The organism is Flavobacterium sp. UBA7682 (assembly GCF_002482945.1).
GTDB lineage: Bacteria > Bacteroidota > Bacteroidia > Flavobacteriales > Flavobacteriaceae > Flavobacterium.
The window spans coordinates 1-57,671 of the sequence record NZ_DLGY01000051.1; the positions used below are offsets into that span (position 1 = coordinate 1).

A 57,671-nucleotide genomic window follows, 5' to 3' on the forward strand; every position below is an offset into this window, starting at 1 on the left:
TCTTCTTATTATATCGCCTCTCTTGCGGTTAGCGGGTGCAAAAGTAAGTAACTTTTTTATTCTGGCAAGCTTTTTTGAAAATATTTTTAAATTAATTTTCTCCCAACTTGTTACTCCAGCTTTTCAATGAACTCCCTCTCTTGCGGGGTGCAAATATAAAAACTATTTTTCTCCCAATCCAAATAAAAACAACCCTTTTTTGAACTTTTTTTTAACCGTCTGATAACATGAATTTTACAAATGCAGTTCGCCAATAGTTTTATAAATCCCTGACAAACGAAACCAAAAGCCACCCCTTTAGCCCCGATTGAAACGGCGCCGTGCAGAGTGAAAAGCGGGAATTGCCATAACCAACAAAGACCAAACCTTTCGCTACTAATAAATCTTTCCTACTATTATACTATATATATTGTATGTGTTTTGTTAATCTCCTATATTTGCAGTCCATAAAATTTTAGGAATGATAAAGATTACACTACCTGACGGTTCGGTTAAGGAGTTTGAGAAAAATTCAACTCCAATGGATGTTGCAAGAAGCATCAGTGAAGGATTAGCACGAAATGTGATTTCGGCTGCTTTTAATGGTACAACCATTGAAACAGAAACAACATTAACGACCGACGGTTCTCTTATATTATATACATGGAATGACGCAGCTGGTAAAAAAGCTTTTTGGCATTCGACTTCGCACGTGATGGCGCAAGTATTGGAAGAAAAATTTCCGGGCATCAAATTAACCCTTGGGCCTGCGATTGACAATGGGTTTTATTACGACGTAGATTTTGGCGATAAAAAAATCACTGATGCTGACTTCAAGTCCATTGAAGACCGTGTATTGGAAATCTCAAGAGAGAAACACGAATTTAAAATGCGTTCGGTTTCTAAAGCAGAAGCTTTGGAAGTCTATAAAAATAACGAGTACAAAACTGAATTGATTTCGAATTTAGAAGACGGAACGATTACATTTTGTGATCATGCCAACTTCTTTGATTTGTGTCGCGGTGGTCATATTCCAAATACCGGAATTATCAAGGCGATGAAAATCATGAGCGTTGCCGGTGCTTACTGGCGCGGTGATGAAAAGAACAAGCAGTTGACTCGTGTTTACGGAATTTCGTTCCCTAAACAAAAAGACTTGACGGATTACTTAGAATTACTGGAAGAAGCGAAACGTCGTGATCATAGAAAACTAGGGAAAGAATTAGAATTGTTTGCTTTCTCTCAAAAAGTAGGTCAAGGTTTGCCATTGTGGTTGCCAAAAGGCGCTGCTTTAAGAGACAGACTAGAACAATTTTTGAAAAAAGCACAGAAAAAAGCAGGTTACGAACAAGTAGTAACGCCACATATCGGGCAAAAAGAATTGTATGTCACTTCGGGTCACTATGCCAAATACGGCGCCGATAGCTTTCAACCGATTCACACACCGGCTGAAGGCGAAGAGTTTTTACTAAAACCAATGAACTGCCCTCATCACTGTGAGATTTACAACAACAAACCTTGGTCGTACAAAGATTTACCGAAGCGTTATGCCGAATTCGGAACGGTTTACCGTTATGAGCAAAGTGGTGAATTACATGGTTTGACTCGTGTTCGTGGCTTTACTCAGGATGATGCGCATATTTTCTGTACACCGGATCAATTAGATAGAGAATTTAAAAATGTAATCGACCTTGTATTATATGTATTTGGTTCGTTAGGATTTGAAAACTTTACGGCTCAGGTTTCGTTAAGAGACAAAGAAAACAGAAATAAATATATCGGAAGTGATGAAAACTGGGAAAAAGCGGAACAAGCCATCATCAATGCAGCCAGCGACAAAGGTCTGAATTATGTAATTGAATATGGCGAAGCGGCTTTCTATGGCCCGAAATTGGATTTCATGGTCAAAGATGCTTTGGGCAGACAATGGCAATTGGGAACGATTCAAGTAGATTACAATTTACCGGAGCGTTTTGAATTGACTTATAAAGGTGCGGATGACAAATTACACCGTCCGGTGATGATTCACCGAGCGCCATTTGGTTCTATGGAACGCTTTATCGCTATTTTACTGGAACATACGGCTGGAAATTTCCCACTTTGGCTAATGCCGGAGCAGGCTATTATCTTGTCTTTGAGTGAGAAATATGAAAATTATGCGAAAAAAGTTTTAGAATTGCTAGAAAATCACGAAATTCGCGCCCTAATTGACAACCGCAACGAGACGATTGGAAAGAAAATCCGAGAGGCAGAAGTTCAAAAAATGCCGTTTATGCTGATTGTTGGTGAGGAAGAAGAAAAAAACGGTACGATTTCTGTACGTCGTCACGGACAAGAAGGAAAAGGGAATATCACGGTTACAATTGACGAATTTGCGAGAATTGTAAACGAAGAAATTGCCAAAACATTAAAAACATTTGAAGTTTAATTTAAATAAGTAAGCCATAGCAATTAGAAACAACAGAGGTTACCAACCTCGAGTAGAAAAAACAGCAGCCCACAGAATTAACAATTTAATCCGTGGTGTAGCAGAAGTTCGTTTAGTAGGAGAAAATATAGAACCGGGAGTGTTTAAGTTTTCCGATGCAATGCGTCTCGCAGAAGAGCAAGAAGTAGATTTGGTTGAAATTTCGCCAAATGCGGATCCGCCTGTATGTAAGTTAATGGATTATGGAAAATTCATTTATCAACAAAAGAAGCGTGATAAAGAATTAAAAGCAAAATCAACGCAAATCACCGTTAAAGAGATTCGTTTCGGACCTCAAACTGATGAGCATGATTATGAATTTAAAAGAAAAAATGCAGAAAAGTTCCTAAAAGAAGGCTCAAAATTAAAAGCTTTTGTGTTCTTCAAAGGACGTTCGATCATTTATAAAGAACAAGGTCAAATCCTATTGTTGCGTTTAGCACAAGATTTGGAAGAATACGGAAAAGTAGAAGCAATGCCTGTATTAGAAGGAAAGAGAATGATTATGTTCATTGCTCCGAAGAAAAAAGGAAAGTAAGTAAGTTAAATTAAATAAACTAGGAAAAGATGCCTAAAATGAAAACAAAATCCAGTGCTAAGAAGCGATTCAAAGTAACTGGCTCTGGAAAAATCAAGAGAAAACACGCTTTTAAAAGTCACATCCTGACTAAAAAATCTAAAAAGCGTAAATTGGCTTTAACTCACTCTGCGTTGGTTCACAAAACAGATGAGAAAAGTATCAAACAACAATTAAGAATTATCTAAATAAGGGATAAGTGAAAAGTAAAGAGGGATAAGTTTTAAAACTTTTGCCTTATGCCTTTTCCCTTTAAACTTTTTAAATTCTTTAGGTTAAAAAATTATTTAAAATAACCTTGGAGTATGGCTTTAAAGTTCCCTTGATTCAATTCGGGACGCCTGCTACAAAAAAACAGAAAAATTATGCCAAGATCAGTAAATTCAGTTGCTAAAAGAGCAAGAAGAAAAAAGATAATGAAGCAAGCCAAAGGTTTCTTTGGTCGTCGTAAAAACGTTTGGACAGTTGCTAAAAACGCAGTAGAAAAAGCCATGTGCTATGCTTACCGTGATAGAAAGCAAAACAAAAGGAACTTCCGTTCACTATGGATCACGCGTATCAACGCCGGTGCTAGATTGGAAGGAATGAGTTACTCACAATTCATGGGATTGGTTAAGAAAAACGGTATCGAATTGAACCGTAAAGTATTGGCTGATTTAGCAATGAATCACCCGGAAGCTTTTAAAGCTGTTGTGAAAAAAGTAAAATAAACGTTTGTACAAACTCAATTTAACTTACTTACATAGAAAAATCCCAATCGAAAGGTTGGGATTTTTTTTATAACTATTTTTATTACATTTGGAGTCTAACCTTTTAACCATAATTCCTAAATATGAAAACAAAATCTTTTTTTAAGCCTTTATTATTACTCTTTGTTTGCGTTAACTTACTGAGTAGTTGTTCTAGTGATAGTAGCTCTTCCGGTGGCGATGTTACACAACTATTTGATAAATGGTGGTACGATACTAATGATTTCACTGCTGATGTGTATTTTAATAGTAACGGAACCTATCAACAATATCTAAATTTTGCAGGCGCCGGATTTTCAAATACAGGAACATGGACTTGGGAAAACGAAAGTCAAAAAATAATGAAAGTTTCATATGAAACCGGACCAAACGCAGTAACTGAAGTCTTGTTCAAATTCTCAAACATACAAGAAAATAGTTTTACAGTAAAACAATCCGTTGATGACGGAGCCACATACAGTCAACCTGTCAACTATTCTGATACAGACGAATAACATTTATCCCAATCGAAAGGTTGGGATTTTTTATTATTTCACATATATTTGACAAAAAAAAGCCATGAAAACAAAATCGTTAATCAAAACATTGTTCTTACTACTTACTGTCACTTTGGGCAGTAGTTGTTCCAAAGAGAACAGCACTGCTGACGGAGATGTCAGCTTATTGTACAACAGATGGTGGTACGAAAGTAATAATACAAATCCGGCTCCAGATTTGTTTTTTAATTCCACAGGCGCCTACCAACAACACCAAGTGATTTCAGGTGTTAGCGTTTTTTATAACGGTACTTGGACCTGGGAAGACCAAGACCAAAAAATTATGAAAGTCATTCACGACAGCGGAACCGGAACGACAACAACGCTTTGGTTTCAATTTTCCGGCATACAGGAAGGTCGTTTTAAAGTCAAACAATCCTCTGACGGCGTCACCTTCTCGAACACCACTTTGGTATACTTATTTACCAACGAATAAAACCAAGTCCCAACGCATTGTTGGGACTTTTTTTATGGCGTGACCACAAGGGTCGCGCTGTCCGCAGTACACGGTACTTCGCTCCCATCGCTCACGCGACAACTTAGACTTCAAGTTGACCAATAAACAATCTTCTTCTTTATCATCAACAGCCAATCATACCAACTCATTTTAACATTTGTTTTTAAAAATAAAACATTTGTTTCCCTATTTTTGGACTAAACTAAACCATTTATGAAAAAAACAATTCTAGTTAGTTGTTTGCTGCTCGCAGTAACTACAATTAAAGCACAAAGTTTTTCCACAGAAAAGAAGCAAGATAGTCAAGGCTATACTTATGAAACTGTAAAAAATGACAAAACAGGCGTTAGAGTTTACACCCTGAAAAACGGCCTAAAAGTCTATTTAGCCCAAAACACTGACGAACCAAGAATTCAAACTTATATTCCCGTAAGAACCGGTTCCAATAATGATCCTGCGGACAATACAGGATTAGCACACTATTTAGAGCATATGGTTTTTAAAGGAACCAGCAAAGTTGGAACGCAAGATTGGGCAACCGAACAAAAACTCATCGCTCAAATTTCAGACCTGTACGAACAACACAAAGCCGAAACCGATCCTGAAAAAAAGATTGCCATTTACAAACAAATCGATCAAGTCTCTCAAGAAGCTTCTAAATATTCAGTAGCCAATGAATATGACAAACTCATTTCATCGCTTGGCGCCAAAGGAACAAACGCACACACGTCACTCAACGAAACCGTTTATAAAAATAACATTCCCGCTAATGAATTAGAGAAATGGATGATTGTAGAAAAAGAACGTTTCTCCGAATTGGTGTTGCGTCTTTTCCACACCGAATTAGAAGCCGTTTACGAAGAATTCAACCGTTCGCAAGACAACGATGGTCGTTTAGTAAACTTCGAATTAATGGCTGCCTTATTTCCGGATACGCCTTATGGTCAACAAACCACAATCGGTAAATCGGAACATTTAAAAAATCCTTCCATGGTCGCTATTCACAACTATTTCGACATGTATTACGTCCCGAATAATATGGCCGTAGTATTGGTTGGTGACTTAGATTTCGATAAAACCATCAAAATGGTGGACAAATACTTTGGCACATTCCAATACAAAGAATTGCCAATGAAGAAAAAAGTGGTTGAAAAACCAATGACAGCTATCGTTTCGAGAGAAGTTAAAAGTCCTACTGCAGAACGTTTGAACATGGCTTGGAGAACTTCGGGCGACGGAACCAAAGAAGCACAATTGGCCGAAATGGTAGCCGAAATATTGTCAAATGCCGGTGATGTTGGTTTAATAGACATCAACATCAACCAAAAACAATTGGCCCTGAATGCCGGTGGCTTCAGCACTACTTTCAACGAGTATGGCTATTTAGGCATGAGCATTACGCCTAAAGAAGGTCAAACATTAGAAGAAGCAAGAGACTTACTGCTTTCTCAAGTAGCTAAAATCAAAAAAGGTGAATTCGACGAGTGGATGATTCAAGCCATCGTAAACAATATGAAAGTGAATCGAATGAAAGCTTATGAATCAGGCGATGGATTAGCAACAAGCTTATACCGCGTTTTTATTCAAGGCAGAAGTTGGGAAGAAAATTTAGCCGAAATCAATGAGTATTCAAAAATCACCAAAGCCGATATCGTAAAATTTGCCAACGAATTTTTCAAAGACAACTACGTAATTGTTTACAAAAGAAAAGGTGTGAATGATAAACTGGTTCGTGTTTCTAATCCAAAAATCACTCCGATTCAATTGAATCGTGAAGCACAATCTGAGTTTTACAAAGATTTTGCCAAGCAAACACCCACTGATTTAGCGCCGGTATTTGTTGATTTCAAATCAGCAATCCAAACCAAAAAGGTAAAAAACACCAATATTAGTTTTATCAAAAACAATACGAACACCATTTCTAGTGTATACTATATCTTCAATATGGGGTCTGACCATGACAAAAAATTACAATTGGCGGCCGGAATGTTAGATTATTTAGGCACTGACAAAATGAGTTCGGAAGACGTGAAAAAAGAGTTCTACAAAATCGGAATCTCTTATTCAGTGAACTTTACTAATGATATGACTTACATATCGCTTTCAGGTTTAGAAAATAATTTACCAAAAGGAATTGCTTTATTGGAAGACTTACTGAAAAACGTAAAACCGGATCAGAAAGTATATCAAACCCAAGTGGAAAGCATTTTAAACGCCAGAAACAATGCTAAAAAACGCAAAGAAAACATCTTAAACGCCTTGGTAAATTATGCTAAATACGGTAAAGATTCACGCTTCAGAGATATCATTTCTGAACAAGAATTAAAAGAAATGGACGTGGCCAAACTAACTGATTTGGTTAAAGGAATGACCAATTACGAACACCAAATTTTCTTCTACGGAACTGATCTAAATCCAATAATAGCAGCTTTAGAAAAGCACCACAATTTGGCGGCCAACAAACCTATTCCGGCACCTAAGCAATATCCTGAACCGGAAACCACCAACAAAGTTTATTTTGCCAATTACGATATGGTTCAAACCGAAATGACCCGAGTGGCTAAAGGCGTAAAATATGATGCTAAAGTAGCAGGAACAGTAAATGTATTCAACTCTTACTTTGGTTCGGGCTTGTCTTCCATCGTGTTCCAAGAAATTAGAGAATCCAAATCTTTGGCTTATTCGGCTCGTGCCAATTATGTCATGGCTAATGATAAAAACCTAAATGATTACATGCAAGTAGCTATCGGAACGCAAGCCAATAAATTACCTCAAGCGGTTGAAGCCATTAATGCTTTATTGTCGGATATGCCCAAAATTGACAAGCAATTCAATAATGCCAAAGAATCAAGTTTGAAACAAATCGCGTCAAGCAGAATAATCAAAACTAGTATTTTCTTTAACCAACTCAACTTGAAAAAATTAGGCTTCGATTATGACATTCGCAAAGACATTTACAAAGACATCCAAGGGTTGACTTTAGACGCTACCAACGATTTTTTCAATAAGGAAGTAAAAACTAAAAATTACAACACCGCCATTATTGGTAAAAAAGAAAGTTTAGACTTTGAAGCGCTCAAAAAATTAGGGCAAATTGAAGAAGTGACTTTGGAAGAAATCTTCAACTATTAAAAGATTTCAAACAGATTATCATATAAAAATCCCAGTCAGATGATTGGGATTTTTTTGTTCCAGAATTTTACCCGTTAAAAAAATCATAACATTTGCTTGACACATCAAATAATGTAGTAAATTGGTTGGTTTTAATTCTAACACTTAACCTTATTCATCAATCTATTAAATTTTAAACTATGAACAAAATTAGACTTACGTTCATTCTTTCTTTAGCAGTTCTTTTGAGTTCAGGTTTGTCACAGGCACAAGACAAATCTAATCGGAAAAAGAAAAATGACAAAGAAGCTGCTGCTGCAAAAGCAGATTCCATTAAAAACAAAAAGCCAGCCAAGGTTTCCATCGCAGACAAGATAAAAACCAGCAAAAAAACGGAAGGCCTTTTTACCATTTACCAAGACACGGTAACGGGAAGCATCCAACTTTTTATCAAAAAGAACCAATTAGACAAAGAGTTTATTTATCAAAGTTATTCGATGAACGGACCAACAATGCTAGGTTTGAACCAAAGCATGCACAGAGCTACCAATATCTTTAACATTAAAAAAGCCAATGACAAAATCGAATTTGGTTTAGTCAACACCAGCTTTTACTACGATAAAAACAATGCAGTCAGCAAAACAGCGGGAACCGACATTGCTGAAGCCATTTTCTTAGCTGAAAAAATTGTAGCCAAAGACAGCACAGGATATTTGATTGCCGCTGATGGCTTATTCCTCAGTGAAAAATTAGATCCTGTAAAACCCATAATGCCTCCCGGAATTCCTCCCGGAGCTGTTTTTAATTTAGGTAATTTCAATGCGGCTAAATCAAAGTACCACAGCGTTCGTTCTTACCCAAACAATACCGATGTTTTGGTTGATTTGGCTTATGACAATCCGGCACCTTTAAATGGTGGTGGCGAAGATATTACCGATGCACGTTATGTTCGTGTTCGCATCCAACATACTTTTCTGGAAATCCCGGTTAACAATTTCAAATCCCGCAGAGATGATCCGCGTGTTGGTTATTTTGGACAAACCATCAATGACCAAACCAGCACAAAACCAACGCCTTACAGAGATATTATTCACCGATGGTATTTGACTAAAAAAGATCCTGTTGCTTTCCTAAGCGAACCGGTTGAACCAATCGTTTGGTGGGTTGAAAATACAACTCCTTTAGAATACAGAGAAACCGTTGTTAATGCCGGAAACAAATGGAACGAAGCTTTTGAAAAAGCAGGTTTTAAAAATGCAGTCGTAATGAAAATCCAGCCGGATGATGCCGATTGGGATGCAGGTGATGTGCGCTATAATGTAATTCGTTGGGTAGCTTCAGCTAATCCTCCTTATGGTGCGATTGGACCAAGTTTTGCGAATCCGCGTACCGGTCAAATTTTAGGAGCCGATATTACAATTGAATGGGCTTCAGGAAGTAATTCTCCTGCTTTAGACGAATTGTTTTCAGGACCTGGTTCAGAATCTAATGCACATCTTGACCATTATTTCCACAATGACGGAACGGCTTGTACATTGGCGAACGAACTTAAAAATCAGTTCTTAATGGGTACAACAATGGCAGAAGCTTATGGAGAAGACGCCGCAACTATGCTAAAAGTACACGAAGAATTTTTATATTATTTGGTATTACATGAAATGGGACATACTTTAGGATTGAACCACAACATGAAATCAAGCCAAATGTTAAGTCCGGCCGACTTACACAATAAAGCCATCACTGAAAAAATTGGTCTTATCGGTTCGGTAATGGATTATCCTGCTATCAACCTTTCTTTAGACAGAAGCAAACAAGGAAATTACTATACTACAAAGCCAGGGCCATATGACCTTTGGGCTATTGAATATGGTTACAAAGAATTTGATGAAAATTCAGAAGAAGAGGAATTAGCCAAAATCTTAAGTAGAAGTACTGATCCTAATTTGACATTTGGAAATGATGCTGATGACATGAGATCTCCGGGTAAAGCCATTGATCCTAGAGTAATGGTTAACGACTTAAGTAGTGATGCTGTTGGAAATGCTGAAGAAAGATTCAAATTGGTGAACAATGTAATGGCCAAATTGAAAACAAAATACAGCAAAACCGGACAAAGTTATGCCGAATTAAGATCGAGATACGGAATGTTAAATAACCAAAGAAGAAACATGGCTGCTGTAGTAAGCCGTTATGTTGGTGGCGTTTTTGTTGACAGAAGTTTTGTCGGTCAAAATACTACTCAAAAACCTTTTACTCCTGTAACGGAAGCCCAACAAAAAAGAGCAATTGATATCTTAAATAAATATGTTTTCGCACCGGACGCTTTCGATGTTGACGTTCAATTGTATCCTTATTTACAATTACAAAGACGTGGATTTAGCTTCTTTTCTTCAACAGAAGATCCAAAACTAAGCGCTATTTATCAATCAATTCAAACAGATGCTACACTAGGTCACATTCTTCACCCAACCACTTTACAAAGGGTTTCGAATTCAAGTTTGTATGGCAACAGCTATTCTGTAGCTGAAGTAATGGGAGATTTAACTAATGGTATTTTCAAAGCGGATTTGGTGGGTAAAGTAAACCTACACCGACAATATCTCCAAACGTATTTTGTCAAAGAAGTAGCTAAAATTGCTGATATCACTGATACTAGAAGCAGACATGACGACATCTCAAAAGCGGCTGCTCGTCAAACGCTGAAGAAAATTAAGTTAATGTTAGCTACGGCGTCTTCCTTAGATGAAAGCACCAGAGCGCACAGAAATTATATTACTTTCTTAATAGAAAATGCTTTAACGATTAAATAATTGATTTGACTTAACAATAAAAAAATCCCAACCGAATGGTTGGGATTTTTACATTTAAAAAGTAACTTTGAGAAACACGAAAATAAAAAAATGCCTGCTCGACTCATTGAACATATCAGCAAAAACATCCAAATTTCGCAATCCGAAATCGAACTTCTCTTAAGTAAGGTGATGGTAAAATCAGTTAAGAAAAAGGAACTGCTTCTGAAAGCCGGTGAAGTATGCAACAACCAAAATTTCATTCTGAAAGGTTGTGCTCGAAATTATATCATCAATGAAAAAGGCGTTGAACAAACACTGCAATTCGGAATTGAAAACTGGTGGATTACTGATTACATGAGTTTTTCTACTCAAAAACCTTCTCATTTTTATATTCAAGCCATCGAGAATTCGGAAATCGTTTCGATTTCCAAAACCAATCTTGATGAACTTTATGCAGCCATTCCCCAACTCGAACGCTATTTCAGGATTGTACTTCAAAAATCTTTTGCCGCTTCGCAAATGCGTATTATGTTTTTATTTACTATGTCTGCTGAAGAGCGCTACCATCATTTCAACAACGTTGTTCCCGAATTTATACAACGCGTACCTCAATACATGATTGCTTCCTATTTAGATTTTTCAGCTGAGTTTTTGAGCAAAATAAGAGCTGGCAAAGTGTAAAAATGTTTTCTTGAAGTAGTTCAAGTTTTTTAGAGAACAGATGCAGGAACTTTGCATAGAACTTTAAAAAACAACAAAATGAATACTAGAATCCTTATGCCCAAAGTAGCACCCGAAGCTTATAACGCCTTACTAGGTTTAGAAAAATATCTGGCTTCTACTTCACTAACTCCAATTCACAAAGAGCTGATAAAAATCAGAGCCTCACAAATAAATGGCTGTGCTTATTGTATCAACATGCACACGACTGATGCTCGAAAATATGGTGAAACAGAACAACGCATTTATCTTTTAAACGCTTGGCGCGAAGCTGATGTGTATACCGAAGAAGAAAAAGCAATTTTGGCTTTAACCGAAGAAGTGACCATGATTAACAACCATGTTTCTGAGGCAACGTATCAAAATGCGGCCAAACTATTTGACGAAAAATATGTAGCCGATATCATCATGATGATTATCACCATCAACTCCTGGAACCGATTAGCGATAAGCACCGGATTGAGAGTTTCTTAATGCTTAACAAAAAATCCCAATCTCTCGATTGGGATTTTTTTATTTTGTAATTATCAATTAAAAACTTCTTCATTCTCGCCATCAAAACTGGCAAAAACCATACTCGGATGGGAATCTTGATGGAAAATATTGCCTTTATTATCAATGGCAATCGCACCGGCAAAACCATCAAAAGGTTTGAGTTCATTAAACGTTTTTTCAAAAGCTTGCGCCAAAGTAAAGCCATCGGTAACACGAGTGACAATTTTAGCTGCAACAGCACCGCTGACAATGTCTTCGCCTACTCCGGTTAAACTTACACCACAAAAGGCATTGGCATAATTTCCGGCCACGGTAGCCGAATCTGAGATTCGTCCCGGAATTTCAAATCCTTTTCCGCCGGTTGAAGTGGCAACTGCAATTTTACCTTCAGCATCTAAAGCCACACAACCAACTGTTCCGGTTCCGGTCGCTGCTAATTTAGCTTCATATTCTGCTCTTCGTTGTGGAATTTCGGTAGAAACTTTTTCAAATCCGTGTTGGCGAGCAAAGTTCGTTGCGCCGCTTCCACCTAAAACTTTATCATCATAATTCAATAAAACCTGAGCCACTTGCACCGGATTTTTGACTTCTTCTATATTAATCACACCGCTCATTTTCATAGACGAACCATCCATCAAAGAAGCACTCATTCTGATTTTACCATCAGATTGAATTTGGGAACCCATTCCGGCATTGAATAATTCATCATCTTCCAATAATGACGTCGCATACACTACCGTTTCCAAAGCTGAATGGTTTTGCAAATAAGCATACGCATCCTTTGCAATACGCAATAACGCTTGCTGTTTCGCCACTTTAGTTTCGTGATTGGTTGACGATTCTGAGAAAAATCCGCCGTGGATAATAATTCTAGACATTTTAGATTGTTAGATTTTTAGACTTCTTAGACAGCTTATACTCTTAGAAAACATCTGATTTTCTAACAATTTAAGAAGTCTAACGATCTAAATTAAACGTATTGTGAAGACTTAATCGTCATTTTAAAAGTAGTCAAATCAAAAGTATCATAAATACTCAAAACGTGCGTCACCAAATGATTGATAGAAATCGGTTGACCTAATTCTACTTGCGTTAAATTAGTATCTTTTATTTCTCTTCCGTCAACTAATATTACCAATCCGGAACCAATGGCTTCCATTTTAGTATTGTGCGTAATCAACAAACCGGTATCTTCTCCTAATCCGATGCCTAAAACTTTAGGGTTTCCGACAACCGATTGGAACAACCGACCTATTCTGCCGCGTTGTACAAAATGCGTATCGATAATGACACCGTCAATTAAACCCAATCCGGAAGTGATTTTTACTTCGCCTTTTAACAAAGCTTCACTACTACTTCCTTGGTAAATCATATTATTAGAAGCCGCAGCAGCACCGGCAGAAGTTCCGGCATAGATAAATTCTTCGTTATGGTATTTGTCTAAAATAATATCATGAAACGGTGTTCCGCCAAGGATTGAAGTCAATCGCAATTGATCACCACCGGTAAACATTACCACATCGGCCGCTCTTAATCTGGCTAAAACTTCTGGATCAGAAGCTTGTTCGCGTCTTTCGATATTGAGCACATCAACATTGTCTGCTCCTAAATAATGAAGGGCTTTCACATACTCCGGTCCAATTTCCCTAGGAATTTTTGAAGCCGTTGTAATGACTTCTATGCGAGATTCTTTTTTATGTTTAGATTCTTCAATTATTCGTTTTAAAATGCCGGCTTCAAAAAAGTTTAAATTCTTTGCCGCACTTTTATCTAAATCGGTTTCAGTGAAACTACCTTTATCAACAGCGCCACCTATTATTATTAATTTTCCACGTATATTCATGTCGGTAAAAATAACAAAATCTTAATACCTACAAAGTCTTTTTTTATCTTTTTGGCGCTAATTTATCAACGACTTATCAAGAAACAGTATTCTTAATTATGTTATATTTGCCACTCGAGACCGTTAGGTCGAATCGTACGAAGTAATATGGAAGTCAATCAAACCCGTATCAACAAATTTCTGTCCGAAAGTGGCTTTTGCTCACGTCGCGAAGCCGATAAACTATTGGAACAAGGTCGAATTACCATCAACGGAATTGTACCCGAGTTGGGCACCAAAGTTTCCTCAGCTGATGAAATCCGTGTCGATGGCAAACTCATTCGCGAAAAAACAGAAAAACCGGTCTATTTGGCTTTTAACAAACCTGTTGGTATCGAGTGTACTACGAATCAAAATGTACGCGACAATATTGTGGATTACATCAATTATCCGAAACGTATTTTCCCTATCGGTCGTTTGGATAAAGCCAGTGAAGGTTTGATTTTTATGACCAACGACGGCGATATTGTCAACAAAATTTTGCGGGCACGAAACAACCACGAGAAGGAATATGTAGTAACGGTTGACCGACCAATTACAGACAGATTTATCGAAAGAATGAGTAACGGCATTCCGATTTTGGACACTGTTACCCGAAAATGTAAAGTCGAGCAAATTAGCAAATACGTATTTAGAATCATCTTAACCCAAGGTTTGAACCGCCAAATTCGCAGAATGTGTGAGTATTTGGATTACGAAGTTACAGCACTGAAAAGAACACGAATCATCAATATATCCTTAGATGTTCATGTGGGTCGATACCGAGATTTAACCGATGACGAAATCAAGCAATTGAATAAATTAATTGAACCTTCGAGCAAAACGGAAGAAGCGAGTTTGCCAAAATCCTCCCAAGCCGGAAGTCGGAAATCGGAAGAGGAAAGAACAAAAACACCAATCCGAATTAGAAAAAATCCAAATTCATAAATTAATATGCTTAAAACCATTTTATACATAGCTTTAGGTGGCGCTATTGGAAGTGTTTTACGATTTTTAACCACGGTTTTGTTATCCAAATTTTGGTCGAATCACTTTCCGTTAGCGACCTTTTTAGCGAATGTTATAGGTTGCTTCTTAATTGGATTGTTCATCGGTATTTTAGCAAAAAACCAGCTGACCGACAGCAATCTCAAATGGTTCTTAGTCACCGGATTTTGTGGTGGTTATACGACTTTTTCTACTTTTGGCATGGAAAATTATAATTTGTTCCAAAATAACAATTCTCTGCTGGCTTTTGCCTATATCGGTTTGAGCATTTTGCTCGGTCTTTTTGCCGTTTGGTTCGGACTTTTTGTATCCAAATAATTTACATTTCCTGAAAAAAATGTAACTTCGCCGTCTATGAAAAAAGAAGACATTTTTGCCATCCAACAATTATTGGCTACGCCGAAAAAAATTGCGATAATTCCACATCGAAGTCCTGATGGCGATGCCATGGGTTCGACCTTGGCTTTGTATCATTTTTTGTTGAAGTTGAATCATCAACCAGTGGTGATTGCACCCAATGATTTTCCGAATTTCTTGGCTTGGTTACCAGGTTCAGAAACGGTGTTGATTTATGAAAATGACAAGTTGAATTGTGCCAAAATTATTCAAGAAGCTGAAATAGTTTTCACCTTAGATTTCAACGCCTTACACAGAACAGGCGAAATGGAACAAGTGCTGAATAAAGTGAGCGTTCCAATGGTTATGATTGACCACCATCAAAAGCCGGATAGCTACGCGACTTACACCTATTCGGAAACAATTTTTGGTTCGACTTGTGAAATGATTTATAACTTTATTACTTTTTTAGGTCATAAAGATTTAATCGACAAGACGATTGCAAGTTGTATTTACACCGGAATTACGACTGATTCGGGTTCGTTTCGCTTTCCGTCAACCACCGGAACAACGCACAGAATTGTTGCAGATTTGATTGATTTAGGGATTGACAATAGTGAAATTCACAACCAACTTTTTGACAATAATTCGTACAATCGTTTGCAATTATTGGGAAGAGCATTGCAAAACATGAAAGTGTTCCCGAAGTTTAAAACGTCTTACATAACGCTTTCGCAAAAGGAGCTGGACGAATTTCATTATGAAAAAGGCGATACGGAAGGCGTAGTGAATTATGGTTTGACCATTAGAGGCATACATTTTGCGGCTATTTTTATTGAACACCGAGATGAGAATATTATCAAAATATCGTTCCGTTCGCAAGGTGATTTTGATGTGAATCAGTTTGCCAGAGACAATTTCAATGGTGGTGGACACATTAATGCAGCCGGCGGAAAATCATACGAGAGTATGAAAGAAACCATCAAAAAATTTGAAAATTTAATTTCGAAAATAACTATTTAGTATATGAAAAAGATAACCCAAATTGCCGTTTTACTAATAGTTTTTGCAGCAGTGATCAGTTGTAAACAACAACAAGCTCGTATGCCGATTTCACGTTCATCAGGTACTTTTATGAAAGAATCCATCGAGCGCAATAAGAAAATGATTGCCGGAGAAGAAGCCAAAATTGATTCAATCATCAAAAGCAATCCGAAGATAAAATACTTCGCTTCCAAAAAAGGCTATTGGTACCATTATGAAACCAAAAATGAAACCGATACACTTCATCCCAAAAAAGGAGATGTAGCCAATTTTGACTACGAAATCAAAGATTTAAAAGGCAATGTCGTTTATTCTGAAGTAGAATTAAGACCACAAACTTATGTCGTTGACAAACAAAATATCATGATGGGATTACGCCACGGCATCAAGTTAATGCGTAAAAATGAAAAAGTTACTTTCCTTTTCCCATCACATATGGCTTATGGCTATCATGGCGACAACAAACGAATTGGTTCCAACGAACCTTTGATTTGCACCGTAACTTTGCACGATTTTAAACCAGAAACTAAATTAAAAACCGAAAATTAATTACATCCAAATGAACAAATCAATTTGTCTTTTTGTATTGGCTTTCTCTTTAATGGTAAGCGCTTGTAAAAACGAATACAAAAATTTGAAAGACGGTTTATATGCCGAAATTATCACCCAAAAGGGAACCATTATTTTAGCACTAGACTATAAAAAAGCACCTATTACTGTCGCCAACTTTGTGACTTTAGCAGAAGGAAATAATCCATACGTAATGGAAGATTTAAAAGGGAAACCATTTTACAACGGAACTGTTTTTCACCGTGTTGAAAAAGGATTTGTAATTCAAGGCGGCGATCCTTACGGAAATGGCTCAGGCGATCCGGGTTATATCTTTAAAAATGAAATCAGTGATTTAAAACATGACAAAGCAGGTATTTTGGCCATGGCTAATTCCGGTCCTGACACCAATGGCTGTCAATTCTACATCACCCAAAAACCAAAGCCTGATCTCGACGGTAATTACAGCATATTCGGTCACATCGTTGAAGGCATGGATGTTGTAAACTCAATTGCTATAAACGACGAAATGATTGAGGTGAACATTATCCGAAAAGGAGAAGATGTAAAGAAGTTTGACGCAGTAAAAGTATTCTCTGATTTTTTCAAAAAACAAGAATCTACAAAAGACCAAAAAGCAACCTACTTTAAAGAGTTAAAAAAGTCAGCTACAAAATCGCCTTCAGGCTTGGAATATAAAATCGTACAAACTTCTTCGTCAGAAAGCCCAAAACCAGGAACGACTGTAACAATCAATTACTCCGGTTTCTTAGAAGATGGAACGCTTTTTGACACCAGCGATACAGATGTTGCTAAACAATTCGGAAAGTATGATGAGCAAAGAGCTTTAGAAAATGGGTATTCAAAAATACAGTTTATCATAGGTGGTCAAAATCAATTAATTCCGGGATTTGTTGAAGGAATAGAAAAATTAAAAGTGGGTGAAAAAGCAGTACTTTTCATTCCGCCTAGTTTAGGATATGGAGAACAAGGAGCCGGAAAAGTAATTCCTCCCAATGCCAATATCATTTTTGAAATAGAACTTTTAGAAAAATAAATACCAACAAAATAAATTTAAACATGAAAATAAAATTCAGTATTCTTTGCTTACTTGTTATTGGATTGACAAGTGGTTTTGCACAAACCAAAAAAAAACCGGTAGCTACTAAAGCAACACCGGTAGTTCAGGCAAAAAAGCCTGCAACAAACAATGCTACAGACGGCATTTTTGCTGAAATCGAAACAGATAAAGGAAAAATTCTTTTGCAATTAGAATTTCAAAAAACACCTATTACTGTAGCCAATTTCATTTCATTGGTAGAAGGAACCAATACTTTTATCGCAGATGAAAAGTATAAGGGTAAACCTTTTTACGACGGATTGAAATTCCATAGAGTAATAAACGATTTTATGATCCAAGGTGGAGATCCTGCAGGAAACGGATCAGGCGGACCTGGTTATGCTTTTAAAGACGAAATCGTTGCTGACTTAAAACACAACCGTCCTGGTGTATTGTCTATGGCCAATTCCGGACCAAAAACCAATGGCTCCCAATTCTTTATCACGCACAAAGAAACTCCTTGGTTAGACGGTAAGCACACCGTATTCGGTTATGTTATCCAAGGTCAGGATGTAGTAAACGCCATCAAGCAAGATGACATGATTAAGAAAGTAACCATTACACGAAAAGGTGCTGAGGCCAAAAAATTTGATGCAACAAAAATTTTCGCTGATTATATGGCTAACAAAGCCGGTGATGAAGCAAAAGAAAAAGCTCTTGCAGCAGAAAATAAAAGAAAACAACAAGAAGCAGAAGAACAAAGAAAAGCTGAATACAAAGCCAAATACGGATCTGTTTTAGCCGCAAAAGCCAAATATTTAAATGATGTAAAAGCGACTGCGACTGAAACAACTTCAGGGTTAAAGTATAAAATCATCCCAAATGCAACCGGAAAAAAACCAGCTGAGGGAACCAATGTATTTATTCACTATGCCGGTTATTTAGAAGATGGATCTTTATTTGACAGTAGCTATGAAAATGTTAACAAAGAATTTGGCAAATTCGACGAAAACAGAGCCAAACAAAATGGTTACCAACCTTTTCCTTTTCAATATGGTAAAAAAGAGGGTTTAATCCCCGGTTTTATAGAAGCCTTAAACATGATGAATTTCGGCGATAAAATTATAGCCTTTATTCCATCAAAATTAGGTTATGGAGAAAGAGGTGCAGGAAATGTTATTCCGCCTAACTCTAACATTATTTTTGAAATTGAAATGTTAGAAGCTGCTCCAGCCAAATAATTTTCAATTGTTATTATAAAAAAGAGTCCCGAAATTCGGGACTCTTTTTTTATACTTTTTTATTCATAAACAAATAATAGACCGGTATTCCTAAAGCCACTATGACCAAACCTAATCCGGTATTTACGGTATCATAAATCAATAAAGCAACACAAATCGCTGCTGTTATAATAATATACAGAGCCGGAATGATTGGATAACCAAAAGCTTTGTATGGCCTTTCGGCGTTAGGTTCTTTCTTTCTCAAAATGAAAATACCATAAATGGTTAAGATGTAAAACAGCAACGAGGCAAAAGTCGCATACGTCAATAAGTCGCCATATCTTCCGGATATACAAAGAATACAAGCCCAAAGACATTGGAACCAAAGCGCTCTTTCCGGCACATCGTGTTTATTCAATTCGCCTGCTTTTTTAAAGAACAAATTGTCTTTCGCCATAGCATAAAACAATCTGCCACCTGATAAAACCAAACCGCTGTTACAGCCAAAAGTCGAAACCATAATCAAAGCGGCCATGACAAAAACACCAATATTCCCCATAATCATATTGGCAGCCGCCGCACCTACTCTATCTTGCGCAGCAAACATGATTCCGTTTTCAACCACTGAGCCGTCAGGATTTCCGGTTAAAGGCAATAAAGCCAAATAGGCAATATTGGCCAAAATATAAATGATGGTTACAATCAAAGTTCCTAGAAACAAACTCCTTGGTATGTTTTTCTTTGGGTCTTTAATTTCACCGGCAATAAACGTTACATTATTCCAAGCATCACTTGAAAATAAAGAGTTGATAATCGTTGCACCAATAGCTCCAACAATGGCAATTCCGGTCAATTTGGTAACAGTAACAGTCTTTGTGGTTTCATCAAAAACCGTTTTGCTGGCTTCCCAAGTGTTATTAAAATTGTTGGAAAAAGTATCGGTACTAAAACCTATGTACAACCCAAAACCTATTAAGGCGAAGAGTGCAATTAATTTGGCAGAAGTAAAAACCAACTGAATTACCTTTCCGTTTTTAACGCCTTTAGTGTTGATATAAGTTAATAAAACAACACTTAACATTGCTAGAACTTGACTGTTTTTAAACACAAAAGAATCACCTATTCGGAAGATTTCGTCCTGTAAAATCGGAAAGAAAACCGCAGTATAATTGGCAAAAGTCACAGCCACTGCAGCAATAACTCCGGTTTGAATTACTGTAAAAACTGTCCAGCCATAAAGAAAAGAAGCCAGTCTTCCGTAAGCTCTTTGGATATAAACAAATTGACCGCCAGCGGTTGGCATCATTCCTGCTAATTCGCCATAGCTTAAAGCGGCTGACATCGTTAACAAACCGGTGATTAACCACGTAACCAATATCCAAGCGGCCGAACCTAAATCGCGCGCCATGTAAACGGTTACTACAAAAATACCGGAACCTATCATGGAACCGGCAACTATACTGGTGGCGTCAATTAGCCCAAGGGAACGTTTTAATTCGTGTTTTTGTTCAGACATAAAGTTGGTTTTGTTTGGTTGGTTAATTTATTTTTTCGCTGCGCTCCAAACTGTCGGCTGCGTCTCGAGTCAAATATAGTGAAATAGATGAAAGGGAAAAGGGATAAGGGATAAGTCAAAAAAAACGTTTTACAACTTCTTCGCCTCTTCCCAAAAAATATCCATTTCTGCCAAAGTCATATCCATTAGAGGTTTTCCTAATTCACCTGCTTTGCTTTCGAGGTACATGAATCGCTTCATGAATTTTTTATTCGTACGTTCCAAAGCGTCTTCGGGATTGACTTTTAGGAATCTGGCGTAATTGATCATTGAAAATAAAACGTCACCAAATTCGGCTTCCATTTTGTCTTGATTGCCGGCTTTTACTTCAACCTGAAGTTCATTTAACTCTTCTTGAACTTTATCCCAAACCTGATGTGGCTCTTCCCAATCGAAACCAACGCCTTTGACTTTATCTTGAATTCGGCTTGCTTTTACTAAGGCCGGTAAACTTTTCGGAACACCTTCAAGTACGGATTTTTTGCCTTCTTTGAGTTTGAGTTTTTCCCAGTTTTGTTTCACTTCTTCTTCATCGGCCACAATCACATCGCCATAAATATGCGGATGTCTATCGATTAATTTGTCACAAATGCTGTTCGCTACATCGGCTATATCGAAATCGTTGGTTTCGCTTCCGATTTTAGCATAAAAAACAATGTGCAACAACAAGTCGCCCAACTCTTTTTTGATTTCTTGCAAATCATTATCCAAAATGGCATCGCCCAATTCATAGGTTTCTTCAATGGTTAGATGACGCAAACTTTCGAGCGTTTGCTTTTTGTCCCACGGGCACTTTTCCCGCAAATCATCCATAATATCCAATAATCGACCGAAAGCTTCCAGTTGTTGTTGACGAGTGCTCATTTTGCTTTTATTTCAGGTTGTTGTTTAAGGATTTTTTGCCTATTGCCTATACTGTAAAAATAAAAAATCCTATCATTGAAATTCAACAATAGGATTTGTATTTATAAAGAAGTAATTAACTATTCTTCTTTCTTAGTTGCTTTTTTGGGTGCTTTTTTAACTTTAGCTTCGCTCAATTCGGCTTTGCCTCGAGTTACTTCTTCCACTACTTCTTCTTTAATAGCTTCAGCGTTCTCAACTTTTGGTTCTTCTTTAGAAACCAAACCTTTTCCTTGAAGAATATTATACCAGTTCAATACTTTTTTAATATCCGAAGCGTAAACTCTTTCTTCATCATAATCAGGAAGAATTTCTTTGAAATAGGCAATTAGTTTATTGTTGTCTTCTTTGTGAGAAATTGCCGGACCTTCATTTTCTTTGATGGCAATCGCTCTCATGATATCAGCTAAAGGTTTTTCTTCGCTATAAGTATACATCGAAATTTCAGAAAGCAAACTTACATTACTTCTCATTCCAACAGTGATTTTCTTTCCGTCTAATAACGATTCTGCTAAAAACCCGGAACGAGTTTGCAATTTCAATTCGAATAAACCCGGTTTTCCGGCAATAGCTAATATTTTCTCTACGTTCATTGTATAATTTTAATTAGGGCACAAATATAAATAATAAAAATCCCAAAGTTCAAAAAGCAAAATCCATTTTAAGTTAAATTTAATAATGCCGTTTGGTTTTTCTTTTTTTGGAATTTGAAGAAACTATCTTCCTTTTTTGTTGGCAAATTTCATTCGGTAATCAGGAAAAGCTTTGCCATCCATGATATTTTGCAATTTCTTCTTAATCAATGTTTTTTTCAAAGTCGAAATTTTATCCGTAAACAATACACCTTCAATGTGGTCGTATTCGTGTTGGATCACACGAGCGATCAATCCGTCAAAGACTTCTGTTTTTTTGTTGAAATTTTCATCACAATATTCAATCGTGATTCTTTCGTTGCGGTAAACATCTTCGCGAACATCAGGAATACTCAAACAACCTTCGTTAAAACCCCATTCTTCGCCTTCTTCTTTCAACATTTTAGCATTGATAAAAGTTTGTTTGAAGTTTTTTAACTGCACTTGTTCTTCTTTAGATAAATCATCGCTGTCGCTAAATGGTTCGGTATCAATTACAAATAATCGAATGGCCATACCAACCTGTGGCGCAGCCAAACCAACACCATATGCATTGTACATGGTATCATACATATTGGCGATAATTTCTTTAAGATTTGGATAATCGGGCGTGATTTCTTCGCCGACTTTTCTTAAAACTGGTTCGCCATATCCGTAAATAGGAATAATCATTTCTGAATTTTTTTTTGCAAAAATAAGGAATTTAAATCATTTTTCTTGTCAAATAATCCTGAAGCAAAATCGTTGCGGCGATTTCATCCACCAAACCTTTATTTTGTCTTTGTTTCTTTGACAAGCCACTGTCAATCATGGTTTGGAATGCCATTTTGGAAGTAAATCGCTCGTCTACTCTTTCTATTTTCATTTCTGGGAAAGCCGAAGTAAAATTAGTTACAAACTTTTCAATCATTGGAGTACTTTCCGAAGGCTGCCCGTTCATTTGTTTGGGTTCGCCAATCAAGACTTTAGCCACATTTTCTTTGGAAAAATAATCTTTTAGAAACACAATTGCCGTTTCAGAAGGAATCGTAGTCAAACCCGACGCAATAATTTGCAACTCGTCGGTCACCGCTATTCCTGTGCGTTTCATTCCATAATCGATGGCTAGAATTCTTGGCATTCTTTTGTTATTTTGTGGGCTCAAAGGTAGCCAAAATTGTCGCTTTCCCTTTGTACAACTTTAGAATATTGTCTTTAATGGTGTATCGGTCTGTTTCTTCGAGCACTTTTGAAAAACGATTTTCTAAATCCATATTCGGACAAGCCATTCTGGTCATAGCAACATTAGAAAAAGACAAACCAAAAGCTGACGGCATCACATAACTTCCCATCATTGTATTACAACCGGCATAAGCTGAAAATCTTCCGTCTTTAGAATTCAACTTAAGAAAGTAGTCCTTCTTCCCTTTTTGGTCCACCACTTTTCCGTTTAAGGTGATTAGTTTCCATTTGGTTTCTGCTAAAGTAGCTTTGCCTATAGCAGGATTTACTTTCTTGATCACGGTTTGTGATTCTATTCTATTATTCAAATCTACGGTTGATTTATTTTCTTGGGTTGTTTCAATAGCTGTGTTATTGTCTGGCTGTTTGGCTAAAATGTAGGCAGGTGCCAAATCGCCACTGATTTTTTTACCCGACAGATCCAATTGAGTCAAAGTATTTTCACCTACAAAATATTGATTGGGACCATTTTCAACATTCTCTAAAATAAGTGTATTGCCGGCTTGGTTCCAAGAGAAATTCCCTTTTTGTTCAAATATCTTATCTCCTTTTCCTTGGTATTTGGTTTTGATATTATAAGTATTGTTTTCATTGATACAAATAATCGTTTCCAAACCTTCACAGTCAGCACAAGGCAAAATTCCTTTATAGGTTCCGATGTAATCCAATGAATTTTTGGCATTATGTGCTTCTACATTATCCAAAGAATCTACTTTGGCTATAGAATCTTTTGTAGCAATGTTGCTATCTGTTGTCTGTTTTTTACAGCTTATAAAAAAGCTTAACAATAAGGTAAAAAGTAAAAGTCTTGCTTTCATAAGCTTACAGATTCATCATGTTAAATTGGTCGAGACAAACTTACTTATTCTACCAACTACTAGTAGGAATTTAACATTTTTTTGATACAGTAGCCAAAGAAATAAATGCTTTGTTACTTTCTAAAATTGAAACTATCTTTGCTCATTCGAGTCTCGTTCTGAAGACGAGACAAACTGTACAAAGTAAAATAAATAAAAACATGACAACACTACAAAATATCATTGAAAAAGCTTGGGACAACCGCGCTTTATTACAAGAAGAAACGACTACTACAGCCATCAGAGAAGTTATTGCATTACTTGACGCCGGAACTTTGCGTGTTGCGGAACCAACAGCCGATACTTCGTCTTCGCTCAGTACAAGTTCTTGGCAAGTAAACGAATGGGTAAAAAAAGCTGTAGTGATGTATTTTCCAATCCAAAAAATGGAAACTTGGGAAGCCGGAATTTTTGAATACCACGACAAAATGTTATTAAAAACTGATTATGCCGAAAAAGGAATCCGCGTAGTACCACCGGCAACGGCCCGTTATGGTGCTTATATTTCAAAAGGTGTAATCTTGATGCCAAGTTATGTAAATATTGGGGCTTATGTTGATGAAGGAACGATGGTAGATACTTGGGCAACTGTTGGTAGTTGTGCCCAAATCGGGAAAGACGTTCACCTTTCCGGCGGTGTTGGAATCGGTGGCGTTTTAGAACCATTGCAAGCCGCTCCGGTTATCATTGAAGATGGTGCTTTTATAGGTTCAAGATGTATTGTTGTGGAAGGCGTTCACGTTGGGAAAGAAGCGGTGCTTGGTGCCAATGTTTGTCTAACCGCATCCACCAAAATCATCGACGTAACCGGAAGCGAACCAATAGAATACAAAGGATTTGTTCCGGCACGATCGGTAGTGATTCCGGGAAGTTATACCAAATCTTTCGCTGCAGGCGATTACCAAGTACCTTGTGCTTTAATCATTGGAACCCGTAAACCTTCAACCGATTTGAAAACGTCTCTGAACAATGCTTTGAGAGAATACGATGTTGCAGTTTAATCTTTAATACAGACAGATGAAAGTACTGGTAATTCAAATCAAAATGATTGGCGATGTTTTGGCCAGTACTGTCATTTGTGAAACCATCAAAAGAAATCGTCCCGAAGCCGAAGTACATTATCTGATTCAGAAAAATACTTTTGCCGTAGTCGATAACAATCCATTTATTGACAAGGTAATTTTCTTTGAACCCGAAGAACACAAAGGTTTCAAAAATCTATACCAATTCGGAAAGGAATTAAAAAAAGACCATTACGATATTGTCATCGATGCTTATTGCAAATGGGATAGCATTTTGCCAGCGTATTTTTCGGGTGCTAAAATGATTGTCGGGCATTACAAATGGTACACTACTTTTTTCTACACTAAAACCGTAGTTCCTGATGCCGATTGCAATGCGACGGCCAATGCTTATCGTTTACTGCTTTCGAAAACCGCTTTGGACAAAGAAGTCGAAATGATTTATCCGCAGATTCACTTGCGACCTGAGGAAATTGAAAAAGCCAAAGCTTCTATCCAAGAAAACTGCGACACTTCCAAACCGATTTTTATGATTGGTATTTTAGGTAGCGGAAAGAATAAAAGTTTGCCTCCAAAATACATGGCGGAAACCTTGGACATCATTGCGAATACCAAAGACGTTCAAATGCTGTTCAATTATATGCCGAATCAGTTCGAAGAAGTAAAAACGATTTATGATTTATGTTTGCCTACAACGCAAGCTAAAATCAACTTAGATTTTTATGCTAAAAGCTTAAGAGATTTTATCGCACTTCAATCACAATGCGATGCCTTAATAGGAAACGAAGGCGGCGCAACCAATATGGCGAAAGCTTTAAATATTCCAACCTTTACGATTTACGCACCTTGGATTAACCGAACTTCATGGAATATCAAAGAAGAAACCGGTTTCTACGACATCGTTCACTTGAGTGATTATGAGCCGGAATTGTATCAAAAGCACGCCAAAAACTACAAAGCATTAGCCTTTGAATGGTATGAAAAATTAAAACCGGAATTGTTTGCAGAAAAGTTGAAACAGTTTGTCCTTCGAATTACGAAGTAAACTTATCCAAATACCATTGTACTTGTTGTTCTAAACCTTTTTTGAAGGTGACTTTAGGTTCGTAACCCAATAGTTTTCGGGCTTTATCAATCACCGCAGAAGTTCTTTCCTGATCGCCTTTACGCGCTGGCTTGTGGTCGATAATTAAGGTTTTATTCATGATTTCTTCAACCAAATTGATACCTTCTTGTGTCGTGTGTACTTCGTCTGTTCCTAAATTGATGATTTCGCCGTTGACAATAGCTTCTTTGCCAATGATAGCGGATAAACCATCAACAATATCGCCCACAAAAGTAAAACTTCTTTCATGCTTCACGCTGCCTTCAAAAAGTGGAAAAGGCTTGTCGGTATATAGGTTTTCAATCAGTTTGGTATACAATTTTTCCGGACGCTCTCTTGGTCCGTAAACAGAATACAATCGAATGGAACAAGCATTTAATTTTCCCAAACGCTGCAATCCCAACACCAATTGTTCCGCTGCCAACTTCGTACTTCCATAAAAGGAAATCGGTTTTGCCGGGACGTTTTCATCCACATTCGCCACCAATCCGTACACGGAAGACGTTGCAATATTGATAAAGGATTTTAGATTCGGATTGTATTGTAAAACGGCTTCGAGTAAATTTTGAGTGGCAAAAATATTATTGGTCACATAATCACTCAAAGGCGTTTCAGCAGAAATTCCGGGTTGTGCTGCTAAATGATAGATATAATCATAAGGTATTGAAAAAACCGGCTGCAGATTGTCATTCAAATCAATTTCGAAAACTTGAATTCCTTTAGCTTTCAAATCGGATGCGTTTAAACGTTTTAGTGCCGGACTGTAATAATCATTAAAATTATCCAAACCAACCACTTCATGACCTAAATCATGTAGTTTTTCACAAAGATGTGACGCAATAAAACCTGCTGCTCCGGTGACTAATATCCTCATGAACTATGCTTTATCCTTTTTAATGCCAAAAGGTGTCCAAACTATTTTTTGGTCTTTTACTTCTTTTCGAATTGCCAAGTTGGCTGCCAAAGATTCGGGCGTTTTGTAACCTCTTGGATGATCTAAATGTAAAACTATGGCTTTATGGCGAATTTGTTTTCCTTTGATGCCATTATTTTCCAAACGCTCACCAAATTCTCTATCCGGACCACCGTATTTCATTCGCTCATCATAACCGTTAATCGCAATCATGTCTTCTCTGAATCCCGAGGAATTGCAGTTGTTAAATGAAGCATTGGTTGGCGAAAAGAAATCTAAAATATTGGCTGATAAATCAGTGGCACCGATTTTTAATTTATTAGAAAGGTTCAACTTATCAATGCTTTTAAGCCATTTCAAGTTAAAACATCTTCCGGAAAGTATATCGTCTTTAGAAATTTCCGAACTCAATTTCATTGATAATTTACAATATCCACCGGAAAGAAACGTTCCTTTTTTGGCATATTTTGCGTGAATTTCAACAAAATCTTTTCTCGGAATACAATCGCCATCGGTCATCAAAATGTACTCATGCGAAGCTTCCATTATCGCTACGTTCAAGATTTCCTGACGGCGATATCCTAAATCCTCGTGCCACAAATGACGCACCGGAACCGGATAATTTTTAGCATAACTATCAATCAATTCCTTGGTTGAAGGTCTTGATCCATCGTCGGCAATAATCAATTCAAAATCTTTGTAAGTCTGAACGCTGTAGCCAATCAATACTTTTTCTAACCATTCTTCGGCATTGTAAGTACTAACGATAACTGATATTTTCATAGTTGGAAATTATATTGCAAAGGTAATTATATTTTCAATTTATCAATCCCATTCTCGATTCGGATTACGTGGTGTTTTTTGTTATAACGTCGGATTTCCATATTGTGCCTGATTTTTTCTTCATTGGCATAACCTCTAGCGTGGTCTAAATGCAGACAAATAGCACTGTAGCGAATCTGTTTTGACAACATTCCGTTGTTGAACATGCGTTCGCCCAATTCCCTATCCATGCCGCCATAATCCATTTCTTCGTTGAAACCGTTGACATCTAATATGTCTTGCTTAAAACCCGAAGAATTGTGTCCGTTCCAAGAGCGTTTTGTTGGTGTCAACCAATTCATAAACGCGGCAATAAATCTATTGTGTGTAAGTTTGGAAACTTTAAAATTGGCTTTCAAACCTTGTTGGAGCAGCCAAGAAATTTTAAAACATTTTTGGCTTACAATATCTTCATCCGAAATCGCTTTAGAAATGCTCATCGGCAACTTAAAATATCCGCCGGAAAGAAAATAACCTTCCTGTTTTTGCTTGACATGAACCGCTACATAATCCTGGCGTGGAATACAATCGCCATCAGTAAAAAGCAAATAATTGGAGTTGGATTTGAGTATCGCTTTATTTAAAATCCTAGACTTTCTAAAGCCTTTATCTTCGTGCCAAACGTGTACAATTGGGTATTGAAATTGACCTTGAAAAGACGCAATAATGTCAGCCGTTTTAGAAGTCGAACCATCATCAGCAATTACTACTTCGAAGTCTTTTTCGGTTTGAACGGTAAAGCCCAAAAGTACTTTGCGCAACCATTCTTCCGAGTTGTAAGTCGTAATAATAACTGATAATTTCATCTAAATATAAAAATGGAAATTACACTTTTTTGGGCAACCACCATTTATTTTTTGGGATATTTTTTAAAGCAATTTTCTTGGTAAAAGTAACCAATTGGCTTTTAGACTCAAACAAATTGATTATTTTTGGAAAAAAAATATGATTTTTGAGCATTACCTCATTACCAGATTCAATTTAAAAAACCCCAACTGGAAGTTCACTAAGAACAACGAATTGCTTCTGAATGATCAATGGATGGATGAAAGAATTGAGTTGTTTGCGAATTTTTGCTTACCATCAGTAGCTTCGCAGACAAATAAAAATTTCAAGTGGTTGCTTTATTTCGACACTGATACTTCCGAAAAACATAAAAACCTCATTGCCCAATTAATCCAACCGCATTCCTTTATTGAAGCCTATTATATCGATGGTATGCCGATGTTGGTCGAAACGATTAGAAATTATATATCGACTAACGTCAAAACCGAATATTTAATCACCTCCAGAATCGATAATGACGATAGCATCAACAAGAACTTTATTGATGTCATTCAGTCGAAATTTGACCAACAAGAACATTTGGCCATCGATGTGACTTTAGGCTATACTTTGAATTTATCGCCTTTGATGATTGGCAAAAAAGAGCATTTGTTCAATCCGTTTATGAGTTTGATAGAGAAAAGCGCCAATGCCAAAACCGTTTGGTTTTACGACCACAATATGTGGAAAAAAGAAAAAAACATCATTCACCTTTCAGATCAAAGACTTTGGATGTCGAACATTCATGAGAAAAACAAAGTCAATGAATTTGACGGTTATGGTAATGTGAGTTGGGCCAAAGTGAGTCAGGATTTTATCCTTTCACCCGAAAAGAATGCCGAAATTGCATCCAAAATAATTCCACAATCAAAATGGTTGTATTTAAGTTTTAAGAACCAACTTTATGTTAATTTTGGCTTTTATTTAAAACTCGTTAAAAAGAAATTAGGACTTTATAAAATCAAATAGCAATATGAAAATTGTAATTCTCGCTGCCGGAATAGGCTCTAGACTTGGAAATCCATTCCCGAAACCTTTAACGACACTTGATGACGGTAAAAGTATCATGGAAAAACAAATCGAAAATATCACACAATACTTCGACATCAATGACATTTTCATCGTGGTTGGTTTTAAAAAAGAACTGATTATGGAGCGATTTGACGAAGTGGCTTATGTGTATAATCCGTTGTTTGATTGTACCAATACGTCTAAAAGTTTGCTAAAAGTCCTGAAAAAATTCAAAAACGAACCGGTACTTTGGTTCAATGGCGATGTGGTTTTTGATGCCAAATTGCTATCCGAATTGATGCCGGATATCAAAGCAAATAATTCTTTCGTAGCGGTAAATACTTCCCGAGTTTCCGACGAAGAAGTAAAATATACCTTAACCGATGGCTATATCGACGAATTGTCTAAAGTGGTAAAAAACGGTTTGGGCGAAGCGGTTGGTATTAATTTTATTGGTTCCAATGATTTGCAGCATTTCGTAACCCGTTTGGAAGAAGTTGATGACAATGATTACTTCGAAAGAGGTTTAGAATTGGCCATCCAATTGGACAACTTGAAAATCAAACCGATTGACATTTCTAAATACGATTGTATCGAAGTGGATTTCAAAGAAGATTTGGCGAATGCTAATCAATTATTGAAAAAGTAATGAGAACAGTGCTATTTTGTGAACATGCGTATGCTTTTGGAATTTTAGAACCGATAGCCGATGTGTTGAAAGCAAAGCAATACGACTATGTTTGGTTCACGACCAAAGCTTTAGCACCTAAGTTTCCTTTCAAAAACGAACCGCATATTAGCAGTATGTCGGACTTGAGAAAGTTCAAAAGCGACTGTCTTTTCATACCCGGAAATTATGCACCGTTTTACATTCGCGGATATAAAGCACAGGTTTTTCACGGTTTGGCCGGAGAAAAAGCGTCACATTTTAAAGTACGTGGTTATTTTGATGTTTATCTAACTCAAGGTCCGTATTTCACCGAAAGATTCAACGAAATCAAAGCCAAACACAAAAACTTTGAAGTCATAGAAACCGGTTGGTGCAAACTCGATGTCTACGAAAAAAACAAAACAAGTTATTTAGCTGAGAAAACTGAATTGCTTCAAAAACACAACGCCAAAAAGTTATTAGTCTTTGCTCCTACCCACAATGTCAGCATGAATTGCGCGCCATTTTTGATTGAAGAGTTTGAAAAATTAGCCACAAATAAAGACTATCTGATTGTGGTGAAATTTCACGATTTGACCAAACCCGAAGTCATGACTGACTACGAAGATTTGGCTTCAAAACACGACAACATCGTGATGTCAAAAGACCCAAATATCAGCAAGCTGATTTACATTGGCGACTTACTGATTAGCGATACTTCTTCGGTGGTTTATGAGTTTATTTTGTTAGACAAACCGGTATTGACCTACAAATCAAAAGCAGAAAATATTCTTTGGGACGATGCCAAAGAGTACACTAATTTAAAAGAAAAAGTCAAGGAAAATTTGACCATTGATAATTTCAAAGACCAAAGAGCCAAAGTAATTGCCGCTTACAATCCGTATCACGATGGCAAATCATCCCTTAGAATGATTGAAGCCGTAGAGAAAATGATAGCTGAAAAAGGCGTTCCTAAATGGCGTAAAATGGGCATCGACAGAATGATAGAATCCATCAAGATTTTCAATATAAAAAACCGTTAAATGAATCTCAACGAAGAAGTACACAAAGCCTTTGAAGTCATCCAAAATGGTGGCATCATCCTTTATCCAACCGATACTGTTTGGGGAATTGGTTGCGATGCTACAAATGTGGAAGCCATAAAAAAAATCTACGCTTTAAAACAACGCGAAGAAACCAAAAGTATGATTGTGTTGATGAATGGCGAAAAAATGATGTACAACGTTTTTAAAGACATTCCGGAAGTCGCTTGGCAAATTTTGGATTTATCCGAAAAACCAACGACCTTAATTCTTGATAATCCGCGAAATGTAGCACCAAATATCGTCGCTGAAGACAAAACCCTTGGCGTGCGAATCGTTAAAGAACCATTTTGCTTCAAATTGATGGAACGCATGAAAAAACCATTGGTTTCCACTTCGGCTAATATTTCCGGAATGTTTACACCAAAATCTTTTAAAGAAATTAGTCCCGAAATTATAAATGGTGTAGACTATGTAGTAAATTTGCACCACGAAAAAATCTGCGATAAACCATCGACGATTATTAAGTTAACTAGTGATAGTCAGGTGACGATTATTCGAAAATAAGAAATAAGCCTATTTTGTCATTTCGACGAAGGAGAAATCTCATCCAGTGATTTTTATTATGTGATTTCTCCTTCGTCGAAATGACAAAACCGAAATAGAATAAATGAATTATACCAAAGCATTAGACAATCCGATATTTAAAATTATAGCACAAGCAAGTCAAGAACTTAACCTTGAAAGTTATGTGATTGGTGGCTTTGTCCGTGATTTTTTACTACAACGCGATTTCAAAAAAGACATTGATGTGGTTGCCGTTGGTTCCGGAATTGATTTGGCTATGAAAGTTTCTCAATTATTACCGAACAAACCTAAAGTTCAAGTTTTCAAAAACTACGGCACAGCGATGTTGCGTTACAAAGAAATTGATATCGAATTTGTTGGCGCCAGAAAAGAAAGTTACACGCATGACAGTCGAAATCCTTTGGTGGAAAACGGCACTTTAGAAGACGATCAAAACCGTCGTGATTTTACCATCAACGCCTTGGCTTTTTCTTTGAATCTAAATAATTATGGTGAATTAGTTGATCCATTTAATGGTTTAACTGATTTGGAAAACAAACTCATCAAAACGCCTTTAAATCCGGATATTACGTATTCCGATGATCCGTTGCGAATGATGCGTGCCATTCGTTTTGCGACGCAATTAAACTTTACGATTGAAGAAAAATCTTTGCAAGCGATAACCGATAATAAAGACCGAATCAAAATCATTTCCGGTGAAAGAATTGTGGACGAATTGAACAAAATTCTGGAAACACCCAAACCGTCGATTGGTTTTTTACATTTATACAAAACCGGCTTACTCGAAATCATTTTACCCGAATTGACCGCGCTCAACAACGTAGAAGAAATCGAAGGCCATACGCACAAAAATAACTTCTATCATACTTTGGAAGTCGTTGACAATATTTGCCCGAATACCGATGATGTTTGGTTGCGTTGGGCAGCTTTGTTACACGACATTGGCAAAGCACCAACCAAACGTTTCAACAAAAAACAAGGCTGGACATTTCACGGACACGAATTTTTAGGCGGAAAAATGGTCAAAAAAATCTTTGAAAGATTGCACATGCCATTGAACCAAAAGATGAAATTTGTCCAAAAAATGGTGATGATGAGTTCGCGACCAATTGTATTATCAGAAGATATAGTAACCGATTCGGCTGTACGTCGTTTGGTGTTTGATGCCGGAGAAGATGTGGACAATTTGATGACACTTTGCGAAGCGGATATCACAACTAAGAATCCAACGAAATTCAAAAAATACCACAACAATTTCGATATCGTTCGTCGAAAAATTATTGAAGTCGAAGAACGCGATCATGTGCGTCAATTTCAACCGCCCATTAGTGGTGAAGAAATCATGGTTCTGTTCAACTTACAACCTTCAAGAGAAATTGGTGTATTAAAAGAAGCGGTAAAAGAAGCTATTCTGGAAGGAGAAATTCCGAATGAATATCAAGCCGCATATGATTTTGTTTTGGCGAAAGCGGAAAAAATGGGGTTGAAGAAAGTTACTGAGTAGCTAAGTTACTAAGTGGCTAAGTCAGACCATTTTCTCAAAAAAATTAATAAATTATTATAATTTGTTTTTAGTCGAAAAAGACAAAAGCAATATAAATTTGCAACTCAGTTACTGAGCCACTCAATAACTCAGCTACTCAAAATATGAAAAAAGACAAATCAGTCATTTATTGGCTACTTTCCGGTTGTGTTTTAGTGTTTATTATGGTCGTGGTTGGCGGAATTACCCGTTTGACGAACTCGGGTTTATCGATGACCGATTGGCATTTGGTAACCGATACTTTTCCACCGATGAGTGACCAAAAATGGCAAGAAGCTTTTGACGCTTATAAACAATTTCCGGAATATCAAAAAATCAATATTCATAATGATTTTCAGTTGGATGATTACAAATTCATTTACTTCTGGGAATGGTTTCATCGTTTTATCGGTCGAATAATCGGCTTAGTTTTTATCATTCCGTTTGTATATTTTTTAATCAAAAAAAGAATCGACAGCGCTACTTTGAAGAAATGCTTTATCCTACTCGGAATGGGCGCTTTACAAGGTTTCTTTGGTTGGTTTATGGTAAAAAGCGGTTTGGTAGACAATCCTGATGTGAGTCATTTTCGCTTGGCTTTACACTTAACGTTTGCTTTTGTTACTTTTGCTTATACACTTTGGGTAGCTTTGGATTTAATTTATCCTGATAAGAAATTTGTTTTGGTTGATTTGAAAAAGTTAGCCAGAATAACAATGTTTTTCTTAATCGCTCAAATCATTTATGGTGGTTTCGTTGCCGGATTAAACGCCGGATTAGTTCACAACCATTGGCCACTGATGAGTGATGGCCAGTTTTTCCATGACAGTATTGCTTTGGAGAAAGACAGTTGGTTACTACGTTTAACTGAAGGCAAAAGTGGCGTGCAATTCGTACACAGAACTATGGCTTATATAGTGGTTGGCTTGATTTTATTCTTATATCTCAAAAGCAAAAAATATGCACTCTCAGCCCAACAACAAAACGGATTGAATGCACTGGTTTTATTGGTTTTTATCCAATTTGCTTTAGGAGTTTTCACTTTGCTATACGCCGTTCCGCTTTGGCTAGGATTGATGCATCAAGTGGTAGCTTTCTTTTTATTGACGGCAATGACTTACACCTTACATCGCCTATCAAAATAATACGCTTGCCCAGACTATATTGTCGTAATTCTTGTTTACTAACTTAAATGTCTAAACTTGCCGCTCAAGATAAATTTTTAGATTTGTCTGATTATGGAAGATCTTTCGGGAGATTTTTCGCTAATCAATTAAAAGATTCCCGCTTTACACCTATACATGTTACTTTACTTTTTGGTCTTTCCGGACTGATTGCCTTTTATTGCATTTTGGAACATCATTATTTCCTCGCTGGCTTTTTCATCCTTCTAAAATCGGGTATTGATGCAGCAGATGGAGAATTGGCCAGATTAAAAAACACTCCTTCTTATTCAGGAAGATATTTGGACAGTGTGTTTGATATTGTCTTAAACTTTATGTTTTTAATGGCGATTTGCTATGTTTCTGAAACTACCATTTGGTTTACAATCTTGGCTTTTATCGGTCTTCAATTACAAGGTACTTTGTATAATTACTATTATGTGATTTTAAGAAATAAATCTGTTGGTAGCGATAGTACCAGTAAAATATTTGAATACAAAACACCCAAAGCTTTACCGGGAGAAACGCAGAAAACGGTCAATATTTTGTTCAAAATTTATCAAATCGTTTATGGAAAGTTTGACAAAATAATTCACGCTTTAGATCCGGAAGCTTATAAAGTAAAAACCTTTCCTAATTGGTTTATGAGTTTACTTTCTTTATACGGATTAGGTTTTCAATTGCTGATTATAGCAGTAATGTTGCCTATGGGTTGGATCGAATTAATTGCACCGTTTTTTATTGTCTACACCTTACTAATCTTTGCTTTGATTGGCATTCGGAAAAAATACATTATGTGAATTATACAATCTTGACTTATAATTCCATAACATCTCTTTACTTGCAAATGCCGAAATTTATAGTATATAATTTTAAAACTATAAATCATGCCAAATTCAAAAGAGATTGAAGGAAATTGGGAACAGCTTAAAGGAAAACTTAAGCAAAAATACGCAGACTTAACCGATGATGATTTGCTTTATGACGAAGGCAAAGAACAAGAAATGTGGGGAAGATTACAGGAAAAGATAGGAAAAACAGAAAAAGAAATTAAAGCATTATTTGACTAAATTAAGTTATGCTTTAATTACATCCGGAAAAGCTGCATCAATGAGTTATTTCCAAAAAAAAGTCCCGATTGATTCGGGACTTTTTTCTTATACTTTTTTCTTAGCTTTTATTGAACAACCAATTGCTTTGGTCTGTGCAGGAGAAGGATCACTTCCTTTATCCAACGCCGCGATGGCATTTTCCAAGTATTTTTCTTTTACAGCAGAAGCATCATCTGAATTGTCATCGATAGCGCCAATGTATTTTACCACCAAGTTTTTGTCTAATAAAAAAACATGAGGTGTTTTTGTAGCGCCATATTGAGGGTAAATCTTTTGTCCTTCATCAACCAAATATGGAAATACAAAACCCTTTTCTTTGGCTTTGTCTTGCATTAAATCATAAGTGTCTGCAGGTTGAACAGCCGGATCATTTGGATTGATAGCTAAAAGCACATAACCTTGTTTTTTATATTTCTTTGCTATCGCGTTGATTCTGTCTTCGTACTTAACCGCAAACGGACAAGTATTACAAGTAAATACAACAATAAAACCTTTGGCGTCTTTGTAATCGGCCATGCTGTACATTTTTCCGTCAACGGATTTCAGTTTAAAATCAGTTGCTTTGTCTCCGGGTTGATAACCTTCGGAAACCGCATTATCTCCGGCAAAAAAAGTGCTAAAGAAAACAATAAGTAAGGGTAAAAATTTCATGTTGAATTAATTTAGATTGATAAATGAGTTAACGTAGTCATCGAGTTCGGTAAAATTTTCAAATTCGCGCTCAGCGAATATCCTCTTTTTACCTTGTATAATTAATGTCGCCGGAATAGCACCCGACCAATCTTTGTCGATTTTAGACAGCCAAGAATTGTAATCTTTGTCGCTTAACAATAAAACCTCAGCAGTTATCTTTTTTCTTTCCACAAACGGAATGAGCTTTTTTTCTAAGTCTTTTTGGCTATCGAGACTGACCAAAATAACTTTAATCTTCTTGTTATCCGTATGCAGCTTTTCAAAATAAGGCAACTCTTTGATACACGGTGCGCACCAAGTCGCCCAAAAATTAATCACATAAACAGTATCGTTTTCTTTAATAATAGCCTTTTCAAAAGCATCAAACTTTTCATAAACCGTTATTTGTGCCGATGAACTATTGACAAATGTCAGCGTAAAAAAGATGGATAAAGTGTAAAGTAATTTCATCGTAAACAATTAAGGGTAACGAAGTTAATGAGTTAGCCGTTTATATGGAAAGCTGTTAACAAAACTTTACAACAAGCTTAACTATATCAAAAACCAACTATTGAGCATTTCCAACCCTTCGCAGCCTTCAAACGAGCTTCGGACTCTTAAAAACGAGCTTCGGACTCACAAAAATGGGCTTCGGACTCCTGAGAAAGTACTTCGTAGAGATTGGATCGAATTTCGGACTGGCAATAATGAGCTTCGGACAACTAAGAAAGGCTTACTAAATGTTAGAAACCGGCTTCGGAGAGACAGAATAATGCTTCGGATGACTTTTAGTAGACTATAGAGAATGCTTTTGCTTATGATTAAGATATTAAATGTTTTGAAACTCATGATGTATGAGTCATTTTTTAGACAAACTATTCTTAACAATGGACAATAATAATTAAAACCTTTCGTTTACTTTAAATATCTAAACACGAAGTCAACATGATTAAGTCATTTCTAATTCTTCTCTTCTTACATCCTTTCATTTTATCTTCTCAAAACCAAAGCCAATATCCCGATGTAATAATTGATTCCTACAACAGCAAAACCAAAACAAAGGATGCCTTTTACGGAGGTTCAAAAGTTCCATCAAGGCAAATCGTAGTCTCTTTAGATTCTCTTTTCTATAAAAATAATTGTTTTATAAGTTTACCACAAGGTAGTTATGTAATAGTAGGATTTACAAATAACTATATCATTGATGCTCCCAATCAAAATGATATTTTTATTGAAGAGGTTGGCGGTGCTGGAGAATATGCTGATGTGCTTGTAAGTTCCGATAATGCGGAGTACACATTTTTAGGAGTAGCCGGCAATGGGAGTGTTAATGAATTTGATTTGGCCAAAATCACTTATGAGAAACAGGTAAAATACATTAAAATTGTTGGTAAAGATAATAAAGGTGCCTCACCGGGTTTTGACTTGGGAAGTGTTTATGGATTGCCGGGAGCCAATAGATATGAAGAGGTTGTGATTTTAGAAAACGTATTGTTCCAAACCAATAAATCGGTTTTATTAGAGCAGTCTTATACACCGTTAGATAAATTAGTCCAACAATTACAAACTAATAAATCAATAAAAATAGAAATAAGAGGCCATACCGATAACGCAGGCAAGGAAGCTAAAAATCAAGTACTTTCGGAACAGCGTGCCAAAGCAGTTTTAAACTATCTTATTTCAAAAGGCATTGAAACCAATCGATTTTCCTGCAAAGGATTTGGGAGCACCCAACCCATTACCTCTAATGATACCGAAGAAGGACGAGAAAAAAACAGGCGAGTTGAATTCGTGAAAACGGAATAAAAATACAACTTATCCCAACCATTCCTTAAAATCATTCACCCTTTCTCGCGCCACGATAATCTCATCGTCTTTGTAAGTGGGCAAAATGACTTTTAGTCTTGAATTGCTGTGCAATTGAATCTCTTTAATGCCTTTCATCGGGATAATGAATTTGCGAGAAACACGGTAAAAATCTTTTGGATCGAGTTCAGTTTCGAGTTGTTCCAAAGTGTTGTCGAGCAAATAATCACGGTTATCTATTGTATGCAAATAAGTGCCTTTATTTTCGCTGTAAAAACATTCGACTTCCTCAATATTAATCATTTTTAGTTGTTGTCCCATTTTGATAGTGAAACGTTTTTTGTAAACCCTGTCAATGGGGTTAACCAACATTTTTTTAATCATTTCAAAGTCTAAAGACAAATTGGGCGCCGCTATATTTCGGGACTTGAATTTGTTAATGGCGGTTTCTAAATCGTCTTCGTCTATCGGTTTTAATAAATAATCAATACTGTTCAATTTGAACGCACGCAAAGCATATTCGTCATAAGCTGTCGTAAAAATCACCGCACTTTTGATGTCTATGTTTTCGAAAATTTCAAACGACAAACCGTCTGACAATTGGATATCCAAAAAAATCAAATCGGGATGCATATTCGAATTGAACCAATGGATAGATTCTTCCACAGAATGTAACATGGTATTGACTTGCAAACCCAATTTTTCCACTTTGCGTTGGAGTAATCTTGCGGCCGGTTTCTCATCTTCAATAATGATAATATTCATTTTCTTTTGGCTAATTGAGGTCATATTGATTCCGAATGTCCACCGGACATTCTCCTTTTAATTTCAAATGTCTTAGATGATGATGATATTCATATTTTTTTTTAGGTTCTGAGGATCTAAGATTCTGAGGTTCAGAGGTTTCTTCTTAGTACCTCAGGACCTTAGTGTCTTAGTACCTATTTTACTCCCATTTATTCTTCTTCTCCTTTTCCATCAATTCCTTAATCTTCTTGGCTTCCCAATCTTTGCCGAAAATCATGGTTGGCATAAACACTGAAAATCCGTGTGCGACCAAACCAATTCCCCAGAATAAAGGCGTAGTTACATTTTCCCAACGAAAAATACCTTCGGAGGAATTCTGAACATTTACAATCAGCAATATGATGTTAATCACCACATAAACAGCAGCATGCGTATAGAAACCTTTGATTTTCTTTACTCTTTTTACCGCTTCTTGGTATTTGATTTCGTCTAGATTTTCCATTATTATTCAAATTTATTTCTTTTATTTTCTTCTTCCATGTATTCTTTAATCTTTTTTTCTTCCCATTCTTGGTTGAAGAACGGAAACCAATTGAATACTTTCATAGCGTGAAATAACAAACCTATTCCCCAACCCATCATCGACCAAAAAAACCAAAGATATTGTGGTGTGTATTTTAAATTGATAAAGATTAAAACCGCCATTACCAAGATATAAGAAGTCAAATGTCCGTAAAACCCTTTGATTTGTTCGACTTGTTTTTTGGCGCGCTGGTATCTTTCGAAGTCGTTGTTTGTTTCCATGATTATTGCCATTTTTGTTTTTCAATTTTCTCTTTTTCGATTATTTTCTGAATGCGCTTTTGTTCCCAATTAGTCCCAAAAACTTTTTGCACAAAAAACAGTTGAAGTGCCTGAACAACTAGGAAGAAGGTCCAAATCCACATGACAAACTCATTGATAAATCGGATAGGCCAAAAGTTAATCGGAACACCAAAATACGTTTTGGCCACATAAATCGTAATCCCAATGATATAGATGAACAAGTGAATGTAAAACTGTTTTAATTTTTGTACGCGTTCTCTAACCATTTGTTCCAAAAGCTCGTTCGAATTTTCCATGTCTAACTCCATTTGTTGTTTTGACTATTTTCTTTGTTTAAAATCTCCTGAATTTTCTTTTCTTCCCACGATTTTCCGTAGCCGAAAGTTTCTATAGCATGAAACGTCAATCCCATTCCCCAACCCAACATTGGGAACCAAAACCATTGAAATCCGCCGGTTCTCAAATTGATAAAAATTAAAAACGGAATCACGCAACAATACGAAATTAAATTCCCGTAAAATCCTTTGAGCTTTTCCACTCGCTCTTTGGCTTTCATGTAAGCCATATTTTCATTGTAGATATTTTTAGTTTCCATGATGACTATTTGTTTAGTTAAAATCGGAATTTTTACTTTAAACACAGTTTCGGTTTGATCGACCAGAACTTTGCGTGCCGAAATCAAAGCATAACGATTCACGATGTTCTGAAGTCCAACGCCTTTACGGTCTTGCAAGACTTCTTTCTTTTGTAAATTATTCTCAACGATTAAATAATTATTTTCAATATAAATCTTGATGTTCAACGGTTTTTGTTCACTCGCAACATTGTGCTTGATGGTGTTTTCCAATAAAAGTTGCAACGAAAGCGGTACAACCTTAGCCTCAGGATTCCCAAATTCAGGCGGTAATTCATAGTTGATGCTGTTTTCAAAACGCATTTTGAGCAAATTCATATACGTTTTGGCGAAAGCCAATTCTTCATCAACCGAAACCAATTCTTTGTCTTTTTGTTCCAAAACATAGCGGTAAATTTTAGACAAAGAAGTCGTAAATCGTTGTGCATTATCCGGGTTTTCCTCTATCAACGAACTCAATACATTCAAGCTATTGAACAAGAAATGTGGATCGATTTGGTTTTTTAAACTTTCAAATTGTGCCGATGCGGTTCCGGCGATAACTTTTTGCTCTTTGACTTTATTTTCGGCGTAAGCCTTATAAAAATAAAATGCGTGAAAAGCCAGTGTCACAATGAAAGTCAGAATAAAAGCTACCAAATAATTACTAAATGTTTCTTGGCTTAGAAAATCATTAAACGAAGTGCCTTCGACAATTACATCTTCAAAAATGTGTAATAAAAAAATAATCGCAATGGAAATTAGGAACGAAGAAATAAAACCAATTAATATTCTTTTGGGCGTAAATCGATCCGCTTTGAAAACTTTATCCAAATAGATAAAAATAGATGCATTGGCAAAGTATAATGAAAATCCGTAAAGCATGGTGTAACCAAAGTTTACCAGTAAAGCGTAATCAAACTGAACTTTACTTCCTGTGATTAACCTAATCATCAACAACACAAAAAAGACGCTGATGGAAATGATTATGGCTCTTGGAATTTCTTTTATCAATTGTTTCATTTTTTAGTTGCTTAGGTTTTGAGGTTCTGAGGCACTAAGGTAGTGAGGTTTTTTTTACTAAGAACCTTAGTACCTTAGCGCCTTATTGCCTTTATCACTTATTTATTTTTCTCCGAACGATACATAGCCGATGCGATGAATCCAACGCCAATTCCGGCTAAAGTTCCTACCGCTGTATTGTGAAAAAACAATCCGGCCGCTATACCGACAAACATAAATCCGACGAATATCATGCCTGATAAATTGTTTACTTCTTTGTTTTTGTTTTGGTTTTCGTTTTCCATGATTTCTATTTTTAAAGGTTCTAAGACTCTGAGGTTCTAAGGTTCTGAGGTCTTTTCACTTAGAACCTCAGATTCTTAGTCCTTAGCATCTCTTTATTTACAATTTTTCAAGGCTTCTTGTGCTCTTTCTAATCCCCAATTTGGATGAAAAGGCGTTTCTTGTTTGAACTTTTCAAATAACGGAATAGCGCTTTGCAAGTCTTGACATAATTTTTTCACATCGGCTCCGGTCCATGGTGCGCTATTGATTTCGAATTCGGCTTTGCAATATACCGCTCTTGGATTTTCAGGAGCGATGAGTTTTGCTTTAGTGTATAATTCCATCACTTTTGGTGAATATTTCATGCCGTTTACCATTGGATCTTGTACAATCAATGCAGTATAAATCATCGCCTGCATTACCAGTAACTCCGGATTATTTTGACTAATCATACTGGCTTCGTCTTGTGCTTTTTGGGCTTTCTCAATTAAGGCTACAGCGTTAGCTTTATTCGCCGGTTTGAAGGCTTCCGTGGTGTTGATTAAAGCTACGTAATAATTGGGTAACCAATTTGTTTTTTCTGCTGCCGCGATACGTTCCATCAAATCGGAAGCTTCTTGTGCTTTGCCTTCTCCCCAAAGTCCGAGAGATTTCCCCATTCCTTGTTCAAATTGTGTTTGTGCTGATAACAGCGAACAAACGAAAAATGCGATTGTAGTGATAATTTTTGTCATGTCTTTTAATTTTATTTGATGATTAAAACTCTTGTTATTTTATAGTTCAAAAGTATCTCGGTTTTTGTTGTTGTAAAACTTATAATTACTGAACTGTTGATTTTTGGGGATGAATTGTTTTGGTCAAGGGATTAGGGATAAGTTAAAAGGGAAAAGTTGATTCACTTATGCTTATGCCTCTTCCCTTATCCCTTTCTTTTAAAGATTATCCAACTGATTATCCTTCTTATTCTCACTAATTGTCCAAAAGAAACCTACAAAGAAAAACTGATCTGCTGTTGGTCTGATGGTTCTACGATTGTAAACTCCGTCAGTATTTGGAGAATTTGCGTATTCATACCCAAAAACGTTTGCTGTTCCCAAAACATTCGACACTGAAAAGTACAAAATCTTTTGTTGTGTCATTAAATATGCCCAACCCAAACTCAAATTATTATAGCCTTTGGTTCTTCCATTCATAAACTCAGCCTCATTCGGATTGTTATAGGGTCTTCCGGTGGTGAAAGAATTGGTAACACTCAATTGCGATTTTAATTTGTTAATCCACCATTTGCTGACCACGCTTAAACTATGATTGGCGACAAAACTTGGGGTAACTTCGGCTGAATAATTTTTATAATTTCTTTGCGTATCAATAAAAGAATACGAAACCCAATATTCTACATTTTTGATGGTTTTATTGTCTCTCCAAAAAATATCCAAACCTCGGGCATAACCGGTTCCTGTATTGCTGAAATTGGTATCAAACTGAGAAGCTTCCGTGTCGTATTTCACCAAATCAGAATACTCTTTTAAATAAATCTCGGAGCGAAAAGTTCTTCGGTCTTTGCTGTATTGGTAATTCAAAATATAGTGTTGTGCTTTTTCGCTGTCCAAATAATCGGCATATTTCAAATAGTCTTGTCTTGGCGCTTGGGTAAAGCTTCCGTAGGCAAAAGAAAACTGTCCGTTTTTAGAGATTTTATAGGCCAAAGAAGCTCTTGGTGCCAACACCGTTTCGTCTAACAAATCGTTGTTGGACAATCTTGCTCCTAATTTTACGGCAAACTTTTTAGAGAAGAAAATATCCGCCTCGGTGAAGAAAGCTGCGATGTTGGCATTGTAACCGCTGTTGAAAGTATCGCCTTCGTATTGCTTGAAATCTTCGTCAAATTTGGTAATGAAGTAATCGCCACCAAAGGACAACTTCACTCTGTCTGAAAAAGATTTCCTTAGTTTTAATTTCAAATGAGACGAATGTTCTAAATTGGATACTTTGTCTAAATCGATTCCGATTTTATTTTGGCTGTAACCATAACTCAAACCGGTAAACAATTGCCATTGGGAACCAAAATTACCTTTGTAGGAAGAATTCAAATAGAAATTATTGTTATCTAAATCTACTCTGATTTTATCCGGATTATTGATAGATTCACTGTTGATGTCAAACTGGGAAGCATCAAACGCCGCGTATAATTTAAACATTCCATTGGTAAAACTATGTCGGTAAACCGCTTCGCCGGAAAGCGATTGAAAAGGCTTGTTCCAATCGGCACGTTGGGGAAACACTTTTTGATAGGGTTCCAAATTAATATATGCGGTATTAAAACTCAACGAATTATTGCTCCATTTTTGGGTATTCGCCAAACCTAAACCAACCGTCATCAACGAAATATCGGTTTTCTCTTCTGTGGCTTCGTCTTGCGTATTCAATAACAAAACACTCGACAACGCTTCGCCATACTCCGCTGAATAACCACCGGTAGAAAACGACATTCCACTGAATAAAAAAGGGGAAAATCTACCGCGTGTCGGAACATTAGCCGTAGTTGCACCATAAGGTTGTGCTACTCGAATTCCGTCTACAAAAGTTTGGGTTTCATCGGCTTCACCACCACGAACAAATAATCTTCCGTCTTCGCCAACGGTTTGTGTTCCGGGTAATGTCATCAGTGCCGAAACAATATCACCCATGGCACCGGCTGTGGTTACAATATCTAAAGGTTTTAAAACCGAAACTCTGGCTTTTTCGCCTGCGTCAAAAGTTCCTGCGGTTACGATAACGGCATCGAGTGTGTTGACACTTTCTTTGAGTTTGAAAGATTTGTTTTGGCAAGTCGCTACGTCAATGGGCGCTTTTAAAGTTTCGTAAGTCAAGAAACTAATCACTAAAATCTGATTGCCTTTAACTGAAGTCGTAAATTTAAAATTCCCATTCTCATCAGACGAAGTACCGTCGTAAGTACCATCGATAAAAATATTGGCGCCGACTATAGGTTTGCTTTTTTCATCGAGTATTGTTCCTGAAACGATTTGTTGTGCATTACTTGCAAAAGCAATTAAAAAAAGAGCTAAAGTGTAAATTGTTTTCATTGGTTTTGTTTTGATGAAGCAAACTTGCAACAAAGATTAAAACTATGAAATTTAAGTTTACCGAATTGTTATATTGAATGGATGAACTGTAAATTTACAATCCAAACCAAAATCAAACCAGCATCTTATTTAGCTTAGTATAAATTGGTTTAGGCGGAAAACATTAACACACTTTCTGTTACAAATGAAAAGATTACACAGCACAATCTTATAAATTAGTCAGAGAAAAACTATCAACTAAGATTAAAAAAGAAATGATTTCAATACAATAATCGATTTAAAATCAACCATTTAAAATAGTATCTTCTGCAAAGATGGACAATCGTTAAAATTCTTCTCTCATTAATTTCCATTATTTAAATAAAAATAGTTAGACTTGTGCAACCTTAATCAAAACTCTACTTAACCAATGAAAATCATCAAATCGCTTTTTGCATTTGCTACGTTCTTTGCTTTTAATACTGCTTCAGGACATTCACTTACAGAAAGATGGCCACAAATCAAAGCTTATCATGAAGTAATAACAAAAACATTTCATTCTTCGGCAGAAGGAAATTTGAATCCAATTAAAACTCATTCAGAACTACTTTTAGAAAGAGCCGACGCCTTGTCGGTTGAAAACATGCCTGAAGAATTTAGGAGTCCAAAGTTGATTGAATCATTAGTTGTCTTGAAAAAGGAAACCAAAGCCGTTAACGAATTGGTACAACAAAATGCAGGCGATGATGAAATAACTAAAGCCCTAGGCAAACTTCATGAAACTTTCCACAAAATTGTAAAGATGTGTCAAAACGAAAAAAAATAAAGAAAGAAACCTAGCTTAACCGTTAGGTTTTTTTTTAATTTTGAAAATATGATAAAAAAAGCATCCGTTTGGACAGGAATTATTGGCGCATTATTATTCATTTTAACTACAATAATAGCAGGCTCTTTATATCCTAATTATAGTCATACTTCACAATTCATTAGTGAATTGTATGCTGTTGATGCACCAAATGTTGATAAAATCAGGTATTATTTTTATTTGCCAAGTGGTATTTTGTTTCTTTTATTTGCCTTATTCTCAAATGTTTCTTTACCCAAATCTGGTTTGAAAACTCTTGGTTTTTTAGGTATTGGATTTGGTTACGGAATTGGAACTATCGTTTGCAGTATTTTCAATTGTGATATCGATTGTAATCCGGAGTTTATAAACCCAAGTTTATCTCAGATTATTCACAATCTGATGGGAATGATAACCTATTTTATTGTTCCTTTCTCTATTTTCGCCATAGGAGTTGCTTCAAAAAAATGGAATAATGCAACCAAGTTCACAACACTAAGTTACATTATTGCTGGTATTTCATTTGCTTTTGTATTGGTTTTGAATGTGAGTTTAGAATCGCCTTTCAAAGGATTAATCCAACGAATTATTGAAGCAAGTATTCTAATTTGGATTGTTTTCTGTTCGCTTCAAATCAATAAAAATCTTATCAACAAATAGTAAGTCGCAAATCGAATATCTTAAATTAAATTTTACCTTTGTCGCCTCAATAAAATTACGATTATGATTTATAAATTCAGAGCAATTCTCGATGCCGAAGAAGATGTTTTCAGAGATATTGCCATTCAGGAAGAAGATACTTTAGAAGATTTGCACAATGCCATTGTTAACGCGTTTGGTTTTGACGGTTTGGAAGTCGCTTCTTTTTACACTTGTGATGACCAATGGAATCAGGAAGAAGAAATCCCGATGTTTGACACCGGAGATGTTGCCGGTGAACAAAAAATCATGAGTGATTATCCTTTGAACCAATTATTGGGAGAAGACCAAACCAAAATCATTTACGTTTACGATTTCATCAACATGTGGACATTCCTGGTAGAATTGGCCGCAGTAGAAGAAGCCGAAACCGGTTTAATCTATCCTAATCTATTATTCTCGCATGGTGTATTGCCGGCTATTGCTCCGGAAAAAGAATTTGAAGCTGAAGGAGAAGATTTCTATTCTGAATTTGAAGACGACTTAGACGAAGATGATTTGGATATGTTTGGGGGTGATGACAGCTTTGAGGATTTCGGGTTTGAGGAGAATTGGAATTAAAAGCTGTCAGCTTTAAGCCGCAGGCCATAACAAACTATAATTATAATCTTATACAAAACAATTTAAAACCAAAAGGCTTAAGGCTTATAGCCTAAAGCTTAGTGCTACCTATGATAAACCTATTTAACGCCCACATCGAATCCTTATCCATACACCGAGTTGGAAACAAAAGTCGTAACGAAGCCATTTTCCTTTCAGACCAACCTTATGGTTTGAATGACGAAATTGTGCCACTTTTAAAAGAATATTTCTTTAAACCATTCCGTGAAAAGGAAGAAAATTACTTTCAGTTTGCACATGATGTCGATTTAGAATACAATGACATGTACAACTTAGCGACGGAGATTTTCACCAATCCGAATGATACACATGAAGTTTCTAAAAAAATCACCAAACACTTATTCGAACAATCAAACCATCCGCATATTAAGAATGGTGAAGTTTATGTAGCACATTTGACCAATGTTTCAATTGATAATAATGTAGTCGATGCGATTGGTGTTTTCAAAAGCGAAATCAAATCAGATTTTATGCAATTTGAAGAAAAAGGCACAACGTTAGAAATGATTTTGCAACAAGGAATCAACTTGAATAAATTAGACAAAGGTTGCTTGATTTTCAATTACAAAAAAGAAGAAGGTTACAAGATTTTAACCATTGACAGCAATCGTTATGACGCCCGTTATTGGTTAGAGCATTTCCTTTCAGTTGATGCATTTCAGGATGAAAATTTCTATACCAAAAAGTATTTAAAATTCTGTCAAGGATTTGCCAAAGACGTCGTTCTTCCGGCTGAAGACAAGAAAGAAGAGGTGATGTTTATGAACCGTTCGGTAAATTATTTTGCCAAAAATGACGAATTCGAAGAAAGCAAATTCCTCAACGAAGTACTTGACAATCCCGATTTGATTCCGGAGTTTAAAAACTATAAAGTCGATAAGGGCGAAAAATACAGCATCGAAGACATCACCAATTTCCCTATTGCTAATGCGGCCGTAACTGATGCCCGAAAGTCAATCAAAAACGTGATTAATTTAGATACCAATATTCAAATCAAGCTCGATTTTATCAACCCTGAAAGTGCCGAGAAATATGTAGAAAAAGGTTGGGACGAAGAAAAGCAAATGTATTATTACTTGGTTTACTTCAACAAAGAACAAAAGAGTTAGAAGGCAGATTTAAGACTTCCAAAAGCAGAAAAAAATCCCTAATTGCTAAAAACGATTCGGGATTTTTTTTGCGTAAAAACTAAATGATTATCTTGCTTATTGAAAAGCCAATTTTATTATGAGAAAAATTAAATTCCCGTCAGCCCAAAGCATTTTATTAATCATCGCCGCTTTAGTAACAATAATGACTTGGATCATTCCGGCTGGGAAATACAACCAACTTTTGTATGATAAAGAAGCCAAAGTTTTTTCAGTAAAAAGTGCTGAAACTTCAAAAAATGTTCCGGCAACGACCAAAACGCTGGACAGTTTGGGTATTAAAATTCCTTTAGAAAAATTTACCAGTGGCGATATTTGGAAACCCATAAACATTCCCAATACTTACAAGCAATTAGAAGCAAAACCCCAAGGCTTTTTCGACTTCGTAAAAGCGCCGATAAAAGGAATCATTGCCGGAGCCGATATTATCTTTTTGATATTATTCATTGGTGGTTTGGTAGGATTAATGAACACTACAGGTGCTTTTGATGCCGGGATTTCTTGGTTGGCCAAAGTCTTAAAAGGCAGAGAATACATTTTGATTATTTTAGTTACAGCCTTAATTTCCATTGGTGGAACTACCTTCGGTTTGGCCGAAGAAACGATGGCTTTCTACCCGATACTGATTCCGGTTTTTTTGGCGGCTAAATATGATGCGATGGTAGGTTTGGCGTGTATTTTTGTTGGTTCTTCTGTCGGCAACATGTTTTCCACTACCAATCCTTTCAGTTGCATAATCGCTTCCAATGCTTCGGGGATTAATTGGACAACCGGTTTAACCACAAGGTTTATCGTTTTTGTGATTGGCACCATCATTTGTATCATTTACATTATGAGGTATGCAAAAAAGGTGAAAAATAATCCAACACATTCTATTATTTATGACCAAAAAGAAGAAATCGAGACTTTATTCCACAAGAATTCAGGTACAACCATTCCATTGACTTCCCGATTACGCCTTATCCTTTTGGTATTCACTCTGTGTTTTGTGGTAATGATTTTTGGTGTTGCCAAATTAGAATGGTGGTTTTTAGAAATGACCACTACTTTTTTTGTGGGTGCCATTTTGATTGGTTTCATATCCAAAATAGATGAAAATACTTTTATCGATTCTTTCCTAAAAGGCGCCGGAGAGTTATTAGGGGTTGCCTTAATCGTAGGAATCGCCCGTGGTATTACCGTCATTATGGAAGACGGATTAATTAGTGATACGATGCTTTTTTATGCTAGTGGCATGACCGAAGGCATGAACAAAGGGCTTTTTGCCAACATGATGTTTTTTATCTATGGTGGTTTATCCTTTTTTATTCCTTCTTCTTCGGGAATGGCGGTTTTGACCATGCCCATTATGTCACCATTAGCGGATACCGTTGGCGTTGGGAGAGAATTAGTAGTTGATGCTTACATCTATGGTATGGGCCTTTTTTCATTTATCAATCCAACCTCATTAATACTAGCTTCATTGGCAATGATTAAAGTAGGTTATGACAAATGGCTGAAGTTTATAATGCCGTTGTTTTTCATTTTAATTGTTTTCACCATGATAGTACTAACTATTTCTGCTTATACTTAACCGCTAAACTGTTAAAACGAGAACAATGTGATATTATATTTTATATCTTTCCAGATTAGTTATTGAACATCAATGTCCTCAAAGCATTATATATACTTCCTACTCCTGTTTTTTTGTTGCCAAAATTTATTGGCGCAAGAAACAAAAACCCATAGTGGTAATGACTCCACCTTAGTCTATAAGAAAATTGAGAAATACTCTAAGAAGAGTAAGTTCAATAAATTTATTTACAAATTACTTTTTAAATCCAATCGAAAAGCAAAACCAACCGCTACAAGCACCAAAAGAAAGCGATTCTTGATTAAAAAAGCGTTTGACCGAAGCGAAGGCAAAATCATTCGAAACATCAATATTGAAACCTTAGATCCATTTGGATACTCGATTGATAATTATAAAGATGTTCCTGAAAAAGGATTTGAAAGATTTGGGAATAAATTACACCTTAAATCAAAAGTTTGGACGATTCGCAATCTTTTGCTTTTCAAAAAAAACCAGCCATTGGATTCGCTTATTGCGAAAGAATCAGAACGTTTGATTCGTCGCCAACGTTATACAAGAAGTGTGATTATCAAACCGGTAGAAATTCAAGGTAGTAAAGATTCTGTTGATATTTCGATACGCGTTTTAGATTCTTGGAGTTTGATTCCCACCGGAAGTTTATCAAGTTCCAGAGGTAATTTTGAGTTGACTGAGCGTAATTTTTTAGGTCTTGGTCATGAATTCAGAAACGATTTCACCAAACAATTTGATACCGGAAAAAGTGCTTACTTAAGTCAATATTCTATCAATAATATAAAAAACACTTTTATCAATACAGTCTTCACTTATGAAAACTCTATAAACAATAATACCATTAAAAGCGCCCGAGTTGAGCGTCAATTTATCTCACCTTTCACCCGATTGGCCGGTGGTGTCTTTTTTGAAAATAGATTTTATATTGATTCTTTATCCCTTGACAATGTTGATTTTGAAAACCACCGATTCAAACTGGAAACACAAGAATATTGGTTAGGCCATTCGTTTAAAATATTTAAAGGAAAAGATGAAGATTATAGGACTACCAACTTGGTCACAACAATTGGATATAAAAATGTTAATTACCTAGAAACGCCAACTTTAGTCTATGATCCGACACGATTTTTTGCTTCTGAAAAATTATATTTAGCCACTATTGGTTTGAATACCCGAAAGTTTGCCGAAGATAAATATTTATTCAACTTTGGCATCATTGAAGATATTCCTTACGGTCAGGTTTTCTCTATAACCGGCGGATTTCAGGATAAGAATGATAACCGAAGAAGTTATTTTGGTGGCCGATTTGCTTACGGCGATTATTTTTCGTTTGGCTATTTGAGCTTAAATACCGAATGGGGAAGCTTTTTCAATAATGGTTGTACTGAAGAAACTACCTTTAAAATTGAAGGAAACTATTTCACCAATCTACAATACCTAGGCAACTGGAAAATAAGACAGTTCGTCAAACCGAAATTAGTCATTGGAAATCACAGAGCACCAATTATGAAAGACCGAGTATTACTCTCAGATGACAATGGTATAATTGGGTTTAATAATCCGTTAATCAATGGGACTCGAAAAATTTCGATGGCTTTGCAAACCCAAACTTATGCTCCTGGAAATTGGCATGGATTTCACTTTAGTCCTTTTTACAACATGACTTTTGGCTTTTTAGGCAATGAAACCGACAGAACTTTTGATGGTAAATTGTATTCAAAATTCAGTTTAGGCGTTTTGATTAACAATGATTATTTGGTATTTAATAGTTTCCAAATTTCATTCTCTTATTATCCTTCAATTCCATTTGAAGGAGATAACGTTTATAAAACGAATTCTTTCAAAAACGACGATTTGGCTTTGCCTGATTTCCAAATTGGTCAGCCGATTATCGTTCCTTACAAATAAAAGACAGATTTAACATTTATTTTTTGTAAGTTTTATACTTTATAATTAACAAAAAAAACGTATTTTAACGACTATTTTTGCTTTTAAACGTCTAACTGGTTAAGTTTATCATACCTAAAACAAAACCCTATCCTATGAAACTAAACTACTTAACTCAAGGAATGGTGAAAAAAAGTTACCGCTGTTCCTTTCTTGGACATCGCTTTGTGGAAACCAAAAAAATAAACATTCACTTTAGCGAATATGAATGTGAAATCTGCAAATCACAAGCGACTAATGACTGCAGAGGTCAAAAAATAACGTTGACTTCCAAACTCAAAGACATCAATGAAACACTGTTTTATTTGAATCTGAAAAAACAATTTATCACTAAATTCTACTTTCAAAAAAAAGAACAGTAACAAATTCAGATTTCAATCGTCATACGTGAAACCAAAAAAACTGACCATTGGAATCTACCATTCTCTCTATTAACAAACTCAATAAACGTTACGGCAAAATCCATGCTGTAAAAGACGTTTCTCTCGAAATACACAAAGGAAATGTTTACGGCATTCTCGGACCAAACGGAAGTGGAAAATCTACTACTTTAGGTATCGTCTTGAATGTAGTTAACAAAACTTCCGGAGACTACAGTTGGTTTGGCGGCGCAATGCAAACACATGAAGCTTTGAAAAAAGTAGGTGCCATCATTGAGCGACCAAATTTTTACCCATACATGACTGCCAAAGAAAATCTGGAATTGGTTTGTAAAATCAAAGGTATTACCTATACGAAAGTTAACGAAAAACTCGAAGTTGTCGGACTTTTAGACCGAAAAGACAGCAAGTTTAAGACTTTTTCTTTAGGGATGAAACAACGTTTGGCCATTGCTTCTGCGCTATTAAATGACCCAGAAATTTTAATTTTGGACGAACCAACCAACGGTTTGGATCCGCAAGGCATTCATCAAATTCGTGATATTATTCGATTAATAGCTTCGCAAGGCACGACCATTCTTTTGGCTTCTCACCTGTTAGACGAAGTAGAGAAAGTTTGCAGTCATGTGCTGGTTTTACGTTATGGCGAAATTTTATACAGTGGAACGGTTGACGGAATGGTAGCCCATGAAGCCTATTTTGAATTACAGACCAATGATCATAAAAAACTTATTGAAACCATCAACTTGCATCCTGAAGTAGAAAAAGTTTCGGAAGCGGAAGGCAAAGTAATCGTTCACTTCAAAAATGTAGTTGATGCAGCGCAATTGAACAAATACTTGTCTGAAAAAGGCATTTATCTCAATCATTTAGTGGTGAAAAAACTGAGTTTAGAAGAACAATTTTTAGCCTTAACCAATAAATAAACGCCACGATTATGAAAAGATTAATCTCTATAGAGTTACAAAAAATCTGGAAAAACCGCGCCAGTAAAGTTTTGACAATCGGTTATTTTGTCATTCTTTCTTTTATTGCCCTGATTGCTTCAATAAAGTTTGACATTGGAAATTTTAAAATTCATTTTGCCGAAATGGGCATCTTTAATTTCCCATTTATATGGCATTTTAATACTTGGATTGCTTCGCTGTTAAAATTCTTTTTAGCCATTGTTATTGTTTCAATGATGGCCAATGAATACAGTTACGGAACTTTGAAACAGAACCTTATTGATGGTATGAGTAAAAAGGAATTTATTCTTTCAAAATTCTTGACAGTAGTGCTTTTTGCCTTTGGCTCGACGCTATTCATTTTTGTAATGTCGCTACTGTTAGGTTATAGTTTTTCTTCTTACACCGAGTTTAGCATCGTTTTTTCCGGAATGGAATACCTGCTTGCCTATTTTGTGAAACTAGTTGGCTTTTTCTCTTTCTGTTTGTTTTTAGGTGTGTTAATTAAACGCTCGGCTTTTGCTATCGGATTTTTATTTATTTGGTTTTTGGTTGAGAAAATATCCTATGGTATTTTAAAATTTGAAATTTTCAACAGAAGTCCAAAAGTAGATGATTTTTATGCCTTTATGCCTTTAGAATCCATGAGTAACCTAGTTGTTGAGCCTTTTACGCGGTTAAGCGTTATCAAAAATATCCAAACTGCTGTTGGAGAAAATAATGTTAAAGATTATGATGTACATTTTTCATCCTTGCTAATCGTTTTAGTCTGGGCAGCAATTTTCATTTTCTCATCTTATAAAATAATCAAAAAACGAGATTTATAATCAATTCTTAAAGAAAACATAAATAGGAAACTTCTTTTTATGTTTTCTTTTTTATTTGTTATTTTTAACAAATGAAAAAGAATTTATTTTTTTTATTATTTATTGCTTTCCTTACCACAAATTGTTTCTCACAATTTAGTAAAACACATTATATTCCGCCGCTTTCTGGTTCATCCAATGTAACAGCTGAGGACCAATTTATCTATATCTCTACGCCAAACATCAATCCAATCAATTTTAGAATTATTGAATTGGGCGGAAGTGTTATCAACGGAAGCGTTTCCAGAAGCACTCCATTTATTTACAATGTTGGCTTTGGAAATGACACTCAATTGCATGTTGATGCCAGTCAAACCAATAATACTTTTAGCAATAAAGGCTATATAATAGAAGCTGATGATTTGATTTATGTTTCTGCCAGAGTAACCGCCGGAAATGGAAATCATGCCGGAGAATTGGTTTCAAAAGGAAAAGCATCCTTAGGAAATCGATTCAGGATTGGTGCTATAACTAACCTTACTGTGGATAATTATAATGATATTCACACCACATTTATATCGGTTTTGGCTTCCGAAAACAATACCACGGTAAACTTTAGTGATTTCAAACCCGGAGTTCAACTTATCAATAGTTCTACCGGAGATTCTCCATTTAGCATCGTTTTAAATAGTGGTGAAAGTTATGTGATTGCTGTACAAGGTCCGCTCAATCCAAATCGTGATGGTTTAATTGGTTCCTTAGTAACCTCAGATAAACCTATTGCCCTAAACTGCGGTTCATTTGGCGGAAGTAATGCAGCGGGTAATCTCGATTTAGGCTTTGACCAAATAGTTCCTGCCGAGCGTATTAATAATAACGAATACATTTTCATTAAAAGTACCGGTATTGATATAGTTGAAACGGTTTTGTTAGTAGCCGATGTTGACAATACCGAAGTCTTTTTGAGTGGTTCAACTACACCGGATGTAATTTTAAATGCCGGTAATTATGCCGTTTTTAATGGTTCTAGTTTTGATTTGAACGGCAATTTATACATCAGAACCAATCAAAAGGTTTTTGCTTACCAAACCATTGGCGACAATAGTGCTTCCGATCAACGAAATCAAGAAATGTTCTTTGTACCGCCTTTAAGCTGTCAAACACCAAGAATTATAGATAATATTCCGTCAATTGACTATGTAGGAAGTAGACAGTTTACCGGGCGAGTAACCATAGTAACCAAAACCGGCGCTTCTTTAAACTTTATTATAGACGGCACAAACTATACTTTGGCTGAATTATCTTTGATAACCAATATAACAGGGCCAACAAATGTAGTGGGTAACAATAACTACCAAACTTATGTCATTACCGGATTGAGTGGAGATGTTTCCGTTTTTTCCACAGAAGAGTTATATTTAGCAGCTTATGGCACAAGTGGTGCGGCTACTTTTGGCGGATTTTATTCGGGTTTTACTTTTGAACCTGAAGTTTCGTTTACCCAATTAGATCTTAGTCAGGCCAATTGTATTCCAAACACTAGTTTATCGGTGAATACATTAAGTCCGTTTGACACTTTTCAGTGGTATTTTAACGGAAATATAATTCCGAGTGCCACTAGTAGTTCGTATGTTCCTTCCACTCTTGGACCGGGTTATTATTACGTTTCGGCTACAATTTCTAACTGTTCTCTTCCGATAAATTCAAATGAAATACCCGTTAGTATCTGCTCGATTGACTCGGATAATGATAGCGTTAATAATAATATCGATCTTGACAATGACAATGATGGTATTACGAATTGCATTGAGTCATATGGAGACCAAAATATCAATTTAACCAACACAAGTATCGGCTCAATTAATATTGGTAATTATATTAATTCCTTTACAGGCGCCGTTGCTTTTGCCGGAACCGGAACACCTTCCACTACGCCCATAATTGGTGATGCCAATGGGAATTTCGTAACCGAAGCGGCCAATGGAAAGCAAAACAAAGTCAGCTTTACTACCTCTTGGAATAACCCAATCAGTTTGGCTGTTGAATATGCTACTACTGCTTTGGGTGACGATTTATTTACAACTTCCACCGAAATTAGAATTACGTGTCCAATCAATAAAACCTTGACTATCTTAAATCCTGACAATCAAGTGTTGGTTGACACCAATTATGATGGAATTTTTGAAAGCGGCATCACCGAATACTCTTCTTTCGAAATCCGCTTTCGTTTAAACGATAACGTTCCTTTAGTTGCCGGAACGGGAACATTCTCTGTTCGAGGAAATCTTATTGATGCTATCACTGTAACCAACGTAAACTTAGTTGACACCAATACGAGCAGAGCAGCGATGCGATTAATCGCAACTTGTGTTCCAAAGGACTCAGACAACGATGGTGTTCCTGACCAAATTGATTGGGACAGCGACAATGACACCATACCCGATTTCATCGAGTCACAAGGGCAAAGCATATCTCCATTAACCAATGTGGATACTAACGATGACGGAATAGATGACCTTTTCGGAGCCGGAATCACAGCTACAGACTCCGATGCAGATGGCATTCCTAACTATTTGGATTTAGACAGTGATAATGATGGAATTTTTGACATTATAGAATCCGGAAGTCCCGGAAATGGCACAAACACCAACGGTATTACAGTGAATACAGTAGGAAGTAACGGTCTTGACAATGGTTTGGAAACCGCTTTAGATAACGGCATTATTAATTACACTATCGCTGATTCAGATGCTGATGGTATTTTAAATTATATAGAAATTGATAGCGATGATGATGGTTGTAAAGATGTTACCGAAGCAGGTTTTACCGATACCAATAACGATGGTATTGTAGGTGATGATACTCCGACTGTAGTGGCCAATCAAGGACAAGTTATTAGCAGTAGCGGTTATGGTGTTCCAAATGGTGATTATACCATTAGTGCTCCAATTTCGATTTCCGCTCATCCGGTTGATGTAACTACTTGTGAATTGCAATCGGCTTCTTTCACCATTACTTCTGTAACCGTTGACAGTTACCAATGGCAACTTTCTACTGATGATGAAACCAGTTGGACTGACTTGGCTAATAACGCTACATATGCGGGTGTAAATACTGTTTCACTTACTGTTTCCAATGTTTCCCCATCAATGGTTGGCTACAAATACCGTGTGTTTATCAATAAAAATGGCAACGCTTGTGGCTTGTATTCTGAAGCAGCAACTTTGACTACTTTTGCATTACCAGTAATCACAACCCCTATTTCCTTGATACAATGTGATGACGATACAGATGCCATTTCTGTCTTCAATTTAACGCAGAAAAACGACATGATTTCGGCTAATTATTTAAATGAAACCTTCAGTTATTTCACCACATCGGCGGCAGCCAATACAGAAAACAGCACTTTAGAAATTACTAACCCTTTGGCTTATACTTCCGGAAATACGAGTGTTTACGCCCGTGTTGAAAACAGTGATGGTTGTTTTCGGGTGGCTCAAATTAATTTGATTGTTTCTGTGACTCAAATTCCCGCCAACTTTGTGATTCCAAATCAATACTTGTGTGATGACTATCTCGATGCGGCAAATGACGACCGAGACGGTATTTCAGGGCCATTTAATTTTACTGCTATTCAAAATAGTTTAGCTGCAATTTTACCAAACAATACAACTATTAAATTCTATAAAACGGAAGCCGATTTCTTAGCCGAAACCGATGCATCAGGAAATCCACTAGCCATTGCTGATATCACTAACTACAGAAATATTGG

General features: G+C 36.3%; 58 protein-coding genes (1 of these 58 running past the window's edge). 37 read left to right on the forward strand and 21 right to left on the reverse strand.

From position 1 onward, the window contains the following. The first annotated feature begins 460 nt into the window (after positions 1–460). The 10 genes from thrS to B3C16_RS15960 all read left to right on the forward strand — a co-directional run bounded on the left by thrS (position 461) and on the right by B3C16_RS15960 (position 11,862). Positions 461–2,407 (forward strand): threonine--tRNA ligase, encoded by a 1,947-nt coding sequence (gene thrS, locus B3C16_RS15915; RefSeq protein WP_291133277.1) that lies wholly within the window; start codon positions 461–463, stop codon positions 2,405–2,407. A 76-nt stretch (positions 2,408–2,483) separates the two neighbouring features. Continuing rightward, positions 2,484–2,984, forward strand: a complete 501-nt coding sequence (gene infC, locus B3C16_RS15920) for a translation initiation factor IF-3 (RefSeq protein WP_199717202.1) — start codon at positions 2,484–2,486, stop codon at positions 2,982–2,984. Positions 2,985–3,013: 29 nt separating this feature from the next. Further along, on the forward strand, positions 3,014–3,211 hold the full coding sequence (gene rpmI, locus B3C16_RS15925; RefSeq protein WP_011921545.1) for a 50S ribosomal protein L35: 198 nt from the start codon (positions 3,014–3,016) through the stop codon (positions 3,209–3,211). 177 nt (positions 3,212–3,388) lie between these two features. Further along, positions 3,389–3,733, forward strand: coding sequence for a 50S ribosomal protein L20 (gene rplT / locus B3C16_RS15930; protein ID WP_121313103.1), 345 nt, complete (start codon positions 3,389–3,391; stop codon positions 3,731–3,733). Positions 3,734–3,855: 122 nt separating this feature from the next. Beyond that, positions 3,856–4,266 carry a hypothetical protein gene (locus tag B3C16_RS15935; RefSeq protein ID WP_121313102.1) on the forward strand — a complete coding sequence of 137 codons (411 nt, stop codon included), beginning with the start codon at positions 3,856–3,858 and terminating at the stop codon, positions 4,264–4,266. Positions 4,267–4,330: 64 nt separating this feature from the next. Further along, positions 4,331–4,744, forward strand: a complete 414-nt coding sequence (locus B3C16_RS15940; protein WP_291133280.1) for a hypothetical protein — start codon at positions 4,331–4,333, stop codon at positions 4,742–4,744. Between the two features lie 234 nt (positions 4,745–4,978). Continuing rightward, positions 4,979–7,897, forward strand: coding sequence for a M16 family metallopeptidase (locus B3C16_RS15945; RefSeq protein WP_291133282.1), 2,919 nt, complete (start codon positions 4,979–4,981; stop codon positions 7,895–7,897). 179 nt (positions 7,898–8,076) lie between these two features. Beyond that, entirely contained in the window at positions 8,077–10,686 is a 2,610-nt protein-coding gene (locus B3C16_RS15950) for a zinc-dependent metalloprotease (RefSeq protein ID WP_291133284.1), read from the forward strand. A 90-nt stretch (positions 10,687–10,776) separates the two neighbouring features. After that, entirely contained in the window at positions 10,777–11,349 is a 573-nt protein-coding gene (locus tag B3C16_RS15955) for a Crp/Fnr family transcriptional regulator (RefSeq protein ID WP_291133286.1), read from the forward strand. A gap of 78 nt (positions 11,350–11,427) precedes the next feature. Continuing rightward, a complete protein-coding gene (locus tag B3C16_RS15960; RefSeq protein WP_121313097.1) occupies positions 11,428–11,862 on the forward strand; it encodes a carboxymuconolactone decarboxylase family protein in 435 nt (144 codons plus the stop codon). Between the two features lie 53 nt (positions 11,863–11,915). Here the strand turns inward: B3C16_RS15960 and B3C16_RS15965 are convergent, their stop codons facing one another. Further along, positions 11,916–12,761 carry an isoaspartyl peptidase/L-asparaginase gene (locus B3C16_RS15965; RefSeq protein WP_121313096.1) on the reverse strand — a complete coding sequence of 282 codons (846 nt, stop codon included), beginning with the start codon at positions 12,759–12,761 and terminating at the stop codon, positions 11,916–11,918. 92 nt (positions 12,762–12,853) lie between these two features. Further along, the gene (locus tag B3C16_RS15970; protein ID WP_121313095.1) at positions 12,854–13,726 is read right to left on the reverse strand and encodes a cyanophycinase; all 873 of its coding nucleotides are present in this window, start codon (positions 13,724–13,726) and stop codon (positions 12,854–12,856) included. 147 nt (positions 13,727–13,873) lie between these two features. Between B3C16_RS15970 and rluF the strand changes: the two genes are divergently transcribed. From rluF to B3C16_RS16000, 6 genes are read left to right on the forward strand one after another with little or no spacing between them, the layout of a single operon-like run. Continuing rightward, positions 13,874–14,692 carry a 23S rRNA pseudouridine(2604) synthase RluF gene (gene rluF, locus B3C16_RS15975; RefSeq protein ID WP_291133290.1) on the forward strand — a complete coding sequence of 273 codons (819 nt, stop codon included), beginning with the start codon at positions 13,874–13,876 and terminating at the stop codon, positions 14,690–14,692. A gap of 6 nt (positions 14,693–14,698) precedes the next feature. Then, positions 14,699–15,070 (forward strand): fluoride efflux transporter CrcB, encoded by a 372-nt coding sequence (gene crcB, locus B3C16_RS15980; RefSeq protein WP_291133292.1) that lies wholly within the window; start codon positions 14,699–14,701, stop codon positions 15,068–15,070. Positions 15,071–15,106: 36 nt separating this feature from the next. Then, complete coding sequence (locus B3C16_RS15985; RefSeq protein ID WP_291133294.1) at positions 15,107–16,111, forward strand: DHH family phosphoesterase; 1,005 nt, start codon at positions 15,107–15,109, stop codon at positions 16,109–16,111. Positions 16,112–16,114: 3 nt separating this feature from the next. Next, positions 16,115–16,681 (forward strand): gliding motility-associated peptidyl-prolyl isomerase GldI, encoded by a 567-nt coding sequence (gene gldI, locus B3C16_RS15990; protein WP_121313091.1) that lies wholly within the window; start codon positions 16,115–16,117, stop codon positions 16,679–16,681. Positions 16,682–16,691: 10 nt separating this feature from the next. Next, entirely contained in the window at positions 16,692–17,738 is a 1,047-nt protein-coding gene (locus tag B3C16_RS15995) for a peptidylprolyl isomerase (RefSeq protein WP_121313090.1), read from the forward strand. A 23-nt stretch (positions 17,739–17,761) separates the two neighbouring features. Then, positions 17,762–18,982, forward strand: a complete 1,221-nt coding sequence (locus tag B3C16_RS16000; RefSeq protein WP_291133297.1) for a peptidylprolyl isomerase — start codon at positions 17,762–17,764, stop codon at positions 18,980–18,982. Positions 18,983–19,031: 49 nt separating this feature from the next. On the opposite strand, the gene B3C16_RS16005 is transcribed toward B3C16_RS16000, so the two are convergent. From B3C16_RS16005 to B3C16_RS16030, 6 genes are all read right to left on the reverse strand, one after another. After that, positions 19,032–20,480: an APC family permease gene (locus B3C16_RS16005; RefSeq protein ID WP_291133299.1), complete on the reverse strand. Its 1,449-nt coding sequence runs from the start codon at positions 20,478–20,480 to the stop codon at positions 19,032–19,034. 129 nt (positions 20,481–20,609) lie between these two features. Beyond that, a complete protein-coding gene (gene mazG, locus B3C16_RS16010; protein WP_291133301.1) occupies positions 20,610–21,383 on the reverse strand; it encodes a nucleoside triphosphate pyrophosphohydrolase in 774 nt (257 codons plus the stop codon). Positions 21,384–21,502: 119 nt separating this feature from the next. After that, positions 21,503–22,015: a DUF5606 domain-containing protein gene (locus tag B3C16_RS16015; protein ID WP_291133303.1), complete on the reverse strand. Its 513-nt coding sequence runs from the start codon at positions 22,013–22,015 to the stop codon at positions 21,503–21,505. Positions 22,016–22,138: 123 nt separating this feature from the next. After that, positions 22,139–22,726, reverse strand: coding sequence for a peptide deformylase (gene def / locus B3C16_RS16020; RefSeq protein WP_121313085.1), 588 nt, complete (start codon positions 22,724–22,726; stop codon positions 22,139–22,141). Positions 22,727–22,757: 31 nt separating this feature from the next. After that, on the reverse strand, positions 22,758–23,174 hold the full coding sequence (gene ruvX, locus B3C16_RS16025; RefSeq protein ID WP_121313084.1) for a Holliday junction resolvase RuvX: 417 nt from the start codon (positions 23,172–23,174) through the stop codon (positions 22,758–22,760). A 7-nt stretch (positions 23,175–23,181) separates the two neighbouring features. Next, complete coding sequence (locus B3C16_RS16030) at positions 23,182–24,093, reverse strand: copper resistance protein NlpE N-terminal domain-containing protein (RefSeq protein WP_291133306.1); 912 nt, start codon at positions 24,091–24,093, stop codon at positions 23,182–23,184. Between the two features lie 200 nt (positions 24,094–24,293). On the opposite strand from B3C16_RS16030, the gene B3C16_RS16035 reads away from it, so the two are divergent. Together B3C16_RS16035 and B3C16_RS16040 are read left to right on the forward strand one after the other, a co-directional pair. After that, a complete protein-coding gene (locus B3C16_RS16035) occupies positions 24,294–25,133 on the forward strand; it encodes a 2,3,4,5-tetrahydropyridine-2,6-dicarboxylate N-succinyltransferase (RefSeq protein ID WP_291133308.1) in 840 nt (279 codons plus the stop codon). Positions 25,134–25,149: 16 nt separating this feature from the next. Continuing rightward, a complete protein-coding gene (locus tag B3C16_RS16040) occupies positions 25,150–26,199 on the forward strand; it encodes a glycosyltransferase family 9 protein (RefSeq protein ID WP_291133310.1) in 1,050 nt (349 codons plus the stop codon). Here B3C16_RS16040 and B3C16_RS16045 read toward each other — a convergent pair. From B3C16_RS16045 to B3C16_RS16055, 3 genes are read right to left on the reverse strand one after another with little or no spacing between them, the layout of a single operon-like run. After that, complete coding sequence (locus B3C16_RS16045) at positions 26,189–27,133, reverse strand: NAD-dependent epimerase/dehydratase family protein (protein ID WP_291133312.1); 945 nt, start codon at positions 27,131–27,133, stop codon at positions 26,189–26,191. The two genes, B3C16_RS16040 and B3C16_RS16045, sit on opposite strands and share 11 nt — an antisense overlap. A 3-nt stretch (positions 27,134–27,136) precedes the next feature. Beyond that, positions 27,137–27,955 carry a glycosyltransferase family 2 protein gene (locus B3C16_RS16050; RefSeq protein ID WP_121313079.1) on the reverse strand — a complete coding sequence of 273 codons (819 nt, stop codon included), beginning with the start codon at positions 27,953–27,955 and terminating at the stop codon, positions 27,137–27,139. Between the two features lie 26 nt (positions 27,956–27,981). After that, the gene (locus tag B3C16_RS16055) at positions 27,982–28,800 is read right to left on the reverse strand and encodes a glycosyltransferase family 2 protein (protein WP_291133314.1); all 819 of its coding nucleotides are present in this window, start codon (positions 28,798–28,800) and stop codon (positions 27,982–27,984) included. Between the two features lie 139 nt (positions 28,801–28,939). Here B3C16_RS16055 and B3C16_RS16060 point away from each other — a divergent pair, with 139 nt between their 5' ends. The 8 genes from B3C16_RS16060 (at position 28,940) to B3C16_RS16095 (ending at position 35,865) form a co-directional block, all read left to right on the forward strand. Next, positions 28,940–29,788, forward strand: a complete 849-nt coding sequence (locus tag B3C16_RS16060) for a glycosyltransferase (protein ID WP_121313077.1) — start codon at positions 28,940–28,942, stop codon at positions 29,786–29,788. A 4-nt stretch (positions 29,789–29,792) separates the two neighbouring features. Continuing rightward, a complete protein-coding gene (locus B3C16_RS16065) occupies positions 29,793–30,479 on the forward strand; it encodes an NTP transferase domain-containing protein (RefSeq protein ID WP_187660615.1) in 687 nt (228 codons plus the stop codon). After that, entirely contained in the window at positions 30,479–31,522 is a 1,044-nt protein-coding gene (locus B3C16_RS16070) for a CDP-glycerol glycerophosphotransferase family protein (RefSeq protein WP_291133317.1), read from the forward strand. The genes B3C16_RS16065 and B3C16_RS16070 overlap by 1 nt, the downstream gene beginning before the upstream one ends. Continuing rightward, positions 31,523–32,089, forward strand: coding sequence for an L-threonylcarbamoyladenylate synthase (locus tag B3C16_RS16075; RefSeq protein WP_291133319.1), 567 nt, complete (start codon positions 31,523–31,525; stop codon positions 32,087–32,089). Positions 32,090–32,192: 103 nt separating this feature from the next. Beyond that, positions 32,193–33,614 (forward strand): CCA tRNA nucleotidyltransferase, encoded by a 1,422-nt coding sequence (locus tag B3C16_RS16080; protein WP_121313073.1) that lies wholly within the window; start codon positions 32,193–32,195, stop codon positions 33,612–33,614. Positions 33,615–33,757: 143 nt separating this feature from the next. Beyond that, complete coding sequence (locus B3C16_RS16085; RefSeq protein WP_291133322.1) at positions 33,758–34,777, forward strand: COX15/CtaA family protein; 1,020 nt, start codon at positions 33,758–33,760, stop codon at positions 34,775–34,777. 47 nt (positions 34,778–34,824) lie between these two features. Further along, entirely contained in the window at positions 34,825–35,595 is a 771-nt protein-coding gene (locus B3C16_RS16090; RefSeq protein ID WP_291133324.1) for a CDP-alcohol phosphatidyltransferase family protein, read from the forward strand. A gap of 87 nt (positions 35,596–35,682) precedes the next feature. Next, complete coding sequence (locus B3C16_RS16095) at positions 35,683–35,865, forward strand: CsbD family protein (RefSeq protein ID WP_121313070.1); 183 nt, start codon at positions 35,683–35,685, stop codon at positions 35,863–35,865. A gap of 87 nt (positions 35,866–35,952) precedes the next feature. On the opposite strand, the gene B3C16_RS16100 is transcribed toward B3C16_RS16095, so the two are convergent. Further along, complete coding sequence (locus B3C16_RS16100; RefSeq protein WP_291133326.1) at positions 35,953–36,558, reverse strand: thioredoxin family protein; 606 nt, start codon at positions 36,556–36,558, stop codon at positions 35,953–35,955. Positions 36,559–36,564: 6 nt separating this feature from the next. After that, positions 36,565–37,050 carry a TlpA family protein disulfide reductase gene (locus B3C16_RS16105; RefSeq protein WP_291133328.1) on the reverse strand — a complete coding sequence of 162 codons (486 nt, stop codon included), beginning with the start codon at positions 37,048–37,050 and terminating at the stop codon, positions 36,565–36,567. 474 nt (positions 37,051–37,524) lie between these two features. Here B3C16_RS16105 and B3C16_RS16110 point away from each other — a divergent pair, with 474 nt between their 5' ends. Further along, a complete protein-coding gene (locus tag B3C16_RS16110) occupies positions 37,525–38,385 on the forward strand; it encodes an OmpA family protein (protein WP_291133330.1) in 861 nt (286 codons plus the stop codon). Positions 38,386–38,394: 9 nt separating this feature from the next. Here B3C16_RS16110 and B3C16_RS16115 read toward each other — a convergent pair whose 3' ends face one another. The 8 genes from B3C16_RS16115 to B3C16_RS16150 all read right to left on the reverse strand — a co-directional run bounded on the left by B3C16_RS16115 (position 38,395) and on the right by B3C16_RS16150 (position 44,943). Then, positions 38,395–39,150 carry a LytR/AlgR family response regulator transcription factor gene (locus B3C16_RS16115; protein WP_291133332.1) on the reverse strand — a complete coding sequence of 252 codons (756 nt, stop codon included), beginning with the start codon at positions 39,148–39,150 and terminating at the stop codon, positions 38,395–38,397. Between the two features lie 181 nt (positions 39,151–39,331). Further along, complete coding sequence (locus tag B3C16_RS16120) at positions 39,332–39,634, reverse strand: 2TM domain-containing protein (RefSeq protein ID WP_121313065.1); 303 nt, start codon at positions 39,632–39,634, stop codon at positions 39,332–39,334. A gap of 2 nt (positions 39,635–39,636) precedes the next feature. Beyond that, positions 39,637–39,936, reverse strand: a complete 300-nt coding sequence (locus B3C16_RS16125; RefSeq protein WP_233549762.1) for a 2TM domain-containing protein — start codon at positions 39,934–39,936, stop codon at positions 39,637–39,639. A 2-nt stretch (positions 39,937–39,938) separates the two neighbouring features. Further along, complete coding sequence (locus B3C16_RS16130) at positions 39,939–40,253, reverse strand: 2TM domain-containing protein (RefSeq protein ID WP_291133335.1); 315 nt, start codon at positions 40,251–40,253, stop codon at positions 39,939–39,941. A gap of 2 nt (positions 40,254–40,255) precedes the next feature. Then, positions 40,256–41,593 (reverse strand): 2TM domain-containing protein, encoded by a 1,338-nt coding sequence (locus B3C16_RS16135; RefSeq protein WP_121313062.1) that lies wholly within the window; start codon positions 41,591–41,593, stop codon positions 40,256–40,258. Positions 41,594–41,691: 98 nt separating this feature from the next. Next, positions 41,692–41,877: a hypothetical protein gene (locus tag B3C16_RS16140; protein WP_121313061.1), complete on the reverse strand. Its 186-nt coding sequence runs from the start codon at positions 41,875–41,877 to the stop codon at positions 41,692–41,694. A 93-nt stretch (positions 41,878–41,970) separates the two neighbouring features. Beyond that, positions 41,971–42,591, reverse strand: a complete 621-nt coding sequence (locus B3C16_RS16145) for a hypothetical protein (RefSeq protein WP_291133338.1) — start codon at positions 42,589–42,591, stop codon at positions 41,971–41,973. Between the two features lie 198 nt (positions 42,592–42,789). Beyond that, entirely contained in the window at positions 42,790–44,943 is a 2,154-nt protein-coding gene (locus B3C16_RS16150; protein WP_291133340.1) for a TonB-dependent receptor, read from the reverse strand. A gap of 409 nt (positions 44,944–45,352) precedes the next feature. Here B3C16_RS16150 and B3C16_RS16155 point away from each other — a divergent pair, with 409 nt between their 5' ends. The 10 genes from B3C16_RS16155 to B3C16_RS16200 form a co-directional block, all read left to right on the forward strand. Further along, positions 45,353–45,748 carry a hypothetical protein gene (locus B3C16_RS16155; RefSeq protein WP_291133342.1) on the forward strand — a complete coding sequence of 132 codons (396 nt, stop codon included), beginning with the start codon at positions 45,353–45,355 and terminating at the stop codon, positions 45,746–45,748. A 48-nt stretch (positions 45,749–45,796) separates the two neighbouring features. Continuing rightward, positions 45,797–46,426, forward strand: coding sequence for a DUF998 domain-containing protein (locus tag B3C16_RS16160; RefSeq protein WP_291133344.1), 630 nt, complete (start codon positions 45,797–45,799; stop codon positions 46,424–46,426). Between the two features lie 63 nt (positions 46,427–46,489). Continuing rightward, on the forward strand, positions 46,490–47,026 hold the full coding sequence (locus tag B3C16_RS16165; RefSeq protein ID WP_121313056.1) for an IS1096 element passenger TnpR family protein: 537 nt from the start codon (positions 46,490–46,492) through the stop codon (positions 47,024–47,026). Between the two features lie 110 nt (positions 47,027–47,136). Next, entirely contained in the window at positions 47,137–48,195 is a 1,059-nt protein-coding gene (locus tag B3C16_RS16170) for a nucleoid-associated protein (protein ID WP_121313054.1), read from the forward strand. Positions 48,196–48,313: 118 nt separating this feature from the next. Then, positions 48,314–49,807: a YfcC family protein gene (locus tag B3C16_RS16175; RefSeq protein WP_291133347.1), complete on the forward strand. Its 1,494-nt coding sequence runs from the start codon at positions 48,314–48,316 to the stop codon at positions 49,805–49,807. A 129-nt stretch (positions 49,808–49,936) separates the two neighbouring features. After that, on the forward strand, positions 49,937–51,727 hold the full coding sequence (locus B3C16_RS16180; protein ID WP_291133349.1) for a hypothetical protein: 1,791 nt from the start codon (positions 49,937–49,939) through the stop codon (positions 51,725–51,727). A gap of 134 nt (positions 51,728–51,861) precedes the next feature. Next, positions 51,862–52,128 (forward strand): hypothetical protein, encoded by a 267-nt coding sequence (locus B3C16_RS16185; protein ID WP_291133351.1) that lies wholly within the window; start codon positions 51,862–51,864, stop codon positions 52,126–52,128. Between the two features lie 47 nt (positions 52,129–52,175). Then, positions 52,176–53,072, forward strand: a complete 897-nt coding sequence (locus tag B3C16_RS16190; RefSeq protein WP_121313050.1) for an ABC transporter ATP-binding protein — start codon at positions 52,176–52,178, stop codon at positions 53,070–53,072. A gap of 11 nt (positions 53,073–53,083) precedes the next feature. Then, on the forward strand, positions 53,084–53,920 hold the full coding sequence (locus B3C16_RS16195; RefSeq protein WP_291133353.1) for an ABC transporter permease: 837 nt from the start codon (positions 53,084–53,086) through the stop codon (positions 53,918–53,920). A gap of 71 nt (positions 53,921–53,991) precedes the next feature. Continuing rightward, positions 53,992–57,671, forward strand: partial view of a T9SS type B sorting domain-containing protein gene (locus tag B3C16_RS16200; protein ID WP_291133355.1) — the 5' portion only. It continues 1,420 nt past the right edge of the window; only the first 3,680 of its 5,100 coding nucleotides appear in the window; it begins with the start codon at positions 53,992–53,994; its stop codon lies off the right edge, out of view.

What these genes read in the sequence shown, in the direction of transcription:
- B3C16_RS16080 (WP_121313073.1), top strand. Translation starts at nt 32,193, where the DNA reads ATGAATTATACCAAAGCATTAGACAATCCGATATTTAAAATTATAGCA.
- rplT (WP_121313103.1), top strand. Translation starts at nt 3,389, where the DNA reads ATGCCAAGATCAGTAAATTCAGTTGCTAAAAGAGCAAGAAGAAAAAAG.
- B3C16_RS15985 (WP_291133294.1), top strand. Translation starts at nt 15,107, where the DNA reads ATGAAAAAAGAAGACATTTTTGCCATCCAACAATTATTGGCTACGCCG.
- B3C16_RS16195 (WP_291133353.1), top strand. Translation starts at nt 53,084, where the DNA reads ATGAAAAGATTAATCTCTATAGAGTTACAAAAAATCTGGAAAAACCGC.
- ruvX (WP_121313084.1), bottom strand. Translation starts at nt 23,174, where the DNA reads ATGCCAAGAATTCTAGCCATCGATTATGGAATGAAACGCACAGGAATA.
- B3C16_RS16090 (WP_291133324.1), top strand. Translation starts at nt 34,825, where the DNA reads ATGTCTAAACTTGCCGCTCAAGATAAATTTTTAGATTTGTCTGATTAT.
- B3C16_RS15955 (WP_291133286.1), top strand. Translation starts at nt 10,777, where the DNA reads ATGCCTGCTCGACTCATTGAACATATCAGCAAAAACATCCAAATTTCG.
- B3C16_RS16050 (WP_121313079.1), bottom strand. Translation starts at nt 27,955, where the DNA reads ATGAAAATATCAGTTATCGTTAGTACTTACAATGCCGAAGAATGGTTA.
- B3C16_RS16125 (WP_233549762.1), bottom strand. Translation starts at nt 39,936, where the DNA reads ATGGAAACAAACAACGACTTCGAAAGATACCAGCGCGCCAAAAAACAA.
- B3C16_RS16055 (WP_291133314.1), bottom strand. Translation starts at nt 28,800, where the DNA reads ATGAAATTATCAGTTATTATTACGACTTACAACTCGGAAGAATGGTTG.
- B3C16_RS16040 (WP_291133310.1), top strand. Translation starts at nt 25,150, where the DNA reads ATGAAAGTACTGGTAATTCAAATCAAAATGATTGGCGATGTTTTGGCC.
- B3C16_RS16095 (WP_121313070.1), top strand. Translation starts at nt 35,683, where the DNA reads ATGCCAAATTCAAAAGAGATTGAAGGAAATTGGGAACAGCTTAAAGGA.
- B3C16_RS16115 (WP_291133332.1), bottom strand. Translation starts at nt 39,150, where the DNA reads ATGAATATTATCATTATTGAAGATGAGAAACCGGCCGCAAGATTACTC.
- B3C16_RS16105 (WP_291133328.1), bottom strand. Translation starts at nt 37,050, where the DNA reads ATGAAATTACTTTACACTTTATCCATCTTTTTTACGCTGACATTTGTC.
- B3C16_RS16155 (WP_291133342.1), top strand. Translation starts at nt 45,353, where the DNA reads ATGAAAATCATCAAATCGCTTTTTGCATTTGCTACGTTCTTTGCTTTT.
- mazG (WP_291133301.1), bottom strand. Translation starts at nt 21,383, where the DNA reads ATGAGCACTCGTCAACAACAACTGGAAGCTTTCGGTCGATTATTGGAT.
- B3C16_RS15960 (WP_121313097.1), top strand. Translation starts at nt 11,428, where the DNA reads ATGAATACTAGAATCCTTATGCCCAAAGTAGCACCCGAAGCTTATAAC.
- B3C16_RS16160 (WP_291133344.1), top strand. Translation starts at nt 45,797, where the DNA reads ATGATAAAAAAAGCATCCGTTTGGACAGGAATTATTGGCGCATTATTA.
- B3C16_RS16110 (WP_291133330.1), top strand. Translation starts at nt 37,525, where the DNA reads ATGATTAAGTCATTTCTAATTCTTCTCTTCTTACATCCTTTCATTTTA.
- B3C16_RS16065 (WP_187660615.1), top strand. Translation starts at nt 29,793, where the DNA reads ATGAAAATTGTAATTCTCGCTGCCGGAATAGGCTCTAGACTTGGAAAT.
- B3C16_RS16185 (WP_291133351.1), top strand. Translation starts at nt 51,862, where the DNA reads ATGAAACTAAACTACTTAACTCAAGGAATGGTGAAAAAAAGTTACCGC.
- B3C16_RS16120 (WP_121313065.1), bottom strand. Translation starts at nt 39,634, where the DNA reads ATGGAAAATCTAGACGAAATCAAATACCAAGAAGCGGTAAAAAGAGTA.
- rpmI (WP_011921545.1), top strand. Translation starts at nt 3,014, where the DNA reads ATGCCTAAAATGAAAACAAAATCCAGTGCTAAGAAGCGATTCAAAGTA.
- B3C16_RS15995 (WP_121313090.1), top strand. Translation starts at nt 16,692, where the DNA reads ATGAACAAATCAATTTGTCTTTTTGTATTGGCTTTCTCTTTAATGGTA.
- thrS (WP_291133277.1), top strand. Translation starts at nt 461, where the DNA reads ATGATAAAGATTACACTACCTGACGGTTCGGTTAAGGAGTTTGAGAAA.
- gldI (WP_121313091.1), top strand. Translation starts at nt 16,115, where the DNA reads ATGAAAAAGATAACCCAAATTGCCGTTTTACTAATAGTTTTTGCAGCA.
- B3C16_RS16130 (WP_291133335.1), bottom strand. Translation starts at nt 40,253, where the DNA reads ATGGAAAATTCGAACGAGCTTTTGGAACAAATGGTTAGAGAACGCGTA.
- B3C16_RS16085 (WP_291133322.1), top strand. Translation starts at nt 33,758, where the DNA reads ATGAAAAAAGACAAATCAGTCATTTATTGGCTACTTTCCGGTTGTGTT.
- B3C16_RS16005 (WP_291133299.1), bottom strand. Translation starts at nt 20,480, where the DNA reads ATGTCTGAACAAAAACACGAATTAAAACGTTCCCTTGGGCTAATTGAC.
- B3C16_RS16175 (WP_291133347.1), top strand. Translation starts at nt 48,314, where the DNA reads ATGAGAAAAATTAAATTCCCGTCAGCCCAAAGCATTTTATTAATCATC.
- B3C16_RS16015 (WP_291133303.1), bottom strand. Translation starts at nt 22,015, where the DNA reads ATGAACGTAGAGAAAATATTAGCTATTGCCGGAAAACCGGGTTTATTC.
- B3C16_RS16145 (WP_291133338.1), bottom strand. Translation starts at nt 42,591, where the DNA reads ATGACAAAAATTATCACTACAATCGCATTTTTCGTTTGTTCGCTGTTA.
- def (WP_121313085.1), bottom strand. Translation starts at nt 22,726, where the DNA reads ATGATTATTCCTATTTACGGATATGGCGAACCAGTTTTAAGAAAAGTC.
- B3C16_RS16165 (WP_121313056.1), top strand. Translation starts at nt 46,490, where the DNA reads ATGATTTATAAATTCAGAGCAATTCTCGATGCCGAAGAAGATGTTTTC.
- B3C16_RS16135 (WP_121313062.1), bottom strand. Translation starts at nt 41,593, where the DNA reads ATGAAACAATTGATAAAAGAAATTCCAAGAGCCATAATCATTTCCATC.
- B3C16_RS15965 (WP_121313096.1), bottom strand. Translation starts at nt 12,761, where the DNA reads ATGTCTAGAATTATTATCCACGGCGGATTTTTCTCAGAATCGTCAACC.
- B3C16_RS16035 (WP_291133308.1), top strand. Translation starts at nt 24,294, where the DNA reads ATGACAACACTACAAAATATCATTGAAAAAGCTTGGGACAACCGCGCT.
- B3C16_RS15945 (WP_291133282.1), top strand. Translation starts at nt 4,979, where the DNA reads ATGAAAAAAACAATTCTAGTTAGTTGTTTGCTGCTCGCAGTAACTACA.
- B3C16_RS16075 (WP_291133319.1), top strand. Translation starts at nt 31,523, where the DNA reads ATGAATCTCAACGAAGAAGTACACAAAGCCTTTGAAGTCATCCAAAAT.
- B3C16_RS15940 (WP_291133280.1), top strand. Translation starts at nt 4,331, where the DNA reads ATGAAAACAAAATCGTTAATCAAAACATTGTTCTTACTACTTACTGTC.
- B3C16_RS16170 (WP_121313054.1), top strand. Translation starts at nt 47,137, where the DNA reads ATGATAAACCTATTTAACGCCCACATCGAATCCTTATCCATACACCGA.
- B3C16_RS16060 (WP_121313077.1), top strand. Translation starts at nt 28,940, where the DNA reads ATGATTTTTGAGCATTACCTCATTACCAGATTCAATTTAAAAAACCCC.
- B3C16_RS16100 (WP_291133326.1), bottom strand. Translation starts at nt 36,558, where the DNA reads ATGAAATTTTTACCCTTACTTATTGTTTTCTTTAGCACTTTTTTTGCC.
- B3C16_RS16070 (WP_291133317.1), top strand. Translation starts at nt 30,479, where the DNA reads ATGAGAACAGTGCTATTTTGTGAACATGCGTATGCTTTTGGAATTTTA.
- B3C16_RS15935 (WP_121313102.1), top strand. Translation starts at nt 3,856, where the DNA reads ATGAAAACAAAATCTTTTTTTAAGCCTTTATTATTACTCTTTGTTTGC.
- B3C16_RS15970 (WP_121313095.1), bottom strand. Translation starts at nt 13,726, where the DNA reads ATGAATATACGTGGAAAATTAATAATAATAGGTGGCGCTGTTGATAAA.
- B3C16_RS16030 (WP_291133306.1), bottom strand. Translation starts at nt 24,093, where the DNA reads ATGAAAGCAAGACTTTTACTTTTTACCTTATTGTTAAGCTTTTTTATA.
- crcB (WP_291133292.1), top strand. Translation starts at nt 14,699, where the DNA reads ATGCTTAAAACCATTTTATACATAGCTTTAGGTGGCGCTATTGGAAGT.
- B3C16_RS15950 (WP_291133284.1), top strand. Translation starts at nt 8,077, where the DNA reads ATGAACAAAATTAGACTTACGTTCATTCTTTCTTTAGCAGTTCTTTTG.
- B3C16_RS16045 (WP_291133312.1), bottom strand. Translation starts at nt 27,133, where the DNA reads ATGAGGATATTAGTCACCGGAGCAGCAGGTTTTATTGCGTCACATCTT.
- B3C16_RS16000 (WP_291133297.1), top strand. Translation starts at nt 17,762, where the DNA reads ATGAAAATAAAATTCAGTATTCTTTGCTTACTTGTTATTGGATTGACA.
- rluF (WP_291133290.1), top strand. Translation starts at nt 13,874, where the DNA reads ATGGAAGTCAATCAAACCCGTATCAACAAATTTCTGTCCGAAAGTGGC.
- B3C16_RS16140 (WP_121313061.1), bottom strand. Translation starts at nt 41,877, where the DNA reads ATGGAAAACGAAAACCAAAACAAAAACAAAGAAGTAAACAATTTATCA.
- B3C16_RS16150 (WP_291133340.1), bottom strand. Translation starts at nt 44,943, where the DNA reads ATGAAAACAATTTACACTTTAGCTCTTTTTTTAATTGCTTTTGCAAGT.